Origin of the sequence: Janthinobacterium leeuwenhoeki (assembly GCF_051380795.1) — a bacterium.
In the GTDB taxonomy this organism is placed as follows: domain Bacteria; phylum Pseudomonadota; class Gammaproteobacteria; order Burkholderiales; family Burkholderiaceae_D; genus Janthinobacterium.
This window is the reverse complement of the sequence record NZ_JBNYXT010000015.1, coordinates 1-56060: the sequence shown is the minus strand read 5'-3', so window position 1 is coordinate 56060 and position 56060 is coordinate 1. Positions and strand designations below refer to the sequence as shown.

The following is a 56060-nucleotide window of genomic DNA, read 5'->3' as shown; positions in this document are numbered from 1 at the left end:
GGCGGATATCGTCGGCCAGGCGCTCGTTCATGTCGGCCAGCTGGGCCGTGCGCTTGGCCACCAGGTGTTCCAGGTTGTCGTGCGCCTTGCGCAGCGCCAGTTCCGCAAGGCGCCGCTCGCTCACGTCGCGCAGGGTTTCGATGGCGCCCACCAGGCGTCCCTGGCGGTCGCGCAGGGGCGCCGCCGTGAAATGCAGCCAGTGGCCGTCGGGGCCGATATCGGCAAAGAAATCCTCGGCCTCGTAGGCGCCGGGGATCACGGGAGAACGCTTCAGCTTGCCAAGGTAGAGGTCATTTTCGCCGAGCGCGATATCGTCGGCCACCAGCAGATCGGCCAGACAGGCGCGCGGCTGCGGATAAAACGCCTTCCAGTGCTCGCGCGTGCCGACCATCTCGGCGGCCGTAAAACCCAGCAGCTGTTCGCAGGCGCTGTTCCAGTGCGTCACCACGTGGTTCGTATCGATGGCGAAGGTGGCCACGGGATGGCCGTCGAAAAACGCCGATAGCGCGATGGTATCGCCCTGGCGGCGTTCCGGCGTGGCGGGCAGTGCCTGCCCTGCGTCTGTTTCCATGGCCTCTATCCTGTTCATGCCAGCATGATGCGCGACATTTCATCGAAGGTATGTTCGGTTTGCCGCAGCAGCGCCAGCCAGGCTTGCTCGTCCAGGGCCAGGTCACGCCAGACGGCGCCAGACAGGGGCGGCACCAGCGCGTCGTCGATACCGGCCAGGTCGAGCGCAAGGGCGACGGCATTGGCCATGTGCACGGCCAGCGGCAAGCCGCCCGCCTCCAGCCGGTCGATGGCATGGTGCTCGGCCACCGCCTGCTGTATCGCCTCGGGAAATTTCCAGTAGGCGGCCAGGGCGCTGCCCACCTGCGCGTGATCGATGCCGATGACGGCCAGTTCCGCCTCGGCCATCTGGCAGTCATGCGCCTGGCGGTAGCGGCGCACGAGCGCATGCTCGGCCGGGAAGCGCGTCACCAGCACCAGGGTGCCCAGGTCGTGCAGCAGGCCGGCCGTGAATGCCGTCTCGGGATTGATGCCCAGGTGCGGCGCCAGCAGGCGCGCAGCGATGGCCGTGGCCAGCGAATGGCGCCAGAACGCCTGGAAATCGAAGCCGCCGGCCACCGGCGCGAAGCTGCTCGTCAGGGCGCAGGCCGTGACGACGGTGCGGATGCTGTGAAATCCCAGCACGGAAACAGCTTGCGGGATGCTGGTGACCTTCGATTGCATGCCGTAGAACGAGGAGTTGGCGATGCGCAGGGTCTTCGCCGCCAAGGCCTGGTCCAGCTCGATCTTTTGCGCCAGCACATGCACGTCCGTGTCGTCCTGGTCCATGCTCGACAGTAGTTCCAGCACCACCACCGGCAGCGAAGGCAGTTCCTGTATCTGGCGGATGATGTGTTCAAAACTGAGACGTGTCATGCCGCGCCCCCTTGCCGGTAGCGCTGCAGCAGCGCCAGCAGTTCCGCCCCGGGGGAATCGGGCGGCGTGGCGCGGAACAGCACGGCCAGCCGTTCCAGGCGGCGCACCCGTTCCTGCTCGGCATGCGCCTGCGCGGCGGGGTCAATCGCCTCGTCCATGACGACATGGCAACGTTCCACATTGCGCCTGCGCAAGGCCGTCAGGTTCGCCGCCGTCAGGGTGGCGCCCCGGGCCAGCAGCACGGCGCCGCCCGCGTCGTTCAGCGCCTGGGCCAGCACCATGCCTTCCTGCGCCTGCTCCATGGAAATCTCGCGTCCGCTTTCACTCACGCTTTCATTCATATAGCCGCTCCATGACGGCTCAGGGTGACCAGGCTGCCACGCGAGCGCGAATGCAGGCCCATCGGATGGACCGCCACGGCATACGGCTGGCCATCGATGGCGGCCAGGCAAGGCGCGCCCTGCCCGTCGAACAATTGCGGCAAGACGATGGCCGCCTCGTTGCCCAGCAGGGCCGCCCCCCGTTCGAACAGATTGGCCGCCGCCGCGTTGATGAAGGCGATCATGCCATCCTCATCGAGCCCGATTACGGGCAGCGGCAGAAATTGCAGCAATTCGCGCGCGATGCCGAGGCTGACTTCGTCGCGGCTGATCTGGTGCTGCTGCTGTCGCACCAGCGCCTGCATGGCGGCATTGGCCGCCGCCAGCGCCAAGTTGGCGTCGCGCAACTGCGCATTCAGGCGCACATTGTCGTCATCGATGCCCTTCAGGCGAAAGGCTTCGGCGATATGCTCGCGCAGCTGATGGTCGTCCCAGGGCTTGGTGAGGAACTTGAAAATGGCGCCCTCGTTGACGGCGTCCGTGACGGCCTGCAACTCGGTATAGCCCGACAACATGATGCGGATGGTTTGCGGACACAGCAGCTTTGCCTTGCGCAGGAAGTCAGCGCCCAGCATGCCTGGCATGCGCTGGTCCGACACGATCACGTCGACCGCATGGCTGGCCAGCACGTCCAGCCCTTCCTGGCCGCTGCCGGCCGTCAGGATATGGTAGCCATCGCGCCGCAGCAGGCGCTTGAGGGAAGCGAGGATATTCGGCTCGTCATCGACCAGCAACAAGGTGCGCGGCAACGCCGCAGCCTGCTGCCCGGCATGCGCCGCCAGCGCCGCAGTACCCGGCACACCTTGCTCGTCGTGCACATCCATCGGACCATCCTCTCATCGCCACGGCGATATGGGAGCTTGCCTGGAGGGGGAATCTGGCTTGCCTCAAAATTATACGACTAAATATTCCGCTATGGCACTTATCCGGCACTTATCCGCGCCGCGCGGGACACGGCGTGTCGCGGTAAAACACAAAGCCACCCAGGCCGATGGCCTTGGTATCGGCTTTCACGCCATACACCAGCGTGTTCTTGTCCGCCTCGATGCGCAGCAGGTTCTTGTGCAGCACGATTTGCGCGTGCGACAGTTCCAACGAAGGGGTCGGCGCCAGTTGCAAACGCAGTTCGGACGTGGCGCTGTCGTATGCCCAGCGGCCCGGGTTGAAGAAGGCGAAACCGCCATCGAAACGCAGGCTGCCATCCTTGAACTGGGTCAGGCAAATACCGGGAAATTCGCTGGGCGGGTTGTACCAGGTGGCGGCCACGGCGGCATCAAACGGCGTCTTGCCCGGCATCTGCATGCCAGCCGTGTCATTGTTCCCGCCCATGCCGGCGCAAGCGGCCAGCGCCAGCGCGCAAGCCAGTGCGCCTGCGCGCTTGATGAATGTCATTTGCATACCCGTCCCTTGCTTTATAGAAACACGATCTTAGTCCGGGATGGCTGGCCGTTCAAGCGGCCAGCGCACATAAGGCGGATTTAATTGTCCTCGGCCGGCTTCGCCGCCATGGCAGCCGCTTCGCGCAATTTATCTTTTTTACTCTTGCGCGCGCCCTTCACGCCGCCATTCAGCGTATCCGTGACGGCGCTCACGGGCGCGGGCAGTTCCGTCGGCTCGAAACCGGCCACCACTTCGCGCACGATGCGCAAATCGTTGCGGTTTTCGATCAGGCGGAAATGCGCTTCCGTATCGGCCGTCACGAAACTGATGGCCGTGCCGCTTTCGCCGGCGCGGCCCGTGCGGCCGATGCGGTGCGTGTAGTCGACGGCCGAGCGGGGCAAGTCATAGTTGACGACGGCCGGCAAGCCGGCGATGTCGATGCCGCGCGCGGCCACGTCGGTAGCCACCAGCACCTGCAAACGGCACGCCTTGAAGTCGGCCAGCAGCTGGCTGCGCGTGCCCTGGCTGAATTCGCCGTGGAAGGCGCCCACGTGCAGGCCCGCGCGCTGCAGCTTGTCGGCCACGTGTTCGGCCGCGTACTTGGTGGCGACGAAGACCAGCACGCGCTCCCACTGCTGCTGCAGGATCAGGTAGCGCAGCAGCTGTGTGCGGCGCGGCACGTCGACCGTGATGGCGCGCTGCACGATGTCGGGCTTGTCCTGCGGTTCGGACGCCACCTCGATGCGCACTGGTTCCCTGAGCAGGCTGTCGGCCAGCGCCTGCACGCTGTCGGGGAAGGTGGCGGAGAAAAACAGGTTTTGCCGCTGCTGGGGCAACAGCGCCAGGATGGCGTTGATTTCCTCGGCAAAACCCATGTCCAGCAAACGGTCAGCCTCGTCGAGCACGCACAGCGACACGCCACCCAGCTTCACGGCGTTCTGCCGCACCAGATCGAGCAGGCGGCCCGGCGTGGCGACGACGATATCGGCGCCACCGCGCAAGTCCATCATCTGTGGATTGATCGACACGCCGCCGAACAGCACGGAAATCTTCAGTTTGATCGGCAGCGGCTTGGCCAGCGCGTGTACCGTCTGTCCCACCTGCGCCGCCAGTTCGCGCGTGGGCACGAGGATCAGCGCGCGCACCTGGCGCGGGCCGGAAACGGGCGCCATCAGCGCCTGCAGCAGCGGCAGCGCGTAAGCGGCCGTCTTGCCCGAACCGGTCTGGGCCGCGCCCAGCACGTCGCTGCCGCGCAGGATGGCGGGAATGGCGGCCGCCTGGATGGCCGTCGGCGCGGCATAGCCAGCCTTGTCAACGGCACGGACCAGGGCGGGAATCAGACCCAGTGAGGAAAATGGCATAGTGGGCCTTCTTATCTATTCGTAAAGTGAGACCGGCCGCGAATGGCGGCCGGTCGGAATAGCGACAGTATAAGGCAGACAGCTATTGGCGTGGCATTTGCAGCTTCGGATAGCCCGTTTCGTCATAGCCCGGCATGCCGCGGCGGATGGCGTGCGAAAAATCCGCGTCGTCATTCGCGGCCCGCGCGCGCGCCGTGATGTGGCCGCCATCGCGCAGCTGCTGGAAGGTCAAGCCGGGCACCAGGCCCTTGACGTCGAACAGATAGCGGTCCAGGTAGCCCGAGGCCAGCAAGCGGTAGTCGAACGGCAGGCCCGGCACGATGCGGCGCACCATCTCGAAGACGATGGTGGTGCAGTTGGCCGTCAGGGTATGGTAGAACTGCGGCCTGGCCTTCAGCGCTTGCGCTTCGTCCAGGTAGGCCAGAAACAGCGAGCGCATGGCCGCTTTCGGCATCATGACACGGTACAAATGCATCTCCTCGCCCCGCGCATTCGTGCGCACGCGCAGGATGTCGCGCTCGTCGGCGGCGATCAGGCTCATCTCGAAATGCTTGAAAAAGCCGCCGATGGCGGAAAAGCGCTCGCCCTTTTCCTTGCGGATCTCGATGGAAAACGTCAGGAAGCGCCCGTCGGCAAAGCCGAACGAGATCAGCGTGTGCGCAATGTAGGGGCCCGTCCAGTACGACAGCGCCGTGTCCACCGTGCGCAGTTCGTCGAGGTCGTAGCTGCGCTGCTCCCACTTGACCGTATAGTCGTCATCGCTGCGCCAGTCGAAATTGCGCACATTGTCCAGCGTGACGAGATTACCCGCCACCTTGCCCGTGACATTGCGCGCCACATCGTCGGCCCACACGCGCTGCTGTTTCGGCGTAATCAGGCTCCACCACAGGAGCAGCAACATGAAACCGGCCGCATACGGCAGCAGCACGCGCGCATCGCCGCGCATCCACCATAGCGCGATGCTGGCCACGCCCAGCGCGCCCCACAACAGCGCGCCGATGGCTTGCGACGCCGTGCCGCCGGACAGCTGGTACCACAGCGCCAGCGCGCCCCACAATGCGGTCAACAGGAGAATCAGGGAAACGGCCATTTTGCCGATACTGCCCAGCACGCAGCGGGCACGCAGTGATAAGAAAGTCATGCCCTGATTATAAGGGCAAGCGCTGGAACAGGTGAGTTCAGGCAAGTATCGCGGCACAGGCCGCAGCGGCAAAAACATTGCTTGCCTGATAATTTATTTCATGAGAGCATGCTGTGCAAATAAAATGTATAGACAAGGCGCCCTGTCACGGCAACGCTGCCTTGGCCACTCCAGGAGATACCTTGCAGCCCCCTTCCCTCTACGCCCTCGCCGGCAGCTTCAACTCCCTCTTCATCGTCGTCAGCCTGTTTGGACTGTGGTCGCAGCTGCAAAAAATCTGGCAGCGCAAGCGCAATGCCGGGGTCGGCGCCGGCAAGACGACGGACATCTTGTCGCTCAACCAGTTCAGCGTCAGCTTTCTCGCGTATTGCGCGTTCTTTGTGTACGGCTATTCGATCACGCCGTTCAACCATTACATCGTCTGGCCCCGCCTGATCGCTGCGCTGATCGCACTGGGCATCCTGTATGAAATCGACCGCGACCGCCGCAGCGTGGCATCGCGCAATGCGCTGCCGGCCTGCGTCAGCGCCACGACCAAGCTGATCATCATGTGGCTGTTCCGCTGGGAGAAAACCAGCCCCGCCGCGCAAATCAAACGGCGGGCGCTGGCCTGAGGCTAGAATGGCGGTACAACCACCGTTTGAAAGCGCCGCCATGCATGCTCCCATCCCTATCCTGCGCAGCTTTTCCGAAGCCAAGGCGCGCGAGTTCTACCTCGATTTTCTCGGTTTCACGCTGGACTGGGAACACCGCTTTGTGCCCACGGCGCCACTGTACCTGCAGGTGACGCGGGACCAGCTGGTGCTGCATCTGTCCGAGCACTACGGCGACGCCACGCCCGGTGCTGCGCTGCTGATCCCCGTCGACGACATCGACGCCCTGCACGCGGAGCTGCAGGCCAAGGATTACCCGTATGCGCGGCCCGGCATCCGCGACGAGGACTGGGGCCGCATTCTGGAAGTGGCGGATCCGTTCGGCAACCGGCTGCGCTTCTGGCAGCGTAGCGAATAACGCTTACTGACCGCTCAGGGCGCGCATTTCCCCATACAAGTTCACCTTGCCCTCGAAGCCGATGCCGACCAGGTCCGGCATGGTGATGTGGCCGTTTTCCACGCGCACGCCATCGGGGAAGCCGCCGAACGGTTGAAACAAATCCGGATACGATTCATTGCCGCCCCGGCCCAGGCCCGCCGCGATATGTCGCTGGCACCGGCCGACCTGTACGCCGACTACTCCAGCCGCCACCAGCTGCCACCAGCTGCCCACCAAAGTGCGCGCTTTTATCAATTTTCTCAGCCAGCAGTTGCAGCCGGAAGCGGCCACGGCAGCCGAATCAGGTTAAACTACAATATTGCGATATGGCAATATTATGAAGGAGTAAGTTTTGCTAGTCATACTCGGATTTCTCGTCGTGCTGTTTTCCGTCTTCGGCGGCTTCGCCTTGCAGGGTGGCCACCTGGCGGCCCTGTTCCAGCCGCTGGAACTGCTGATGATCGGCGGCGCCGCGCTGGGCACCTTCTTTGTGGGCAACGACGCCAAGGCCATCCGCGCCACGTTCGCCGCCCTGCCCACCCTGTTCCACAGTTCGCAATACACAAAGGCGCGCTATATGGAACTGATGGGACTGATGTATGAAATCCTCAGCAAGATCCGCAAGGAAGGCTTGATGGCGGTCGAGGACGATATCGACGATCCGTACCGCAGCGCCATCTTCGTAAAATACCCGTACACGCTCGGTGACGAGCACATCCTGGAATTCATCACCGATTACCTGCGCCTGATGGTGTCGGGCAATATGGACGCTTACCAGATCGAAAACCTGATGGATAATGAGATCGAGACGCACCACGAAGATGCGGAAATGCCGATCCAGACGATTTCGCAGCTGGCCGACGCCATGCCCGCCTTCGGCATCGTGGCCGCCGTGATGGGCGTGGTGCATACCATGGCGTCCGTCGGCTTGCCGCCGGCCGAGCTGGGCGTGCTGATCGCCCAGGCGCTGGTGGGCACCTTCATCGGCATTTTGCTGGCCTACGGCTTCATCGCGCCGCTGGCCAGCTTGCTGCGCCGCAAGCACCATGAAACGGCGAAGATGTACCAGTGCGTGAAAGTGACCATATTGGCCAGCCTGAACGGCTATGCGCCGGCGCTGGCCGTGGAATTCGGCCGCAAGGTCATTTCCGCCACGGAACGCCCTTCGTTCAGCGAACTGGAAAACCACGTGCGCCAGGTGCGCACGAAGAATTGATCCGGCCTGTGCCACGTGCTCGGCGCCTCAGGCTTCCGGCGCCGTCCAGACCAGGTTCCACAGGTGGCCATCGATATCCTCGAAGCCCGGGTCATACATGAAGCCATGGTCCTCGGGCGGATGCGGTATGCGGCCACCTGTGGCGGCGGCACCGGAGACGACAGTGCGCTCCTGGCAGGTTGCGGTTCTTGACTGCTTGCGCCTCGAAGCGGCCCTTCAATGGAGCGAATGTATTCGACGGCGCTACCTGCTGTTCGCCTCTTCATCCGCAACGATCTTGGAGAGCGGTGGAACATAGGCCTCAGCACGCTCCTCGTCACTTACTGCGCCCGGTAAAATCGGATATAGCTGCGTCTTACCAGTTTCCTTCACGAACTGAGACTGCGTGCCATACCATTGAGGTAATTTTTTCCATATCATGTATCGATCCAAAGCCGCCGCTGCTAACCATTTTGGAGCTGGATGTAAAGGGTCGAGCCGAGCAGAAATTGTTGCCAAAGAAAAGGCCAACTTGATCTCTTCGGCGCTGCTGCCATGCTGAAAGATCAGGCCTGCATTGTAAAAATCCTCTGCGGTCTTGATCTGCCCTTCCCGAAGCATCTGCGTTACTTTCATTGCTCGTTCTTTATCGCGTAAATCGACTGCTGCCCAATCAATTTTTGCAGAAGAACGCTCCGATTGATCGTTCCTTGCCATGACCTTTAATTCTTCATTCGCGGTAGGCTGAGCATTGGCAGAAAATGATGCAAGGCTGAAAATAACTGCAAAGACCTTCTTCAATTCGGTGTCTCCAAAAATGATCAGGGGGGCCATCGAATCACACTGTATCGATAACGCTCGGACGGCCGCTTCTGGCCGCTAGCGTACTGATAGTTGGTGCCGAACAATGTAGCTCTTCAAAAGGGCGTGCTGTTCATCGGTCAAAACTCGCTGAGGCACCGGCATTGCACCATCAGCCTGCACAAACAGATAACCTGTAGGGTATTGATAAACAGCCACAACTTCACTCCAGGGGACGATTAACTCTCCCTGCTTCGAACTCCGGACAATCCCTGCATCGTCAAAATGGAAGCCACACGAACCGACCTTTAAGACCTTGAACAGAAATATTGGCGGCACAAATAGAAACAGACAACTCCGCAGAATTAGGATGTCTAGCAAGCTTATCTTTTTTCCCTGTCTAATTTTGCGACGTGCTACTTCAGCAAGCACGTGGGAGGAAACTATCTTCAGGTATTCACCCAGCCGGTAGCTAACATGAAAGCTTAGCGAGGCAATTGGAGGTTCGGATGTCTGCACTTGGATATTCCTATCTCTATTTCCGTTCTTGGCAAATTCCGGATACTCCCCGGAACTGGAGTCTAAATATCGTAGCCTAAAATGTCGCCACGCCTGGGCAGCTCGAGTGGGTGCTTCTTCTTTGTCAGCACTATGACATTGGGGTTAATCGCACCGGATTTCTCCTGTTTGACGACCTGTGTGGCTACCTCCCGCGGACGCGGGGGCAATTGGGGCGGACGCGGAAAAAAAGACATAAAACTCCTGGGTGCAATATCACAATTAAGGCAAGTTACGGCGTAAATGCAGATAATTATTGTTTTTTCAAGTGCACTCTGTATATTTTTAGTGACTGCTTTTGGCCGATTGCCGTTGTTGCCAGGTGCCGCTCCACAGCGGTCGGTCCGCGACGACCCGTTAAAACATCGGTAGGTGACAACTTCTTCAAATTAAGTAGTTACAAAGAACGGCACTCAATGGAGTGGCCTTAGTGTGGGATTGGTGCAGTAATGCAGTCTTGAAATGTAGGTGTACGGCCGGGCTTCATCGTGTAGAGGAAATCTGCCGGAAGGTTTGTGATTGTCTTCGTTTCTCCGGCTTGGAGTTGGAAAGAAGGCACCGCTTTTGAGTAGCGGCATGTCCTTTCTTTAATTCCGTCTGCCAGCAAATTTTCCTGACAAAGCGAGCTTAGAATCAGGTAGTGGCAAGCTTGGCTAGATTTGCGGCCACAGGAAAATATCGTCGTCGCTGCACCTGCCCGGGTAACGGTAGTCATAGACTGCGCCTGCGAATCCACAGCCGCTATGCCCATGTTCGCTAATGCAGAAAATGCCGCGAAGCTCGCAGCCAAAATGATTCTTTTCATCGCGTTCCTAAAGATGCTTTACGTGAAACCGAAGTAGGAAGATCACCAAATTGACCGAAATTAAATCGTTGCTAGGTTTTGCTGCATATTTTTGCATTGCATGTGCGAACTGTAGAAGCCAGGCCTTGGCCCCAATCAATCGCCACTCCTTGGCGTCATCGTCGCGGTCATAGAAGAAAACGAGCTCACGCCACTCACGCTGAGTCATTTCATTTATTTCGCTACTCGGCATGTCTTTCCCCATCGTGTTCTAAACGTCAGCTCTTGGCCGATAGCGAAAGGTCGGAATGGCTCAGCGCACGAAACTGTTGCCCTCATGGCTGGCAAGAGGTTTTGTTCGGCGCGCCAAGTCTTCTCTCTGCTATTGGGTCTCCCTGCCATTTAAGGGATCGGCGCCGTCTCATCCGGGCAGCTGACCTCGTCCTCTGGCGTATATAAAGTCATCGGCACGCGCTGGCCGTCGACTTCCAGTTCGCGCACTTTCGGCGGCACCAGCTGGAATTGGCCGGCCTGCAGCTTCTCGCGCAGGGGCTTGCAGCGCAGGGCATCCGTGGGGATTTGCCCGCGCGCCGACCAGCTGCCGTCTTCCTTTTCCGCCAGCAATACCGACGAGGCGCGCGGATCATTGCTGATCAGCAGCACGTCCTGCTTGCCATCGCCATCGAAATCGAGCAGATACGCGTCGCACTGCGGCCCTGCCCGCTTCAAACAGGCGGGCAAGCGCCAGGCCGGGCTCACTTGCGTCCAGTCCTGGCGCAGGAAACTGTCCGGCAACTTCGCCGTGGCCGGACGCAGGGTCAGGTTGATCGACACGTCGCTCAGCGCGCCCGTCTCGTCGAGGCGGTTCTGGCGCTTGAGCATGGCCTCGGCGCGGGCCCGCACGACAGCTGCGTCGGCGCCCGTCGTGCGTGTGCTCAATTCCTGCAAGGCCGCCTGGCCGTAGCGGGCGCCCTGGAAGCGCAGGTATTCGAAATCGAACTTGTCCACGCCAACCTTGCCGCTGTCCAGGCGCGCCATCTGGCTGGCCACGGAAATGCGCGCCGGGTCGGCCAGCGGCGAGAACAGCGCAAACAGCACCAGCAGGGTGACAAAGGCAGTGGCCACGTTGACGTTGGCGATCAGGTGCAGCCAGTCGCCATACTTGCTGGCCGCCCAGGCATAGCCGGCGGCGTAGCAGGTGGCGACCAGCAGGCAGGCGCAAGCGATCAGGCGATCGGCCGTCCAGCCATGCGACATCACGCGCAGGGTCAGCGCATAGATGGCGATGCCCACCACCCACGGCAGCAGCAGGCAGGCCAGGCGCGTACCCAGGCGGATGCCGCGCGCCACGCCATGGCCCACTTCGCCATTCTGGAAAGCGGCATTGATCAGCACCACCAGCACGCCGGCCATGCCCAGTAGCACGGACGCCGCATGGCGCGTGGCCCACAGGCGCTCGAAGCCGATGAAGGGCAAGGTCAGCAGGAAACCGGAGACGAGCACGGCGGCGATCGGCATCAGCCACGACAGCAGCACCAGCAGCAAAGTACGGATGCCGCGCACGATGGACGGACGCACGTCGGTGATGTGGATGGCGAACGAAAAGGCGAAGCAGATGACAGGAATCACGAACCAGGCCTGGCCCAGCAGTTTTTTCAGGAAACTCAGTTTGATCAGCAGGAACAGCTGCCCGCCCAGCCACAGCACCAGCCACAGGCCCAGCACGAACAGCAGGGAAAACAGTAATTGAATACCCAGCTTCCAGGCGATTTCAAAATACGTGGGATAGCGGGCGATGCGCTGGCCATCCTGGGCGCTGGCCAGCACCAGCGCGTGGGCGATATACATGCCCACCACGCAAAAACCGAACAGTTGGGCGGAAATGACGCGCAGCGGTGCGCCCGGCTTGTAATTGCCCCAGATGACGTGCTCGGTGCCGCGCGCCACGTCATGCCACGCCAGCACGGCCATCACGACGGCCGCACCCGCCATCCACAGCACGATGCGCTTGAGCGACATATGGCCCAGGCTGGAGACCAGCAGGATGGGCAACAGCAAACTGGTCAGCATCAACGGGCCCAGCAGATAGGCTTCCGTGGCGGGCCACACCTTGTCTTGCGCCGTGCTGTACAGCCAGTACAGCAGCAAGCCTTGCAGCAGGCCCGTCACCAGGCGCGTCACCGCGATGCGCGGCGCCACCACCGGATCGAGCAACGCCATGTTTTTTCCTGCGCCATCCTGCTGCATAGTCATCCTCTTAATAGTCGTTCATTGCAGTCATTGCTGCACTGCGAGCACGGCCATTATTGCATTTCGTTATCGTCATCTCAACAGCGATTCGCGCGCATGCCCTTCCCGCCCACCCTCGGAGCGGCGCAATGGCAAGCTTTGCGCCAGGCCCCAGGCCAGTTCCGGCACGATGAACAGCCGAAGCGCGGCTGCGGGTCCAGCATGCGCAGCACCGACCAGACCATCACCACGCTGCCCAGCAAGCTGCTGATCAGCAAATGAAACGGCACGAAGAGGGGCAACGGCACGCCGCCCAGGCCCACGTTGAGGTCACAACGGACAACTTGGCAACTCCTGTCGATTGACGCAGTTGCGCGGCGGCTGGCGCCGCAGGCGGCCGCCTGTCCATTGCGCGGGGATGCCGATGCAGCGCGCTAAATAACTGGCGCTGTTGCCGGGCGCGGGCGGCGCGCAAGTTCCCCTGAAAAACAAAAAACCGCCTGTGCGACGCAGCAGGCGGTTTTGACGTAGGGCAGAGCCGGAATTACTTGGCGGCCTTGCGGCGGCGCAGGAAACCCATCAGGCCCAGGCCGGCCAGCAGCATGGCGTAGGTTTCCGGTTCCGGCACGGCGGCCATCACGGAAACATTGTCGATCACGGCGCCCGAGTACTTGTCGAACGGCGTGCCGGCCTTGGCGGCGCTGGCAAATGACAGGGTCGCCAGGCCGTTGGAAGCGGCCGTGAAACTCAGCGTGTTGCTGTACAAGGTGTTCGAGGCGGCAGCCGTCGAGTAGAAATTGCCTGCCACGCCACCGAAGCTGACCGCCACGCCCTGGCCTGCGGGGCCGCCGGAATTGCGTGCCATGTCAAAGCTCAGGTTATACGTCTGGCCGGCAACGACATTGAAACTTTGCGACAGGAAACCCGGACCAGGTGTGCCCAGCATATCGATGCTGTAGCCATTGATGGCGTTATACGCATTGCGGATCAGGTCGACGGAACTGGCGCCCACGGTCCAGCCCGTGATGGCCGACGAACCGCTGTTGACGACTTTAAAGCCGCTGTTGAAAGTGTAGCCGGCAGCGACCGTTTCAAAATTGCCGTTCGTGATCAGGTTGACGGGGCTGGCGCTGGCGCTGCCTGCTGCAAACAGAGCGACAACTGCTGCGATGGTGGCGATTTTCATGATCTGATTTCCTTGCTCTATTGATATTAAAGTTACCTTGAGTGAAATCATATCTCAGCCATGATGAAAATCAAAGAACTTTGCAAAAATATATTTAACGTGGACAATATGCAACGTTTTCCAGCGCACTTCCCCTCCCGGAGGAGAACAGTTCAATCGAGTTCCTGGCGCGCCACCAAGATGCCATCCGCATCGGCGTAGATCCAGTCGCCCGGATGCACGGTCACGCCGCTGATCTGCACGCGCACGTCGCGCTGGCCGGCGCCCGTCTTGTTGCTCTTGCGCGGATGCGTGGCCAGGGCGCGCACGCCGATCTGGCAGACATTGAGTTCCTCGCTGTCGCGGATGCAGCCATCGACGACGATGCCGGCCCAGCCGTTGCTTTCGGCCAGCACGCCCAGCTGGCCGCCCACCAGCGCGCGGCGCAGGCTGCCGCCGCCATCGATCACCAGCACATGGCCCTGGCCCGGCGTTTCCAGGGTGCTGCGCACGAGCGCATTGTCTTCGAACACGTGCAAGGTGGTGGCAGGGCCGCTGAAACGCACGCGCTGGCCAAAGGCGCGGTACACAGGCGGCAGCACGGCCAGGGTGCCATCGTCCAGCATGGCTGCATAGTCGTCGCACAGGTCGGTGGTGGCAAAGGTCATGGGGATTCCTTTCGTGGCAGATGGCAACGATTCTATGCCTTTTGCAGCGCCGCCGCGCGTGTTTTGCCGCCCACGCCCACGGCCGTGGCAATCGCCAGTGCCTGGAACACGCCGATGAAGACGAACAGCAGGGCCGGATGGTCGCCATCCATCAGCGCGCCAAAGAACAGGGGCCCGACGGCCAGGCCGCTGTCGAGGCCGGAATACACGACGCCATACACGCGCCCGGTGGCGTTCTTCGGTGCGGCCGCGCGTATCATCAGGTCGCGCGACGGCCCCGCCACACCCGACGTCAGGCCGATGGCGCCCATCAGCACCACCGCGCCCCAGGCCGGCACGACAGCCATGGCCAGCAGCACGGCCAGCAGCGCGGCGGCGGAAAAGGCGATCGCCACGTTGCGGTCCGGCTGCTTGCTGCGCGCGCCCACCACGCCGCCGGCCAGCATGCCCACGGCCGAGGCCAGCATATAGGCCGTGTAGGCGCTGGTGGCCAGCGCCAGGCTCATGCCGTACAGCTTGACCAGGGCTACGCTGGCAAAACTCTGTATGCCGCCCAGGGCGATGGCGGTAATGAAGAAGAAGGCAAAGCACATCCATACGGCGGGCAGGCGCAAGAAATCGAGCGTGCCTTCACCGCCGGCCGCCTGGCCCGGCGCGGCCTTTTTCAACGGCTCGGGACGGATGGCGTGGCGGTTCAGGAACAGGATCAGCAAGACGCCAAACGGCAGCACGGCCGCGCATTGCAGCGCCACCCGCCAGTCATACTGGGTAGCCACATAGGTCATGAACAGGGGCGCCAGGGCCCAGCCGATATTGCCGCTGATGCCATGCACGGAAAAACCGTAGGCCACGCGGGCCGCCGAAACGCGCTGGTTGAGGATGGTGTAGTCGGCCGGATGGAACACGCTGTTGCCCATGCCTGCCAGCATGGCGCCCAGCATCAGCGCCGCATAGCTGTGCGCGGTGGACAGGGCCAGCGCCGACACGCCCAGCAAGAAAATACCGGAAAACAACACGGCGCGGGCGCCGAAGCGGTCGACGACAAAGCCGGCCAGTGCCTGCCCAACGCCCGAGATGATGAAGAACACCGTCATCAGCAGGCCCAGCTCCGCATACGACAGGTCGAAGGCGGGTTTCAGCCAGACGAACAGGGCCGCGAGGATCAAATGATAAAAGTGCGACACGCCATGCGCCAGCCCCACCAGGGCAATGACGCGCGCATCGCTGCGTAATGTTGGGGGCAGCGGCGGTGGCAAGTGCCTTGCCGAGTTGGTTGTTATCATGTCATACCCTGTCTTATACTGGTAAAGCTCAAGTGTATGCAAAATACCATCGTCTGTTTTCCGACAGTACGACATAATTTATCGAATTAAGGCCAAGCTGATGGGTGTACCTATCCTCCACCATACCCGCATGTGTCCGCCACGGGAAGCGCCCAGCGCGACCATTCCCGTGACCATGATCGCGCGCGACCTGCAACCCGATGAATTCTTGTTACCGCACAGCCATCCCTGGGGCCAGGTCACGATGGCGCTCGAAGGCGTGCTGCGCATCACCGCCAACAACAGCAGCTGGGTGCTGCCGCCCATGCGCGCCATCTGGATCGCGCCCAACGTGGAGCATGCCGTCACGATCCTGGAAAAAACCCGCTTGCGCCCCCTGTGCATCCATGCCGCGCGCGCACCGTTCGCCGGCCAGGACTGCAAGGTGCTGGAAGTATCGAACCTGCTGCGCCAGCTGATCATGGCGCTGGAACAGCTGGACCCGGGACAGGAACCGGCGCGCGAGGCGCTGCTGGCCGAACTGATCCTCGATGAATTGAAACGCTCGGCCACGCGCCCCATCCGCGTGCCCTTGCCCAGCGACAAGCGCCTGAAAACCCTGTGCGACAGCCTGATCGAGAAACCGGGTTCGCACCAGACCCTGGAACACTGGGCGCAGCAGGTCGGCGCCTCGGAGCGTACCCTGGCGCGGCTGTTCGAACGGGAGTTGGGCATGAGTTTTGGCCAGTGGCGCCAGCAGGTGCGCCTGGCGCACGCGGCGCCCCTGATCGCGCGCGGCGTGCCGCTGTCGCAGGTGGCCGAAGAACTGGGCTACGCCAGCCAGTCGGCCTTTTCCGCCATGTTCAAGAAGACCTTCGGCAGTTCACCATCGGCCTTCTTTGCCCAGGGCGAGCGTCCTTAGGCCATGAAGTCGAACAAGGAGTACTTGCCCGTATAACCAGGAAGGGCCGAGTTCGCTCCCATCTGTTCCTGCGCCGAGTACGCTTTCACCAGCGCCTGCGCCTGCGCCGTCAGCGCCTTGGCCAGCACGGCTTTCTTGTTGGTGAGCGTCGTGATGTCCTTGCCGACCGTCTGCACTTCCTTGCGGATGATGCTCGTTTCGCCCGTCAGCTCGCCGATCTTGCTGGCGAACTGGTCCGCCACACCCTTGCCGTTATTCGTGAACAGCTTGCTGACGGCGTCCGGATCGGCCGCGATGGCGGCCTTGAGCTTTTTATCGTCGAGCACCAGCTCGCCGCTCTTGCCCAGGGTCACGCCGGCGCTGCCCAGCACCGACGACGGCACGCCCGTGCTGGCCGTGCGCAGCACTTGCTCCATCTGCGAACGCACCTGGCCCAGTGCCGTGTCGGACTTCAAGTCGCCCTGCTGCAAGCTCTGCAGCTTGCTGTTGAGTTCATTGTAGGCCGTGACGAAGCTGGCCACATTGCTGGCGATCTGGCTGCTGTCCTTGGCGATGACGAGGTCGGTCGTGCCCTTTTTCTTCAATTCGATGGTGGCGCCCTCGATGGCCGTCGTCAGCGTATTCGTGGCGCTCTTGATGTCCTTGCCGTCGACGGTCAGCAGCGCGTCCTGCGCGGCGGCCGTCTGCTGCATGCCCTTGCCGGCGCCGGGCGCATAACTGAGCAGGTTGCTGACGGCCGCGTCACCGGCCACGCTGATGCGCATGCTGCTGTCGGCGCCACTCTTGCCGTTCAAGGCCAGCGAATAGCCATCGGGGCCCTTCACCACGCTGGCGTCGATGCCCTGCTGCTTGAGCGCGGCAGCGATGCCGTCGAGGCTATTATTGCTGCTGTCTATCGTCAGCGAAATGATCTTGCCGCTGCCCGGCGTAAATTGCTTGCCGTCGGCCGTACCCACTTCGATTTTCACCAGCGCCGGCGCACCCGTGCCGATGGCCGCGCTCGACGACTTTTGCGCGCCGCTGAGCAAGGTCTGCCCCTGCGCCAACTGTTTGACGTTCAGTTCATGGCTGCCGCTGGCGGCCTTGTCGGTGGTGGTGGCGCTCAGCACATCCTTGGCGCTCGACGTGGCCGATGTCGCCAGGCCGCTGCCGGCCATGTTCTTGGCCACGGTCTGGAATTTTGCCAGCGCCGATTGCAGCTGGCCCAGGCCCGAGAATTTGGCCTGGTCGCGCGCCAGGCTGGCATTGAGCTTGACGACGCCCGTGTTTTGCGACTGCATCTGGCGCTCCACCTTCGCATACACATCGGCCGATATATTGCCCTGCGTCGTCTGCTGCGTGTTGTTGGTGTAGGCCCTGCTGTTGATGGTCGAATTAAACATGGTAGGCGTTCCCGTCAAGTGTTAGGTCATGGCACACGGTTCAAATCCTGACCGTGCTGCGCTCGAAAAGGACGGCAGGCGCGCGTGGCGCGGCGGCGTCCCTCTTCTGGTTGATAATTATGCAGTATTACCGAAATATCAAAACAGCGAACAGAGCAGGTTTTTCCTGACTGCAAACCCATATGCACCATTTTAGCGCATTTGACCCGCCGCTTATCTTCGGGCTTGCCTCAGCGCATGAATTTCGAGATGGCACTGCTGACGGCCATGTCCAGCTGCAGGAACGTGAGTCCCACCTTGAAACCGGCACTGCTGAAAATGCAGTGCGAGACGGACACGCGCGCCTCGATGATGTGCGCCGAGCCATCGTAAAACAACTCGAACAGCACCTTGCCCTGCTTGCCTGTCGGCACCGGTTCCGCGATGACGGCCGCCATGCCGCCCGGCCCCACATCGAGGGTGCGCGCCGCCACGGGGCCCGCGCCATCGATTACCAACATTGCCTTGGCACGCAAAATCTTGCGTGCGCCCTGCCTTTGCTCAACTGACACTGTATTCCGCTTCTCTATCAATTCATTGTCGATGCGGATTCATGGGGTGAATCCATCGGACAAATATTATAGTTCTAAACGGAAATTCTGTTTGACTTGTCTCAAGCTTGGCATTTAAACCATACCAACTTTTACTCCAGGTCGCGCAGCTTGTTGAACGCTTCGTCAATGCGCTCGACGCCGATGACCTTGAGGCCTTCGATGGCTTGCTTGGGCAGATTGGACTTGGGTACCACAGCCAGGGTAAAGCCCAGCTTGGCCGCTTCGCGCAAGCGCTCCTGGCCGCGTGGCGCGGGACGGATTTCGCCCGCCAGTCCCACTTCGCCAAACACCACGAGTCCCCGCGGCAGGGGCTTGTTGCGCATCGACGAGTTAATCGCCAGCAACACGGCCAGGTCGGCCGCCGGCTCCGTGATCTTGACGCCGCCGACGGCATTGATAAAGACGTCCTGGTCGAAGGCGGCGATGCCCGCGTGGCGGTGCGCCACGGCCAGCAGCATGGCCAGGCGGTTCTGCTCCAGGCCGACGGACAGCCGGCGCGCGTTGGGCAAGTGACTGGTGTCGACCAGGGCCTGGATTTCCACCAGCAGCGGGCGCGTGCCTTCCTGCGTCACCATCACGCAGGAGCCGGGCACCTGGTTGTCGTGCTGCGACAGGAACAGGGCGGACGGGTTCGACACCCCTTTCAGCCCCTTTTCCGTCATGGCAAACACGCCCAGTTCATTGACGGCGCCGAAACGGTTCTTGATGGCGCGCACGAGGCGGAAGCTGGAATGGGCATCGCCCTCGAAATACAGCACCGTGTCGACGATGTGCTCGAGCACGCGGGGGCCGGCCAGCGCGCCCTCTTTCGTCACGTGGCCCACCAGAATGATGGTCACGCCCGTCTGCTTGGCCGCCCGCGTCAACTGCGCCGCGCATTCGCGCACTTGCGCCACGGAACCGGGCGCCGAGCTGAGGGCGTCCGAATACACGGTCTGGATGGAGTCGATCACCACCACTTCCGGCTTCAGGTCGTGCAAGGTGGAGAGGATCTTTTCCAGCTGGATCTCGGCCTGCAATTTGAGTTCCTTGGCGTCGATGACGAGGCGCTTGGCGCGCAGGGCGATTTGCGCGCCCGATTCCTCGCCGCTGACGTACAGCACGCGCTTGTGATGCGACATATTGGCCAGCGCCTGCAGCAGCAGGGTCGACTTGCCGATGCCGGGGTCGCCGCCGATCAGCACCACGCCGCCGGCCACCATGCCGCCGCCCAGCACGCGGTCAAATTCCTCGATGCCCGTGCCGAAGCGGGGCACGTCGATGGCGTCGATATCGTCAAGCGACAGCACGGGCGCCGTCTGCGCCAGCGACATGTGCTGCGGGTTCGAATAGCGGTTGTTGCCGCCCGTCTCGGGCAGGGTTTCCACCATGGTATTCCACTGGTTGCACGAGGTGCATTGCCCCATCCATTTATTACTGATGGCGCCGCAATCGCTGCAGGTGTAGATGGTCTTGACTTTTGCCATGGTGTACTTTGCCCGGGTAAGGAATAATGCTGTTTATATATACAGTGGATTCACAGTATATACAAATCGCCGCCCGCGGTCACGCCTCGTTCACGGGCACGCGCGGCGCCAGTGCGCACATCAGCTCGTAGCCGATGGTGCCGGCGGCCAGGGCCACCTCGTCAATCGGCAGGCCCTGGCCCCACAAGATGACGGCACTGCCGACTTTTGCGCCCGGCACCTGCGTCAGGTCGACCATCAGCATGTCCATCGACACCCTGCCGATGAGGCTAGTGCGCACGCCGTCGACCAGCACGGGCGTGCCTTCGGGCGCATGGCGCGGGTAGCCATCCGCATAGCCGCAAGCCACCACGCCCACCTTGATATTGCCGGCCGCTTCGTAGCGGCTGCCATAGCCCACCACTTCGCCTGCGGCGATCTCCTGGATGCCGATGATGCTGCTGCGCAAGGTCATGCTGGGCAGCAGGCCGAACGCTTGCGCCGACGTGCCGCCGGGAGCGCCGCTGGGCGTGCCGCCATACAGCATGATGCCGGGGCGCACCCAGTCGCTGTCCAGATGGTGCAGCAGCAAGGCAGCCGAATTGCACAAGCTGCGCGGCAAGGCCGTGCCTTCGCCGGCCGCGCCGATGCTGGTCGCGCCCGCTTCAAACCGCAACATCTGCTGAGCCAAAGGCAAGCGCGAGGGCGCCGCCTCGTCCGCATTGGCGAAATGCGTCATCAGCGTGATGGTGCCGATATGCGGCATGGCGCGCAGGCGCGCATATGCACCCGCCACGGCGCCCGGCGTAAAACCCAGGCGGTTCATGCCCGTATTCATTTTCAAGTGCACATCGATGGCGTGCGGCAGGCGCGCCGCTGCCAGCATGGCGATCTGCTCGTCGCAATGCACGCTGCCATTCAAGCCATGGTGCGCCATGACCGGCAAATCGCTGGCATCAAAAAAACCTTCCAGCAGCAAGATGGGCTTGGTCCAGCCCAGTTCGCGCAAGCGCACGGCGTAATCGACCTCGACCAACGCCAGGCCATCGGCCCCGGCAAAGCCCCGCATGGCCCGTTCCAGGCCATGGCCGTAGGCGTTCGCCTTGACGACGGCCCACACCTTGGCGCCACCGGCGCCGGCACGGGCGCGCGCCAGATTGTGTTGCATGGCATCGAGATGGATGGTGGCGATGAGGGGCCTGGGCATATGCGTCGTTCACGGCGGGTGGGAAAGCCGTATTTTAACGGATGCACAGTAAGCGGACACTGCAGACGCCCACGATCGTGCACAGAGGACATTATTTACAAAATGTTCACATGTGATGTATTTTTCTACGGCAGAAAAATTAAGCTTCGCTTAGGCAAGACGATGCAAAGCAGCCCCTTGCAAACTTGGGGTTTGCCGTTTTTTCGTGGTATAAAGCAAGCCAGATATGATTTCAGGCAATCCAGAATGAATCGTGGTTTTTATACCATCATGGCGGCGCAGTTCTTTTCCTCGCTGGCAGATAACGCCCTCTTTTTTGTCGCCGTCGATTTATTGGTGTCCATGAAATCTCCGGCGTGGATCACGCCGCTGCTCAAACTGTCGTTCGTGCTGTTTTACGTGCTGTTGGCCGCTTTTGTCGGCGCCTTCGCGGATGCTCTGCCGAAAGGCAAGGTCATGTTCATCGCCAACATGGTCAAGATCTTTGGCTGCGCCCTCGTTTTCTTCCATGTGCATCCGCTGCTGGCCTACGCCGTCGTCGGTTTTGGCGCGGCCGTGTACTCGCCCGCCAAGTACGGCATCCTGACGGAACTGCTGCCGCCGGAAAAGCTGGTGGCGGCGAATGGCTGGATCGAAGGCTTGACCGTCACCTCCATCATCCTCGGCACCGTCATGGGCGGCGCACTCGTCAGCGGCCACGTGTCCGACATGCTGCTGTCCTTCGACTTCCCCCTGATCGACACGGGCATCAGCAACAAGACAGAAGCGGCCCTGTGCGTGGTGGTCGGCATTTATGTCATGGCGACGCTGGCCAACCTGAAGATTCCCGACACGGGCTGCGTGTATGCGCACCAGGAACGCAATCCTATCAAACTGATCACCGATTTTGCCAATTGCTACTCCATTCTGTGGAAAGACAAGCTGGGCCAGATCACCCTGGCCGTGACGACCCTGTTCTGGGGCGCTGGCGCCACCTTGCAGCTGATCGTGCTGGAATGGGCCAAGCAGTCGTTGAACATGCCATTCGACAAGGCGACCAGCCTGGTAGGCGTGGTCGCCATCGGCGTGGCCGCCGGCGCCGTGCTGTCGGCCCGCTTCATTCCACTGCGTAAATCGCTGACCGTCATTCCGCTGGGCATCGCCATGGGCGTGATCGTCATGATGATGACGCAAGTGCACTCCGTATGGATCGCCTACCCGCTGCTGATACTCATCGGCGCTCTGTCCGGCTTCTTCGTCGTGCCCATGAATGCCCTGCTGCAACACCGCGGCCACGTGCTGATGAGCGCGGGCCATTCCATCGCCGTGCAGAACTTCAATGAAAACCTGTCGATTCTGACCATGCTGGCCGTGTATTCCATCATGATCCGTTTGCACCTGCCGCTCAATATCATCATCACCCTGTTCGGCCTGTTCGTTGCCGGCACCATGTACATGATCATGCGCAAGCACAAGCTGAACCAGCTGGAACACGACAATCTGTCCTTGATTGGCGAGCAGAAGCACTAAACCCAAGCAAGGGCTGGGGTCAGACCCTGAGGGTCTGACCCCGGATGTCGTTTGGGGTTGAGTGGCTTAAATCGGCAGCACACCAGCCAGCCGCCGCGCAGCAGCCTGCTCCGTCCAGTCATGCGGCACGACAAACCCGCGCGTGCGCTCCACTTCCCAGCCTTTGACATTGTCCACCGTGGCCACCATCACTGCTTGCGCCAGATCAAACAAGCGCGCCCGCAAGGCATCGACGTCCAGCACTTCCACCTCGCGGCCCTTGAACGGCGCCAACCACTGCAAGCGCGGCAGCACGACATAGCGCTGCGGCGGCAATTGCGTTGGCGTGCACCAGAAGCCGTGTCCGTGTTCCTGGGAAATGCCGTCCATGGCGGGCGTGGCGCCCGATCCATAAAACAACCAGCCCTTGACCAGCGCCTGCGCCGCGCGCACGGGGTGCGCCAGCAGGCTTTGCGCGGCCGGATGGCGGGACAAGGCCAATTGCTTGTCGAGAATCTTGCGCATCTTCAATCCCAGGGTATCGGCCAGATTCGGGCCGATCAAGTGATTGAAGACGCCGGGATCTGGCGCGCCTTCGAGCAGGTAGAACTTGGTGGCAAATTCCCAGTGCAGCAGGTCGTTCCCGTCACGCAGCAAGAAATCGAACTCGCCCACCGTGTCGTTGCGGTTCACTTGCACCTGCAAGCCATGCGCTTGCAGCAGTCCATGCTGTTCAAAATAAAAGGCCAGCAGCTTTTCAGCATACAGGCCCAGGCGGGAATAGAATTTCGGCCCCAACGCCGCATCGAGCGACGATGGATCCTCTTGTAGCGCCCCCAGCCACGCCGCCACGGCAGGCGCGACGGGCGCGAGGCTGGCGATGCGCCCGCCCCAGTGGGGGCTGGACGGGTCCAGCAAATCGGGCGAGTCGAGCAGCCAGGCCAGCGCACGCACGCGGGGGTGCGTCAAATGCTCCCAGCGGCGCTCGAAGCGGGCCTGGAAGGTGCCGATGGCCGACTCAATCACCGTGCGTGCTTTTCGCCAGGCACAGGTCAGCCCAGGCGCGGGCCTTGGCCTTGCCCGTCTCGTCCTGCAGCAGCATTTCCGGATGGAAGGTGGCGACGACCGAGGCATTGCCCAGTTGCCGCACGGTGCCGCGCACGGGCTTTTCGCCGGGATTGATGCCGGCGGCGGCCATCGAGCCGAGGGTGACGATGGTGCGCGGCTGCAGCAAGGCCAGCTCGCGATCAAAGTACGGGCGGCACGCGGCCGACTCGGTTGCTGTCGGCAAGCGTTCCTGACCCGCCTCGTCGAGCGGACGGCATTTCAGCAAGTGCGTGATATACACGCCGCTGCCCGCATCGACGTCGATGGCTTTCAGCATATTGTCGAGCAGTTTTCCCTGCTCGCCCGGCAAGGCGCGCCCTTCGCGTTCTTCCGCGCGCGACGGGCTGCTGGCCAGCATCAGCCAAGCACCCTGGCGGTCGCCACGCCCCATGACGACGCCCTTGCGCGTCTTGCACAAGTCGCAGCGCGCGCATTTGGCGACGGCGGCCGTCAAGCCATCCCAGTCGAGGGCGGCAATATCGGCATCGCTCAGCTGTCTGGCCAGTGGCGGTGGCGGCGCATCGTCGAACCAGGCCGTATCGGCCGACTCGGCGGCAGGAACTGGCGTCACGGCAACGGCAACAGGCGCTTCGGCCTGCACCTCGGTGACCACCTCCGTCACGGCTTCAACGGCCTCGGCCACAGCTTGCACCACGGCGACGTCCATTTCCACGGGAGCTACAACGACGTCAACCGCCTCCGGCACGCCACCCTGGCGCAAGCGCCACAGGGGGCCGACACCCATTTCATCGAGGAAAACGGCGCTGCGGCTCATAAGGTATAACGCATCACGATGGCGTCCTCACGTTGCGAGTTGCTGGCCGGGTAGTATCCCTTGCGCCGGCCAATCTGTTCAAATCCATAGCGCTGGTAGATATCGAGTGCGCGCACGTTCGACGGGCGCACTTCCAGCAGCATCGATTCCATGCCCAGCTGGCGCGCGCAGGCGCACGACTGGTTCAGCAGAAAACGGCCCAGGCCCTGACCCTGAATGGCGCCCTCGACGGCCACGTTCAGCAAGTGCGCCTCGTCAACGACCAGCATCAGCAAAAAGTAGCCGAGCAAGGTGCCATCCACGTCGCGCAGCACCCAGGCCGGGTAGCCGCTCTTGAGCGAATCGACGAAGTTGCCATGCGTCCAGGGATGCGGATACACGCGCTGTTCCAGCGCCAGCACCTCAAACAGATCCGCTTCAAGCATCGGCTGATAGTCGAGGCGCAGCAAGTCCCAGCCGGCAGCACCATTCTGGCCCGCCTCCATCATTGCGCCGGCTCCGCAGCGGCCTTGGCCTGTTGCATCTCGTGCCGCTCCGCGCTCGTGTAAGCGATCTTGTTGCGCAAATACAAAGGCTGCGCCTCGGCCGCCGTCACGCACTGACCGGCCACAAAGGCGATGCGCGCCAGTTGCGCCACTTGCACGGCGTGCGGCATGATGGCCGCGTCCGCGCTGGCCGCGCACGGCAGCGCGGCCAAGGCGTCGGCATAGGCCGTAAAGCCGTTGCCGCAGCCGACCACGTCGCCTTGCGGCGCCACGCCGGCCGGCGCGCTCAGGGCCGGTGGCAACACGGCCTGCAAGCCATCTTGATAGTCATATTGCGCCCAGTACACTTCGCCCATGCGGGCGTCGAGCACGCTCACGATGCGCTGCGCGCCATGCTGCTGGTGGCATGCCAGCGCCATGGCGTCGAGCGTGACGACGGGCACGACGGGCAGATTGGCGCCATAGGCCAGGCCTTGCGCGATGCCGCAGGCCGTGCGCACGCCCGTAAACGAGCCGGGGCCGGAGCCGTAGGCGATGGCGTCGACGTCGGCCAGGGTCACGCCCGCTTCGGCCAGCAATTCCTGCACCATCGGCAAGATCGACTGGGAATGGGTGCGCACGCCCGACGACGCACGGGACAGGACGACATCGCCGCGCAGCAAGGCGCAGGAGGCGAGTTCGGACGAAGTTTCAATAGCAAGTAAGGTGGGAAGTAAGATAGGCATGGCGTATTTTACCTTGCCGCGCCATGGCGCGGCACTCCCCGCTACGGCATGCCATGGCGAGCGAGGCTTGCTCTCAGGCCGATGCGGCTTGACGCGGCTTGCACAGCGGGCCCGCGAGGACGGCTATAATGAAAGACGCAGCTTATTATTTGACCGGCATCAGGTCTGCCGCACCAAGCAATTATTCAGTAAATACTTAGCAGTAAATACTTAGCATTAAATACTTTGCAGTAAGCACTTAGCAGCAATCGCTTAGCAACATCGCCTTTCCACTCTTGCCCTGGTCCGTTCCGTGAATCCACTTCTTGCTAAACTGCAACCATATCCATTTGAAAAGCTGCGCCAGCTGTTTGCCGGCGTAACGGTCAACCCCGAGTATGCGCCCATCAGCCTGGGCATGGGCGAACCCAAGCACCCGACGCCGGCCTTCATCGAGCAGGCATTGACCGACAATATCCACGGCCTGGCCAGCTATCCGACCACCATCGGTTCGGAAGCCTTGCGTAATGCGATCGCCGGCTGGCTGGAGCGCCGCTACGGCATCCCCAAGCTCAATCCTGCCACACAAATCCTGCCCGTGAACGGTTCGCGCGAAGCGCTGTTTGCGCTGGCGCAAACGGTGATCGATCCGTCGGCCGGTTCGCTGGTGATCAGCCCGAATCCGTTTTACCAGATCTATGAAGGCGCGGCCTACCTGGCCGGCGCCGAACCGTATTTCGTCAATTCCGATCCCACGCGCAATTTCGGCTGCGACTATGACAGCGTGCCGACTGCCGTGTGGGAAAAGGTCAAGCTGCTGTTCCTGTGTTCGCCCGGCAACCCGACGGGCGCCGTGCTGACCCTGACGGACTGGGAACACCTGTTTGCCCTGTCCGAGCGTTACGATTTCGTCATCGCCGCCGACGAGTGCTATTCCGAGATTTACCACGGCGACACGCCCCCGCTGGGCGCGCTGCAGGCGGCGCACATGCTGGGCCTGTCCACCATCGAACGCCCGTATGCGCGCCTGGTGGTGTTTTCCAGCCTGTCGAAGCGTTCGAACGTGCCGGGCATGCGCTCGGGCTTCGTCGCCGGCGATGCGGAAGTACTGAAAAAATTCCTGCTCTACCGAACCTACCACGGCGGCGCCATGAGCCCCGCCGTACAGGCGGCCTCCGTCGCGGCCTGGAACGACGAAACCCATGTCGAGGAAAATCGCGCCAAGTACCGCGCCAAGTTCGACGCCATCACACCGCTGCTGCAAACGGTGATGGACGTGCAATTGCCGGACGCCGGTTTCTACCTGTGGGCCGACGTCAGCCGCACGGGACTGTCCGACACGCAATTCGCGCAACGCCTGTACGCCGAATATAATGTGACGGTATTGCCTGGCAGCTACCTGGCGCGCGACGCGCACGGCATCAATCCGGGCCGCAACCGCATCCGCATGGCCCTGGTGGCCGAAACGGCCGAAGGGCTGGAAGCGGCGATGCGCATAGTAAAATTCTGCCAGCAGCTTTCCGCATCCGCATCAACTCCGCATTAACCCTACATAAACAAGACATCATCATGAGCCAACAACTGCAAATCATCATCGACCAGGCCTGGGAAAACCGCGCCGAGATCAATCCGCGCAACGGCACGGCCGAACTGCGCGACGCCGTCTCCCACGTCATCAATGGCCTGGATAACGGCAGCATCCGCGTGGCGGAAAAAACCTCGGGCGACTGGGTCGTCAACCAGTGGGTCAAGAAAGCCGTGCTGCTGTCGTTCCGTCTGGAAGACAACGTCGTCCTGCCATCGGATGGCACGATGCAGTTCTACGACAAGGTGCCGACCAAGTTCGCCAACTACACGGCCGAAGACTTCGCCAAGGGCGGTTTCCGCGTGGTGCCGCCAGCCGTCGCCCGCCGCGGCAGCTTCATCGCCAAGAACGTCGTGCTGATGCCGTCCTACGTCAACATCGGCGCCTACGTCGATGAAGGCGCCATGGTCGACACCTGGGCCACCGTCGGCTCCTGCGCCCAGATCGGCAAGAACGTCCACCTGTCCGGCGGCGTCGGCATCGGCGGCGTACTGGAACCAATGCAAGCGAACCCGACCATCATCGAAGACAATTGCTTCATCGGCGCCCGTTCGGAAATCGTCGAAGGCGTGATCGTCGAAGAAAACTCGGTCATCTCGATGGGCGTGTACATCGGCCAATCGACCAAGATCTACGACCGCGCCACGGGCGAAGTGACCTACGGCCGCGTGCCCGCCGGCTCCGTCGTGGTCTCGGGCAACCTGCCTTCGGAAGACGGCAAGTACTCGCTGTACTGCGCCGTCATCGTCAAGCGCGTGGATGCAAAAACCCGCGCAAAAACGGGTATCAACGAACTCTTGCGCGGCATTTAAATACTGCGCCGCAAGGCGCGCACAGCACTCTGAATGTCCCGCTTAGTCGGGACATTTTCATTTCTATTCGACAACTTCAATCGTCGCGCTATCCTCTTCCATCCTGTCCTATACTGGATGGCATGCATACTCCTCCCGTCTTGATCGTCGGCGCCGGCCCTACCGGCCTCATGCTTGCCTTGCGCCTGGAGCGCCATGGCGTAGCTTGCCGCATCATCGACAAAAACAGTGGCCCCGGGCAGGCGTCGCGGGCCATGGCCGTGCATGCGCGCACCCTGGAGTTTTACCAGCAGCTGGGCTTTTCCGACGAACTGGTCAGCCTGGGCATCAAGATCAATGCCATGCACATCCATGAAGGCGGCGAGGAGCTGGTGAAACTGGCGCTGGGCGAGATCGGCGAAGGCTTGAGCCCCTACCCTTTTGTGCTGAGCCTGCCGCAGGACGAGCATGAACGCTTTCTTATCAGCAAGCTGGCGGCGGCCGGCGTGCACGTGGAATGGAATGTGGCGCTGGACCTGTGGATGCAGGACGATAGCGAAGTGCAAGCCATCCTGCTGAAAGATGACGAACGACAATATTGCACGTTTGACTATATCTGCGGCTGCGACGGCGCCCGCAGCAAGGTGCGCGAAATCGCCGGTTTCGACTTTTCTGGCGGTACCTACGACCACCTGTATTACGTGGCCGATGCACAAGTGGCCGGCAAGAATACGGATTTGCACGCCCACCTGGGCGCTAACTCGTTTGCGCTGATGTTGCCCGTGCGCACCAGCGGCATGCAGCGCCTGATCGGCATCCTGCCCGACCGTCCCGATGGCGCGCCGGCGCCCGTCTTCGACGACGTGCGGGAACAGGTGGAAAGCTTGCTGAATATCCAGGTCGAGCACGTGAACTGGTTTTCCACGTACAAGGTGCATCACCGGGTGGCGGCGCAATTCCGCGAGCGGCGCTGCTTCATCCTCGGTGACGCGGCCCATCTGCACAGCCCCGTGGGCGGCCAGGGCATGAACACGGGCCTGGGCGACGCCGTCAACCTGGCCTGGAAGCTGGCGCAAAAGCTGCGTGGCCAAAGCAACGACGCCCTGCTCGACACCTATGAAAGCGAGCGCATCGTGTTTGCCCGCAAACTCGTCGCCACCACCGACCGCGCCTTCCAGGCCATCGTCGCGCAAGGCATGGCCGGGCAATTCCTGCGCCGCTGGCTGGTGCCCCACGCGCTACCCTTCCTCTCCGGCTTCGGGCGGGCACGCCGGCTGCTGTTCCAGACGGTGTCGCAAATCCAGATCAGCTATGAAGGCAGCGCCCTGTCCGCGGGCCACGCGCAATACCTGCGCGGCGGCGACCGCCTGCCATGGTTCTCCGACGGCACGCAAGACAATTTTATCGCCTTGCGCAGCATGGATTGGCAATTGCACATCTATGGCGAGCCGGCGCCCGAACTGCTGGACGAAGCGCGCGTGCTGAAACTGCCCGTGCATTGCTACACCTATAACGTGGCCGCCAAACTGGCCGGCCTGGGCCGCGACGCGGCTTACCTCGTGCGCCCCGACGGCCATATCGCGCTGGCCCTGCACCTGCAGGAAAGCGGCGCCCTGCGCGCCCTGGCCCTGCGCCTGGGCCTGCATTTTGGTCCCGCAGAATCGGGCAAGACGGCGCCACGGCCCGTGTAGGGAAAATCACTGGGGCGTGCTGCACTGCCGCATCGACTGCCGTATCGACTGTATAATGGCGGCTAACATCGCATTTTGCTCTGGCGCAAGCGCCGCGATCAAGCGAACCGCATTCATTCCCCTTGGCCCTACCCATGACGACCATTACACTTTACGGTATCCCCAACTGCGATACCGTCAAAAAGGCCCGCACCTGGCTGGCCGCGCAGCAACGCGACTTCACTTTCCACGACTTCAAGAAGCAGGGCCTGGAACGCGCCACCGTGGAAGCATGGCTGCAGCAGCTGCCGTGGGATGTGCTGGTCAACAAGAAAGGCACGACCTGGCGCGCCCTGTCCGACGAACGCAAGGCATCGATCAGCGATGCGGCCAGCGCCGTGGACCTGATGCTGGAAAACCCGTCCATCATCAAGCGCCCCGTGCTGGACAAGGATGGAAAGTTCAGCGTGGCGTTTTCGGATGCGCAATACAAGACCATTTTCTCGCTGTAACCCTCTAGTTGACCACCGGAACGATGTTGCCGGCACGACCTTACTCATGACCACCTCCAAAACCCTCGCCCTGACCGAAAAACTGATCGCCCTGTCCTCGGTCACGCCTGATGACAAGGGCTGCCAGCAGCACTTGATCGACATCCTCACGCCGCTGGGCTTTGTCTGCGAGACGATACAGTCGAACGACGTCACCAATCTGTGGGCACGCCGCGGCACCACCTCGCCCGTGTTCGTCTTTGCCGGCCATACGGACGTGGTGCCCACGGGCCCCGTCGAGCAATGGCGTTCGCTGCCCTTCATCCCCACGCACCGCGACGGCAAGCTGTACGGCCGTGGCGCGGCCGACATGAAGACCTCGATCGCCGCCATGGTGGTGGCCTGCGAGGAATTCATCGCCGCCACGCCCGGGCATACGGGCTCGATCGCCTTTTTGATCACCAGCGACGAAGAAGGCCCGGCCACGGATGGCACCGTCATCGTCTGCGACAAACTGAAGGAACGGGGCGAGCAGATCGACTATTGCCTGGTGGGCGAGCCGACGTCGAGCGCGCAGCTGGGCGACATGATCAAGAATGGCCGCCGCGGTTCGCTGTCGGGCCGTTTGACGATCAAGGGCGTGCAAGGCCATATCGCCTACCCGCACCTGGCGAAAAACCCGATTCATGAAGCGGCGCAGGCGCTGGCCGACCTGGTCGAGGAAAAATGGGATTCGGGCAACGAATACTATCTGCCAACCTCGTGGCAAATGTCCAACATCAACGCGGGCACGGGCGCAAACAACGTGATTCCGGGCGACATGGTGATCGACTTTAATTTCCGCTTTTCCACGGCCAGCACGGCGGAAAACCTGCAGGAACGGGTGCACGCCATCCTCGACCAGCATGACTTGCAATACGATTTGCAGTGGACCCTGAGCGGCCTGCCCTTCCTCACGCCGCGCGGCACCCTCTCCGATGCGCTGTCCACCGCCATCCTGGAAGAAACGGGCATCACGACGGAGCTGTCGACCACGGGCGGCACCTCGGATGGCCGGTTTATCGCGCAAATCTGCCCCCAAGTGATAGAATTCGGGCCGCCCAATGCCAGTATTCACAAGATCGACGAGCACATCGAACTGCGCCACATCGATCCCCTGAAGAATATTTACCGGCGCACGCTGGAGCATTTGCTGCCCGCCTGAAGCAGAATACCGAGGCCCGTCACGGCGGGCCAGAACACCGTCTTTTCGAGAATGCCATGACCCCGAACCCGTTTTCCACGCCACGCGACCTGCTGCGCTACGCCGTTACCCGTTTTAATACCGCCAAGCTGTTTTTCGGCCACGGCAGCGCCGAAGCGTTCGACGAAGCGGCCTATCTGATCCTGCACACGTTGAAGTTGCCGCTCGACAAGCTCGAACCTTTCCTCGACGCCAAGCTGCTGCCGTCGGAAGTGGCCAGCGTGATGACGGTTATCGACCGCCGCAGCATCGACCGCGTGCCAGCTGCCTACATCACCAAGGAAGGCTGGCTGGGCACCTACAATTTCTATGTGGACGAGCGCGTGATCGTGCCCCGCTCCTTCATCGCCGAGCTGATCCCCGAATACTTCTCGCCATGGGTGGCGGAACCGGAAGCGGTGGAAAACATCCTGGAACTGTGCACCGGTTCGGGCTGCCTATCCATCATGATGGCCGACGCCTTCCCGAACGCCGCAGTTGACGCCGTGGACATTTCCGCCGACGCGCTGGCCGTAGCCAAGCGCAACGTCGACACATACAAATTGCAGGACCGTGTCACCTTGATCGAATCGGACCTGTACGCCAACGTGCCGGCCAAGAAATATGATTTAATCATCAGCAACCCGCCGTACGTGAATTCCGCCTCGATGGGCGCCCTGCCCCAGGAATACCTGGCCGAACCGCAAATCGCCCTAGACGGCGGCAGCGACGGCATGGACCTGGTGCGCAAGATCATCGCCGGCGCGGCCGAACGCCTGACCGACGACGGCATCCTGATGATTGAAATCGGCAACGAACGCGCCTACGCGGAAGCGGCCTTCGGCGAGCTGGGCCTGACCTGGCTGACGACGAGCGCCGGCGACGACATGGTATTCCTGCTGACGGCCGAGCAGCTGAAGCTGGGTTAATTGACAAACGCACGACCTCACTCAACCCAATAGCAAATGCCGGAGTCGCACCCTCAGGGTACGACCCCAGGTTTGCGCCTTTGGGTTAAAACACAAAGAAAAAAATGATACGTTTCCTACAAGTAAGCCTGATGCGCGGCATCAAACCGTTGCTCGAACAAGTCGATGTCACCCTCAATCCGGGCGACAAGATCGGCCTGATCGGCGCCAATGGCGCGGGCAAATCGAGCCTGTTCGCCATGATGCGTGGCGAATTGCACCCTGACCAGGGCGAGATCGATTTCCCGGCCAAATGGCGCGTGGCTTACGTGGCGCAGGAAACGCCGCCGCTGGACCGTGCCGCGCTCGACTACGCTATCGACGGCGACGCCACCTTGCGCAAACTGGAAGCGGAGCTGGCGCAACTCGAGTCGCAACCGGAAAGCACGGAAAACGGCATCGCCATCGGCAACATGTACAGCGCGCTGGCCGATGCCGACGCCTACACGGTGCAGTCGCGCGGCGAGCAATTGCTGCTGGGTCTGGGCTTCACCCTGGACCAGATGCAGCAGCCTGTCGCCAGCTTCTCCGGCGGCTGGCGCATGCGCTTGAACCTGGCGCAAGCGCTGATGTGCCCGTCCGACCTGCTGCTGCTCGATGAACCGACCAACCATTTGGATCTGGACGCCATCATCTGGCTGGAAGACTGGCTCAAACGCTACGCCGGTACCTTGCTGATCATTTCCCATGACCGCGACTTCCTCGATGAAGTGGTCAACGTCGTCGTGCATATCGACGAGCGCAAACTGAAGCGCTACTCGGGCAACTACTCGAGCTTCGAGCGCCAACGCGCGGCGCAGATGATCCTGGCCGCCGGCGCGCTGGAAAAGCAGCAGCGCAAGCGCGCCCACCTGGAATCGTTCGTGAACCGCTTCAAGGCGCAAGCTTCGAAGGCCCGCCAGGCGCAAAGCCGCATGAAGGCGCTGGCGAAGATGGAAGAGCTGGCGCCCTTGCGCGCCGCCGCAGAATTCTCGTTCGAATTCCGCGAGCCCTTGAGCGCGCCGAACCCGCTGATGGTGATGGAAGACGTCGATGCGGGTTACAAGATCGAAAACGAAGCCACGGGCGAAATCACGCACAAGACCATCGTCAACGGCATCAAGTTTTCGCTGCAGATCGGCCAGCGCATTGGCCTCCTGGGCCAGAACGGCGCCGGCAAGTCGACCCTGATCAAGACCATCGCCGGTGAACTGATGCCTTTGAACGGTGATGCCACCATGGGCAAGGGCCTCAACATCGGCTACTTCGCCCAGCACCAGGTGGAAATGCTGCGCCACGACGAATCGCCGCTGTGGCATCTGGCGAAGATCGCCCCGACCGTGCGCGAGCAGGAATTGCGCAACTTCCTGGGCGGTTTCAATTTCCCCGGCAACATGGTCACGGCGTCGATCGCACCGTTTTCGGGCGGCGAAAAAGCCCGTTTGGCGCTGGCCCTGATCGTCTGGCAGCGTCCGAACTTGCTGCTGCTCGATGAACCGACCAACCATCTGGATCTGGAAACGCGCGAAGCGCTGACGGAAGCGCTGGCCCAGTTCGAAGGCACCCTGGTCGTCGTGTCCCATGATCGCCATTTGCTGCGCGCCACCACGGATGAATTCATCATCGTTGCCGACGGCAAGCTGCAACCGTTCGACGGCGACCTGGACGACTACAAGGATTGGCTGTTCAAGACCAAGCTGGGCAAAGGCACGGACGTGCTGCCAGCCGCTGGCAAGGCCAACAAGACCGACTTCCCGGTGACTTCTTCCGTACCTTCGCCGGTAGCGGCCCCCGCCCCTGCCGCGCCCGTGCGCGACAAGCGCCAGGAAGCGGAAGACCGCCAGAAGGCAGCCGCCTTGCGCAAGCCGATCGAAAACAAGATCAAGCGCCAGGAAGAGCAGATCGCCAAGCGCAACGCGCAAAAGGCGGAAACGGAAGCCAAGCTGGGCGAACCGACCATCTATGACGCGGCCAACAAGGCCAAGCTGAAGCAATTGCTGGCCGACCAGACCTTCTTCACCAAGGACCTGGCGCAGCTGGAAGCGGAGTGGCTGGACTTGCAGGATCAGTTAGAGAAACTGGGCTAATGCAAAACACAAAGACGACTCCCGGGTCGTCTTTTTTTTATGCCGCCTGCATCGGGCTGGGGCTGCGGATGGCCATCAGGCGGTCGATGTCGACGAGGATCAGCCGGCGCCCCGCCACCGTGCCCAGGCCCAGCAGATAATCGGCTTCCGCCTCGCCCAGGCCAGGCACGGCAGCGATGTCGCTGGCGGCCAGGCTGACGATATCGGTGACGCCATCGACCACCATGCCCATCACGCCATTGCTCAGCTGCAGAATGATCACGTCGGTAGCCGGGTCGGGCGCGCCGTGGGCGCTGCCGAACGCGGCGCGCATGTCGACGATGGGGATGATCACGCCGCGCGAGACGGCCACGCTGTGCAGCACTTCCCCTTCCGAGGAAAAACGGTCGAGCTCCTTCAGCGGGCGCAATTCCCGCACGCAGCGGTAATCGAGACCGTATTCCAGGCCGCCCAGCCGGAAGCTCAAGTACTGCGTCAGATATTGGGCCGTTGCGGCGCCAGGCGTCGTCGTGGGCTGCATGGTGTTCCTTTCATCCGGTAAGCGCTGCCAGGATGCGCAGTGGCGCAACGTTGGCCCCATGCTAACCAGCATCACCTCAGGCGGCGTTGAGAAACATCAACTTTCCCGGAAGGCATGCCTAGCCTCACTGCCCAGCCTTGCGCCGGCGCAGCCATCTTCCCTTACAATACCCACATCGTTTCCCCACAGGCCGGCCATGCAACACCTCGTCAATCCCGCTGAAGTTGAATTTTCCGCCATCCGCGCCCAGGGCCCGGGCGGGCAGAACGTCAACAAGGTGTCCAGCGCCATCCACTTGCGCTTTCCCATCGCCGCCTCGTCGCTGCCGGAAGCGTACAAGGAACGGCTGCTGGCCCTGCGCGACAGCCGCATCAGCAAGGATGGCGTGCTGGTGCTCAAGGCGCAGCAGTCGCGCAGCCAGGAGCAGAACAAGGAAGAAGCCTTGCGGCGCTTGCAGGAAATCATCGACAGTGTCACGTTCCTGCCCGCCGTGCGGCGCGCCACCAAGCCCACGCGCAGCTCGCAGCGGCGCCGCCTCGACAGCAAGAGCACGCACAGCGTGCTGAAACAGTCGCGCGGCAAAGTGACGGATTAAACGCTACGGCGGCGGCGCATACGTCCAGTCCAGGCTGCCCGTGCTGTCGGCAAACACGCTCTGCGTGGGCGGCGTGGCGCTGCGCAGCAAGGCCTTGATTTCTTTTGGCGGCCGGTCGTAGACCTTGGCCGGCCCGGGCGGCACGACCATGGCGCGGACGGCCGTTTCGCCATCGACCAGGCCCAGGGTACAGCGCGACTGGCCGGCCGTTGCCTGGCGCTCCTGGCGCAGCTGCACCACCAGCGCCAGCATTTGCGCCTGCAGGATTTCCGACTGTTTTACCTCCACGCGCAGCCGCGCCACCTCCTTCAGCACGGGGGCGATGCGCGCAGCCAGCTTGTCGTACTGTAGCTGTTGTGCAAGCTGCAGCTGCAATTCGCCGCGCCGCAGCTGGCCCGCCAGGGTCAGGTAATTGCGCACTTCCGGTAATTGCGCGATGGCGTCGATTTCCTGCTGGCGCTTGTGCTGCAACTGCTGGTAATGCGCGGCCTTGGCCTGGTTGTCCGCGATCTTTTGTTCCAGGGCACTCAGATCGGGCACCAGCGGGAACAGCAGCATCTCCACCTGCCTGCGGGGACCGGCGCTGCCGATGCGGATGGTGCGCGCCGCCACGGCGCAGCCTTCGGCCAGTTCGATGACGACCTCATCGGCGATGATTTCGCAATTGCTGGCGCTGTCGATGACCACCCGCGTGCCGGCGATGACGCAGCTTTCCGCGCGCTTCACATGCACTTCACCGCTCAGCGCCTGCAGCACGGAACCGGAAGCGACGCCCTCGACGCGCACGTCGCCATGCTCGTTGAAGGCCGTGCCGCCCACCAGGTTGCGCTGCAACCATATCAAGCCGCCATGCGAGTGCAAATGGCCATACACGTCGCCATGGATGGTGATGTCGCTGCCGTCGAGCTGGCGCTGCTCCTGCACTTCGCCATACTCTTCGTACGCGGCGCGCAGCTTCAGATTGCCCGTCGTGCGGCTGCTGACGCCTTCACGGCTGACGATCTTGTTGTCGATCGACATCTTGCCGTGCTCATCGACACTCACATACCCATCCTGGGTAGCGACGAGGAAATCGCCATCGCTGAAATGCTCGACCGCCGTGCCTGGCCCCGCCACCGTGGCCAGATCCAGTGCCAGCGGCGCGGGCGGCGGCAGCGCCTTGCCGGCAAGGTCGTAACCAGGCAAGCCGGGCGTACCAGGCAGCAGGCGTAGCAGGCGCGCGTGTTTTTTCACTTGCGGAAAGCGGTTCTTGAAGCTGAGCAAATCCAGGCGGCCATCGGAGCGTTCGCGCGGCGCATCGTCGCGGTGCATGCCTTGCGACACTTCGACCAGCTGGGCGTCGCGCCCCGGCTGTGGCGGCAGCGCGCGCGCCACCGTAATGCGCTCAGCCTTGCCGCTGACGAGCATGGCGCGCACGGCCGCGCTATCGATGCCGTAGTGCACGCCCTTGCACCACAGGTCGGCCACCAGTTCGTCAAACTCGCGGCGCGCCGGCACCTGGCCGTCCGCGTCTGCGGGCAAGGCTTCAAAGTAAAACTCGGCGCTATCGCCGCGGATCTTGACCTGCTTATACAGCGCGCGGCGCGGCGGCGGGAATGGTGCCACGCGCACGCCGATGCGCAGCAAGGCGTCGCCCTTGGGCGCGGCGCCGGGAGTGGGGGCATGGAACAGGGTCAGCAGGAACAAAGCGTAATCGAGGCCGGCCAGCAACTGGCCCGACTGGAACAACTGGTCGACGGCGGCGCGCAGCTGCGCCGGCGCCAGCGACAGGTCAAGGAACACGCCCTCGTCGCGTTGGAGCAGGCCGTGCGGCAAGCCGCCTGCGGGGACCGCTTCAGGAACGGGTGTGTCGTCGTCGCTCACCACTTGCCTCCCCAAAAACTGAGAATTGCCTCATTGCGTTAGAACAATATCACGCGGCGGCGCCGTGTGCCTGACTGAGCAACAATGTTGGCGGCCAAATGCAAACAGGGCCATGTCTTGCGAGATGGCCCTGTCGGATGGGTGCGCTGTGTCTAGCGGCGCGGCGGGTTGGAATAGATATCCTGGCCCACTTCATTGATCTGGCGGCGCAGGTCGCGGCGCTCGTCGGGCGTCATGCGGCCCGTGCGGCGCGAAGCCTCGGCGCCTTCGTTGGCGCGGCGCTGCTCTTCGGCGCGCGTCTCGAAACTGCGTGCGTCACGCTGTTCGCGCAGTCGCGTATCATTGCTGTTAGTGCGCTGTACCTGTTCATACCGCTGGGCCTGCATTTGCTGCTGGTCGTCACGGCGTGGCGGCGGCTGGTTTTGCGCTGACGCCAGGCTGGCGGCAAACACGGAGCAAACGGCAAATGCGGACAGCACAGTCGTACGTGCGGCAATAGCTGCGCTGGGAGCGGCGTGAATTTTTTTAGTCAAGATATTCATTGGGTTCCTCTTCCGCGATGCCGTATAAACTTAAAGCTGATTTCCACTGTGGCCCCAGTGTATGATGCTTTACACGGTGCAGTAAGAGTAAATGGGTAAAGTTTGTAACACTTTGTAATGGGTCGCCACAGCCCCTTGCCGACGCCGCGCGAGGCGTTACTATAGCAACTAATATAAGATAACACGACACCCTAAATGACCACAACCTCCACTTCCGGCAGCAATACAACAACGCAATCGATCCACGGCCACCAGGCAAAAATCATGGTGGTCGATGACGATGTGCGCCTGCGCGACCTGCTGCGGCGCTACCTGACCGAACAGGGCTTCAATGTCTTCACGGCAGAGAGCGCGACGGCCATGAACAAGCTATGGCTGCGCGAACGCTACGACCTGCTGGTGCTCGACCTGATGCTGCCGGGCGAAGATGGCCTGTCGATCTGCCGCCGCCTGCGCGGCGCGGGCGACCAGACGCCGATCATCATGCTGACGGCCAAGGGCGAGGACGTGGACCGCATCGTGGGCCTGGAAATGGGTGCCGACGATTACCTGCCGAAACCGTTCAATCCGCGCGAACTGGTGGCCCGCATCGGCGCCGTGCTGCGCCGCAAGGGTCCCGATGAAATCCCGGGCGCGCCGTCGGAAACGCCGCAAACCTTCGAATTCGGCGACTTCGTGCTGGACCTGGGCACGCGTACCCTGAAAAAGAATGGCGAAACGGTGCCGCTGACGACCGGTGAATTTTCCGTACTGAAAGTGTTTGCCCGCCATGCGCGCCAGCCGCTGTCGCGCGAGAAACTGATGGAACTGGCGCGTGGCCGCGAATACGAAGTATTCGACCGCAGCCTGGACGTGCAAATCTCGCGCCTGCGCAAATTGATCGAACCCGATCCGTCGAGCCCGCTATTCATCCAGACCGTGTGGGGCCTCGGCTACGTCTTCATTCCGGACGGACAGCCGCGCTGATCGCAGGCAAGGCATGATGAAGCTTGTTCCCGATATCAGCCTGGCACGGCTGAAAAGCGGCCTGTTCTGGCGCACCTTTTTGCTGCTCGGCACCTTGACCACGGTCAGCATGATCACCTGGATCGGCATGATTTCCGTCATCCAGCGCGAGCCGCAGGCGCAGCAGATTTCCGCCCAGATCATTTCCGTCGTCACCATCACGCATGCAGCCCTGACGCACTCGGCTCCCGAGCTGCGCCGCGAGCTGCTGTTCGACCTTGTCAGCAATGAAGGCATTCGCATCTTCTCGCTGGAAGAGGACGACCGCATCGAGCCGCCGCCCGACAATTACCTGATGCCCGAGATCGAGGCGCTGGTGAAGGCCAAGCTGGGCAAGGACACGCGCTTTTCCGCGCGCGTCAACGGCGTGGCCGGCTTCTGGGTCAGCTTCAAGATCGACGACGACGAGTACTGGCTGATGCTGGATCGCGAGCGCCTGCGCGGCCTGACGGGCTTTCAGTGGCTGGGCTGGGCCAGCCTGGTGTCCCTGCTGTCCCTGCTGGGTGCGGCCATCATTTCCAGCCTGATCAATCTGCCGCTGTCGCGTTTGACGGCGGCCGCGCGCGACATCGCCAAGGGCAAGCAACCGGCGCCGCTGCCGGAAAAGGGCCCGATCGAAATCATCGAGGCGAACCGCAGCTTCAACCAGATGGTCGATGACTTGAAACAGGTGGAATCGGATCGCGCCGTGATTTTGGCGGGCATTTCGCACGATTTGCGCACGCCGCTGGCGCGCATGCAGCTGGAAGTGGAAATGGCGAACCTGTCGGACGAGGCGCGCGAGGGCATCCAGTCCGATATCGGGCAGATGGACGCCATCATCGGCCAGTTTCTCGACTATGCCAGGCCGACGGAAGCGTCGAGCTTTACGGACGTGGACCTGAGCGGCTTGCTGGGCGACATGACGCGCGAAGCGATGCGCTTGCCGGACCTGAAAATCAACGCCAGCATCGCCGAAGGCGCGCATGCGATGGGCAATCCCACCGACTTGCGCCGCGTGCTGAACAACCTGATCGAGAATGCGCGCCGCTATGGCAAGACGCCGGGCAGCGACGTGACGGAAATCGACATCGCCTGCCAGGTACGCACCAGCCACGGCGTGAAAAAAGTGATTATCGAAGTACAAGACCACGGCACGGGCGTGCCGGCGGAAAAGATCGAGCAACTGATGAAGCCGTTCACCCGCCTCGACACGGCGCGCGGCCAAGCCAATGGTGCCGGGTTGGGCCTGGCCATCGTCGACCGCGTGCTGCTGCGCCACGGCGCCGAATTGCAAGTGCGCAACCGTGAAGGCGGCGGCCTGGCGTTTCAGATCAGCTTGCCAGCGGCGTAGGTCGGATTAGCGAGGCCTTGCCTCGCGTAATCCGACAACATTGTTGGCTATTCCTGTCGGATTACGCGCCAGGCGCTAATCCGACCTACGCTGCCGACGCCGCTTCCTGCGCCAGCAATTTATTCATCAACAATTCCGTCGCCCCATAGCCGTACAGGGAATCACTTTCCATGCCCGGCGTATCGAAGGGGATCGATTCCTCGCGGTTCAGCTTGGCAGGATCGGCGTCCGCATAACTGGCGCGCCAGGCGCGCTGCAGCGATTCATTGCGGCGGATAAAGGCCGGCATGGGCCAGGCATCACGCTCCCAGTGGAGACTGTCGCCCAGCAGGGGCCAGCGCTCGTTGAGCAGGGCCATGTCGCCCGTGCGCAGGCGGCGCACGGCCTGTTCCGGCCGCAAGCCTTCCAGCTCTTCCAGCGCAGGCAGGCTGTCGCGCTTCGGCCCGAACATATACGCCAGCATGATGCGCCCGGCAGGCGCCCGGCGCGCCACCACGCCGACGGCATAGCCGCCGCCCGGCAGGGGCACGGCAAACCAGCTGCCTTCTCGGTATGGTAATGATCTCATATAAAAACCCCAGGAGTACGCCGGACAGCCGCTGCTATCCGACCTTAAATTTAATTAGGGGCACAGTCTACGCGAAGCAAGGGCTATGTGGCGCATGGTACGCCACAGCAACGAACCAATAGTTACAATATTTTCTCGTCATAGTGATACTGGGCAACAATCGGCCCCGCCTTGAACAGCGCCTCCTTCATGGCCACGTCCAGGCGCGCATCGCGGCGGCGCATCCATTCGAGCAGCATGGCCGCTTCCTTGCGGCTGGTGTCGCCCGCATGCGCCAGCACGCGGCGCAGTTCCGGGTCCGTGCACGCCTCGAAACGCTGGCTGTTCAAGTCCAGCGCCTGCAGTGCGGCGATGGTGGCGCCGATGGCGCGGTGCATGTCGAGCGCGGTGGCCGGCAAGCCGGATTCTTCCAGTGGGACGGTGGTCATGCGCATTCCTTTTCGCGTGGTGGTGACATCGGCTGCATTCTCCACCGCGCGGACGAAAAGCTCAAGCGTCCATGACACGTTTCCACCTGTTCGGCCATAATCATGGCTCAGCAACAGCCTAAACCTCAGCGGCAGGAGCCCCATGTTCAATTTCGACTTTTACAATCCGACGCAAATCCTCTTCGGCCAGGGCCAGATCGCCGCCATCACGGCGCTGATTCCGCCCCAGGCCAGAGTGCTCATGACGTATGGCGGCGGCAGCATCAAGCAGAACGGCGTCTATGATGAAGTCAAGGCGGCGCTGGCCGGCCATACCTTGCTGGAATTTTCTGGCATCGAACCCAATCCCAGCTATGAAACCCTGATGCAGGCCGTGGCCATGGTGAAAAGCGAGCGCATCGACTTCCTGCTGGCCGTCGGCGGCGGTTCCGTGGTCGATGGCACCAAGTTCATCGCCGCCGCCGCCCTGCATGAAGGCGTGGCCTGGGACATCCTGGCGAAAGGCGGCAAGATCGTCGAGGCCGCCCTGCCCTTCGGCACGGTCTTGACCTTGCCGGCCACGGGTTCCGAAATGAATGGCTCGGCCGTGATCACGCGCAAGGCCACGCAGGAAAAGCGCTCGTTCATGAGCCGCAAGGTGTATCCGAAATTCTCCGTGCTGGACCCGTCGAAAACGTTCACATTGCCGCTGCGCCAGGTGGGCAATGGCGTCGTCGATGCGTTTGCGCATGTCATGGAACAGTATTTGACCTATCCCGTGAATGCGTCGGTGCAAGACCGCTTCGCCGAAGGCATCCTGCTGACCCTGATCGAGGAAGGCCCGAAAGCCCTGTCGCAGCCGGACGACTACGATGTGCGCGCCAATGTGATGTGGAGCGCCACCCTGGCCTTGAACGGCCTGATCGGCGTGGGCGTGCCGCAGGACTGGTCCACGCACGCCATCGGCCACGAATTGACGGCCCTTTACGAGCTTGACCACGCGCAAACCCTGGCCATCATCCTGCCCAGCATGCTGCGCGTGCGCAAGCAGGCCAAGCGCGCCAAGCTGCTGCAATACGCGGCCCGCGTGTGGGGACTCGACGGCGGCGACGAGGATGGGCGCATCGAGGCCGCCATCGCGCGCACGGAATTGTTCTTCCGCCACATGGGCGTCAAGACGCGTCTGGCCGACTATGGCCTGAACCATGCCAGCGTGGACGCCGTCGTGTCCGCCCTGGAGGCGCACGGCATGACGGCGCTGGGCGAACAGCGCGAAGTGACGCCCGCCGTCAGCCGCAAGGTGCTCGAGCTCAGTTTGTAGATTCGCACCACACTGTTGTAAAACGGTCAGCCAGGTGGGACAGCTGGCCGTGCTTCATGCTAAGCTGTCAGTTCGCTAGGGGTCCTGGAGCAGTCATCCGGGTGAGAGATACCCTTCGTACCTGATCTGGATAATGCCAGCGAAGGAAAGCGCAAAGTACCTCCCTCCTTTGATAGCTCCTGCGTTGGCGCCAGCCGAACAAGCAGCCTGCCGTGCTCTTTCCCTAGAGACGACATGAACCACGAGCAATCTATGTCCACACCGAATTTATCTGTTTCTGTACTGACCCTGGCCATCCTGCACGCGTTTGCCACGCCAGCCTTGGCCGCGCATGGCACCGACGATGCCGCCGCCGATCCGCAGGCCAAGGCCGAGGCGCAAAACATGGCCGAAGTGGTCGTCACGGCCAGCAAGGCGCCGGCCGCCAGGCGCGCCTCCGTGGGCGGTTTTGCCGACGCGCCCCTGCTGCAGACGCCCGCGTCCGTCACCGTCATTGCGCAAAAAGACATGCAGGACTTGCAAATCCGTAATCTGAGCGACGCCGTCAAGCTCGACGCCAGCATCAACGAGTCGTACAACGCCGTCGGCTATGCGGAACAGTTCACCATCCGCGGCTTCAAGCTCGATACGAACTCCAGCTACCGCAAGGATGGCGTGGCCATTCCCGGCGACACGCAAATTCCGCTGGAAAACAAGGAACGCATCGAAGTGCTGAAAGGCCTGGCCGGCTTGCAGGCCGGCGTGGCCGCGCCCGGTGGCGTGATCGACTTCATCGTCAAGCGCCCGACGAACGCGCCATTGCGCACCGTCACCGTGGAAGCGCGCGAACGGGGCACCCTGTACGGCGCCGTCGACCTGGGCGGCCGCCTGGAAGACAAGCGCTTCGGCTACAGAGTCAACGTGGCGGCCGAGCGCCTGCGCTCCTACATCCAGGGCGCGGACGGCAACCGTCGGTTCATTTCCGGCGCCTTCGACTGGCAGATTTCCCCGCAAGCCTTGCTGCAGCTCGATGCCGACTACCAGGACAAGGCGCAAGTGACGGCGCCCGGCTTCCAGTTGCTGAGCAATGGCAAGCTGCCCGCCAACGTCAGCGCCGATGCCATGCTCAACAAGCAGCCGTGGACACATCCCGTGGAAACGGTCACCAGCAACATCGGCCTGCGCTTCCAGTACGCCTTCAATGACGACTGGCACGCCACCTTGTCGGCCAACCAGCACTCGTTCAAGCGCGACGACTACACGGCTTATCCGTATGGCTGCAGCCCGGCAGGCTGGGCGCCCGTCTTCTGCAGCAATGGCGATTTCTCCGTGTGGGACTTCCGCAGCCTGGGCGAGACGAAAAAACCGCTGAGCGCGCAAGCCATGATCCAGGGCAAGTTCGCCACGGGCAGCCTGCGCCATGAATTCACGGCGGGCGTCGCCTACTTCAACCGCAAGGACCGGGCCGGCAAGTACGTCTACGACGAAGTGGGCATCAGCAATATCTACCGTCCCGTCATCGTCGCCCCATCCGACGGTGTCACGGGCCCCGTGCGCCTGGTACGCAACGACAAGGAAAAATCGGCCTTCGTGCAGGATATCGTCAGCCTGGCCCAAAACTGGAAGTTGCATGGCGGCTTGCGCCATATCAATGTCGACGGCTACCAGTATGTGCTGAAGGCCGACACGGAAATCCGCGCCAAGCATGACTTCCTGCTGCCCAACGTGGCGCTGGTCTACACCCCGCAAGACAATATCGCCGTGTACGCGTCGTACTCGCAAGGCATGGAACACGGCGGCACGGCCGACCGCTACGCGGAAAACGCCAATGTGGAACTGACGCCGAGCCGCTCGAAGCAGATCGAAGTGGGCGTGAAGGCGGACCTGACGCCGGACTTCATGGTCGCCGCCACCCTGTTCCAGATCCGCAAAGGGCTGGAATTCAACCAGCCGCTGGTATCGGAACCGGAAAAGTACAACTTCGTGCGCGCGGGCCAGGCCCAGCACCGTGGCCTGGAATTATCGGCCCAGGGCAAGGCATCGTCCAACCTGAGCCTGGGCGCCTCCGTGACGGCCCTGAACAGCCAGCAGTCAGGCACGGGCAATACCGACCTCGACGGCAAGCGCGTACCCAACGTGCCCGCCTTCAAGGCGACCGTGCATGCGGACTACGCCGTGCAACAGGTGGCCGGCTTGAGCGTCAATGGCAGCTGGGAATATGCGGGCAAGAAGGCCTTTGAGTACAGCAACACCACCTTCGTGCCGTCCTACAACGTGTTCAAGCTGGGCGCCGCCTATGCCACGCGCCTGGCCGGCACAGCGGCCGTGCTGCGCGCCAGCGTCAACAACGTAACGGACAAGTTCTACTGGCGCGACGTGACGCCGGAAGCCGGCGGCTACCTGTTCCCGGGCGCCAGCCGTACCTTGAAGGTGTCGGCGCAGTTTGACTTTTAATTAAGTAGAAGAAACGGCAGGCGCCGCAGCAAGCGCCTGTTGCAGCAAGGGCGCCGCCTGGGCCAGGCGCGCGTCCAGGCTGTCGTGCAACACGTGATAGACGATGCCGCGCGCGTCGAGCTCGTCGAGCAGGTAGCGGTAGATCAGCTGGCGCACGGCTTCCGACTCGCGCTGCAAGCCGTCGGCCACCCACGGGCTGTCGGGCGCCGTCACCAGGGTCAGATCGTACTGCGTGGCGTCCGCCAGCGCCGCCAGCGGCGCATCGGCACCATCGAAATAATGGCGGCTGTAGACCACCGTCATCAAGGGTGTCGTGTCGCAAAACAGGAAGTTGCGCGTTTGCGCGGTGGCGGCCGCTTCGCGTTCAACTTGCGTGCGCGCAATACCGTACTGGTCTTTCGCGACGGGCACCCTGCCCTGCATTGCCACGAATTCGCGCAAGTATTCCGGTACCCAGACGCTGCCATAGCGCTCGGCCAAAGCGGCCGCCAGGGTCGACTTGCCCGACGATTCGGCGCCCAGTATCGCCACGCGCACGCAGTTGTCCATCACTTGAGGACCATGGCGTCGGGCGCGGCCGGCGCCGATTTTTTCCACGCCAGCAAGCCGATGATGGCCATCACAACGAAAATTCCATACAGCACGGCCGTCAGGGTCAGGCCTTTGTGCAGGTACAGCCACACATACAACACATCGACAATGATCCAGGCGATCCAGTTTTCCAGCTTTTTGCGCGACAGCAGGAATTGCCCCACCAGGCTGCCTGCGGTGAGGAAACCATCCGCATGGGGTACGTCCGTGTCGGTCGTCGTCAGCAGCCAGGCGATGAGCAGGAAGCCCACCAGCCAGCCAGCGGCGCAGGCCAGCCAGCCGCGTCCATCGAGGCGCGTGACGGGTAAGATCTTGCCGCCGCTGGCCGGATGCAGCCACTGGTACCAGCCCCAGAACGAGACGCTGATGAACAGCAGTTGCAAAGCCATGTCGCCATACAGGCGCGACTCGAAAAAGACGAAACCGTAGGCGGCCGAGGAAATGATGGCGAACAGCCACGCCCAGTGATTCTGGCGGATATTCAGCGCAACGGTTGTCAGTGCCAGGACAAAGGAAATCAGTTCAAGCGGCGTGGTGGCAAAACCCAGCAGGAGAAGCGTATCGTTCATGGGAATCGTGATGAGGCTGGTGGTGCAGTATGCAATACCAGCCATGAATAAGCAAGATTGCCCGCGCCGTCACGCCCTTCCCTGCTCAGGCAAAGCCACCCTTGACGGCGCGTGCCAGCGTACGCCGCACGATCAGCTTGTGAAATGGCCGGATCAGCAGGATGTAAGTACGCCCTATCCAGTTATGGCAATGCACGACGGTGGAAAAGGTGATGCTGCCGAACTGTTCCTGCCCCGCATCGCGGTTGCGCAGCACGGACAAACGGAAGTCCAGGTGGCTGTCGTCCTCGCCCACGATGATTTCATCATCGCTGATGGCAAAGATGCGGAAGATGCCGATGCGTCCATCAGGCATGGCCGCCAGCTGTTTCGCCGTCTTGATACCGAAGGGCGTGACCATCGTGTCGCGCACCGCCAGCAGCCACTGCGCCCAGCGCGGCTGGCTGCACAGCACCACGCGCGCCAGGGCCTGCATATCCATCTGCCGCACACCAGCGCTGGGCAGGCCGACGGCATACGCGTCGGCCAGATTGCTGCCCGCGTACAAGGGGGCGATGCTGGCGCCTGGCGGCAAGGCCACGGCGCGTACCACGTTGCTTATCTCTTGCATGTGCTCTCCATGTGTTCAGTGATAACATGGCCATCATACACGACAATGTGAACAGCGATAACATAGAATGACAACAACGAGTACCTATCACCACGGCAACTTGCGCGACACCCTGATCGCCGCCACCATCGCGCAACTGGCGCAGCAGCACGACGCCACCCTGTCGCTGCGCGAACTGGCGCGCACGGTGGGCGTATCGATCGCCGCCGTGTACCGCCACTTTCCCAGCAAGGAGGCCCTGCTGGCCGAGGTGGCGGCGGCCGGTTTCGCCAGCCTGATCGCCACATGGGAGGCGGAACTGCCGCCAACGGGCAGCCTGCCCGCCGAACAGCGTTTTCAGTTGCTGGGCCAGCAGTACATCGAATTCGCCCTGGCCGCGCCGGCCCACTACCGGCTGATGTTCGAGCACCAGGACGTGCGCCAGTTCCCCGCCTTGCAAGAGGCGGCGCAAGCGTGCTTCCAGTATGTGCTGCAGACGGCCGGCGCAGCCGTGCGCGAAGCGGGCCTCGATGCGCGCTGGGACAAGGCCGCCGCCAGCGCCGGCTGGTCGCTGGGCCACGGCTACGTGATGCTGCTGCTGAGCGGGCGACTGGCCATGGCGGACAGCGGCGACGAGCTGTCGCCAGCGATGGTGCCGCGGTTTTTTCAGTTGCCGGTGGAGGCGCTGCGGCAGGCGCACCAGCCTGCGGGAGAAAAACAATAAAATGAATCAGTGACCGGCAGCACAGGTGCAGATAGCATCTCCTCCCCTCATCCAGAGCAGACGCTACCATCCACAACTGACGATTTATGCACAATATATCGATAGCTGCGCTCTGCATGGCAGGATACGGCGCTGCGCAGCGGCTGGGTGCCGATGCCGACGAATGAGGAAGTCAGGCGCTGGCAGGCCCTGACATAGCATGCGGCCGGGAACGGCGGTGGAAGCTCACGCCAGGAGGCCCTGGCGCACCTGGTCGAGCAGGCGCTCCTCTTCATCGGTATCGGCATCGACTTGCGTGACCACGGTCCAGAATCGCGCGCACGTCTTGATCTGCTCGAAAGCATGGCTCGCTTCAAGGCGCACCATCGTTTTCCTCAGGCTGTGCAGATAGCCCTCTTCGATGGCGCAGAGCAATTCGTCATCGGCAGCGTCGATCAGCGCACTCAACGCAGATTCGATCCTTGCATGGCCGTCCTCCCACAGTTGGCCAATTTCCGGCACATCGACTTCCATGCACTCGTTCGACCAGTCCGGTGGATAATCATTGCGCTGCCTGTTATCGGGATCGGTGTCAAAACTCAAGGAAATGGATGGAAACGATACGGCATTAAAAGCAAAGGCTGAAAATGGTTGATCCTTGAAAGCGGACGCGCCAAGCAGCGCCAGCGAGGCGCTGGCCAGCCTGAACCAGGTTGCTTCAACGTCATAGGCCGTTTCAAACGCGTGCCAATCCGGCGGCAAATCGGGAGTCTGGGGCATGGGGGCCTGTCAAAAAAAATAGCGGTCGATAGTGAAAGAATTATACGTGGCACAGCCAATGCGGCAGACGGTGGCGCGTGAACAGTGCGGGCGATGCCGGGACCGCAAACCAGCGGGTTGCCAGTATGCGGAAAATGGCGCGGCCGGCGCGTCGCTGTGCAAGCCGGTGGGACGCAGCGCATAGTCGGAGGCCAGGAAATATGGTTCTTGTAAGAGTGAGGCGGCGCTTGGCTGCGGGGTGGCTGGCGGCGGACGGACACCCATGGCGGCGTCGAGCAAGCTTTTTCGTTGACCATCCCACGGCGGCAGATCGGCCGGCGGCAATGGCAGGATTTTATCGAGGTTGGGAAAGCGGCGATTGGGGTTGAAGCCGAGGGCACGATTAAGTACGCCGTAACGTTCACCGCGAGCTTTGTCCACATTTGGTGCCAGCATATCGGTAAGATCAAAAGGCGAACCAAATTCAATTGCCAATGCGCTCGCACATTCTGCGCAGCCAAACTTGACTCCCTCATGCAATACATTTAGAGCACGCTGTTTGGTTGTAGGAGTTCGATCGCCAATCTCATCGCCATTCGCAGCTCTTGGTATTGCATACAAATAGTGCAGGTTAAACGCAACAGGCCCGTATCCCTGAGAAAACGCACATGCCATCATTTTTATCGATACAGGAATATTGGCCCAATATCCAGGAATAGCACCGTCTGTTCCTGCTCTTAATTTCTCTCCTAAAAATGCCATCGCTTGAGGATTTCCCATGACAGCAGCCTTTTGCCAGAATGCATAAGCCCGGGTTGTATCGCCTGTCACGCCCGTGCCATTCGCATAATAGGTTCCCATCCGGTCATACGCCGCCGGTATGCCCAGCCGCATCGCCTTTTCCACCAATTGAACCGCCTCTTCCTCACCATATAGAGCATCGCGCCCTTCCACATACAGGCTGGCCAGGTTGAGCATCGCCTTCCAGTGCAACCGCTCTGCCGCTTGACGCGTCAGAGCGACGATTTTTTTGTAGTCGCGGTCTTCCACGAAAATTTCAGGATCTTCCAAGGCGCGTGCTTCGAGAAACCAGTCCTCGGCTTGCGCATCGATGGGCGGCACCTTGCTCGCCTCGATTTCGCAAATAAAATCCGCGACATGCGGATTGAAAAGTGGCAGGCTTTGGTTGCGCGGCCAAACTTTGTCGTCTGGTACTTTGCAGGCAAGCAGGCAGCACAAGAAGACAAGCGACGCGAGGCGTTCTCTCGTGCCAGCCATGCTGGATTGATTGCTATCCATTGCATCCTCCATCGCTGCCGCGCCGTCCTATCCAAGATCAGGAAGGGACATATCCATCAAATGCCACGTCATGTCGCCATCTGGCAAATCGAGCAGCCAGTCGCGGCGCGGTTGCGGGAACGGCGCGCCCTGGGTCAGCCAGGCCTGGCGCCAGTACTGGTTGACGATGGCCTGCAGCGGATGGTCGGCTGCTACCCACGGTTGCCAGACGCCGCTGACCGGACAGGCTTGCCCGCAAGCACAGCTCAACAAAGGCTCGGGCCGCTCCACCTCGCGCAGCAAGCCGTGCGCCGCGCGCGGTTCCACTGCCCCATGGTTATGCCGTATCGTCAGGCACTGTTCCCATGTCACGGGGCCATAACGGGTCTTACCAGCGGCATCGAGCACGCTGAAATGGCGGAACTCTTCGCCTTTGCGCAGCAGCCGGGCCGGTTCCGTCAAGCCCTGCCCAGCGGCCGGTTGCCAGTATGCGGAAAATGGCGCAGTCGGCGCATCGCTGTGCAAGCCGGAGGGACGCAGCGCATAGTCGGCTGCCAGGAAATACGGTTTTTGTAAAAGCGAGGCGGCGCTTGGCTGCGGGGTGGCTGGCGGCGGGCGGACACCCATGGCGGCGTCGAGCAAGCTCTTTCGTTGACCATCCCACGGCGGCAGATCGGCCGGTGGCAATGGCAGGATTTTATCGAGGTTGGGAAAGCGGCGATTAGGGTTGAAGCCTAGGGCACGATTAAGTACCGCATAACGTTCGCCGCGAGCCTTGTCAATGAACGGCACTAACATATCCGACATATTGAAAGGTTGGCTGAACTCTATTGAGAGATCGCGTGCGCACTGCGCGCAACCCAGGCGGACACCTTCATGTAAAACTTTTAGTGCGCGGTCTTTTGTTTCTGACGTCCGATGATCGCCAATTATTGTGCCATCTGCAGTTCTTGGCGCAGCATATAAATAATATAAATCATATGCCGCTGGACCATAACCTTGGGCAACAGCACATTCCAGCATTTTGGTCGCTACAGGAATGTTGCCCCACATATCAATACCTGGGTGATCCTCTCCAGCAGTCAATTTTTCGCCGAGAAACCCCATTGCCTGTGGATTTCCCATCTGCGCCGCCTTTTGCCAGAAGGCATAAGCACGCGTGATGTCGCCATTAACGCCTGTGCTGTTCGCATAATACGTCCCCATCCGGTCATATGCCGCCGGTATGCCCAGCCGCATCGCCTTTTCCACCAGTTGCACCGCTTCTTCCTCACCATATAAAGGATCGCGCCCTTCCACATACAGGCTGGCCAGATTGAGTATCGCCTTCCAGTGCAACCGCTCTGCCGCCTGACGCGTCAGAGCGACGATTTTTTTGTAATCGCGGTCTTCCACGGCAATTTCAGGATCTTCCAAGGCGCGCGCTTCGAGGAACCAATCCTCGGCTTGCACATCAATGGGCGGCACCTTGTTCGCCTCAGTTTCGCAAATGAAATCAGGAGCATGCGGATTGAAGAGCGGCAGGCTTTGGTTGCGTGGCAGGACTTTGTCGTTAGGCATTTTGCAAGCAATCAAAGGAACAAAGAGAAGAACTGCCAACGCAAAAAATGGCAGGCGAAAAGATACGGTATTTTTCTTACGCATGATCAACCCAGACGTATGGTGGAGCTGCGTTTGTCTTCCAATGGCAGCAAAAAACCAGTCATTTTCTTGAAAATTGCAGTTTCGGATTTGTTGAATTTTTTCTTGCGGTTTTCCTTCATAAGTTTTGTCCAATTTTCAAACGCCGACCCAATCTCCCCCTTCGTCCCGCCCCCGCCATCGACCAATCCCCCGCTATGCATGCGCCACACCCGCTTGCGCAAATCGCTGGCCACGCGACGGTCGATAGTGGCGATATTGATTTCGCTGTCGACGGCCATGCTGCGCTGGTTCAGGTTGGCGCTGCCGAGCGTCATGAACACGTCGTCGACCAGCATCAATTTGGAATGGATGTAGATTTCACGGTAGCGCCAGCGGTCCTTGTCAAACGCGCTGACATTGAGCATGGCCACCGATACTTTCAGCCCGAATTCGCTTTCGAGCGTCATCACGCCGGGTTTGTTGATGCTGTTGGAATGCTGCACCACGTCGGGCAACTTGACTTCCGCCTCGGTGGAAATGCCGAATCCTGCCCTGACACGCCGGGTTTTGGGTCGCTTGTTATAGTCGTCGATCATGGTATTTTGCCCCGTCATGCCAGCGTGCTGCCCCAGTGTCGCCAGCGTATCGTGGGTGCGCGGCACCATCTGCGCGCGCTCCGGTACCGGGATGACGATGAATACGTGCATGACCGGCATATCTTCAAGACTCTTGCCTGCCTTGACACTGCCGGCCTTCCAGGCGGCGACCACCTTCTTGCGCTCGGCCAGCAAGTGCCGGGCCCATTCTTCATACTGGAAATACTGGTTTTCCACATACAGGTAGCCGGCCGCCAGGCTGGCCTGGGTCACCGCGCGAAAATAGGTTTCCTTGATGGTCTTGTCTTGCTCCTCGGGCTGCGTCAGGACGATCTGCACGGTGGAGTCGTCCGGCCCGGCCTCGCGCAACAGCTGGGCCGGCGGGTTTTTACATGACGAATACCAACTCACGCATTCCCCGGCGGCCTGATGCGTGCGGTCGTCGACCGCACGATCCCATGCCTTTACGAAGTTGTTATAGAGCGCGATGAGCGCCTTGCCGCCGTCGATGCGGCAGGCATAATCCTGATAGGGCTTGAGCGTGGCAAAGCCGCCGTCCGCCGCCATTCCCTGCAAACACTCGCGCCGCTCGTTGACACCGCCCTGTTCGCGGCGCGTATCGTCGAGCAGATGGGCGGTCGTGTCCCAATAATCGGTCACCGAGTTCAGGCCCATTACATAGCCGACGGCCTTGGATCCCTTTTCGTGGGAGAAATCGATCAAGACCGGCTTCTGGTGGTGCGTGCCCAGGTATTGCATGCCGGGCTTTTCGATCTCCACTTTCGTCAAGCCGTGCGGCTGGTTGATTTCGGTCGCGATGCTCTTGCTGATCGCGGCGCTGTCGCCGTGCCGCAAGCGAACCTCCAGGCCCTCCAACAAGCCATGGAACGCGGCCGCATACCAGCTGTGGCAATATTCTTCACGCGCCAGCATAGGGATATCCTCGGGCCGGACGATATCGCCCCTGAAAGCACTGCTTAAAACAAGTTTTTTCCTGACTGCCTCCTGCAACATCGCCAGGCTGGCTTTTGCACTGATGTCGTCGGCGCGCTGTCCACCGGTTTTCCATGGCGAGGTGCCGTGCGAATAGCCCGGCATGGTGCGCGCTATCGGCGAGCCGATCCGGTCATACCAGATCAGCAGGCGCACCCTGACGTAACGCCGCGTGGCGGCGATCAGCAAGTCGCCAAACGTTTCGCCCCGCGGCCAGGTGGCGCTGTTGCCGCGCACCAGTTCCATGCCCGGGTCGAAACCCCAGCAGCACAGGTCAATGGACTTTTTAGCCTTGGCGATCTCGCCGGCGATGTCGGCGAATCCCTCCTGTCCGCAAATGAATAGCGTCAGCTTGTTGTTGTGCGTGATCGGGTGGCTGGCCTTGCCTTTCAGGTTACGATTTTCCAGCAGCCACTGGAGCGAACTCGTCGCAGTGCGTCCGACTTCGTCGATATGGGTGGTTTCGATGCGGCCGCTCGATTCGGGCATGGCGCTCTCCTGTCAGTGTCGTGAATCATTGAACAGCGCGGCCGTCGGCGGTGTCGTCGAACGCGCGCAAACCGCGGTTCGACAGCTTGTGTTCGCCGTCCGGCGCCGCGTTCGGGTCGAAGCGTGCGCTCGCCTGCAATGAAAACTCTTCGCCATTGCCAAGGACGACACGGTAGCGCGGCGTGCCGTCCTGATGCGCGATCAGGATGCGGCCGAATTCGTCGGTCAGACCTTGCTCGACTTCGGCTTCCCCGTTGTACAGCGTGTAAGGCACATTGGCGTACTGGCCACCATCCGCATGGGCCTGTATCGTATGCTGCAACTGCCCCGCTAGCGGCGCGATGGGCGGTTCCAGCTCCGGTTGCGGCCGGTTCTTGGGCGCCAGTGTTTCCAGGTTTCCATGGAACAGCGTCGGCGACGCGGTAAAAAACTGTACCTTGTCGCTAATTTCAAGCATGCAATCGGCGCCATGCAGGCGCACGCCTTTGCGGCCGCGAATATTCACCCAGTCGGCCTGGCTGATCAATTCCAGCACCTTGTTGGCAACGATTTCGACCGCATCGGTTTGCGCCGCGATCTGCACCGGGCCAGCTGCGGCGATCAGTTTCATGCCAGCCTTGTGGACAAACAGGCGCAGCGCTGCGCCGATGCTGGCGAACAGGCCGCCGCCGGCCGCCAGCGACAGGTCGCACCCGGTCGTCAGCGCGGTGTGCTCGGCGCTGGCGATGTGCGTCGATTGCGCGCTCGTCGTTTCGATTCCGGCCGGACTGGCCAGCACCAGATGCGGCTTTGATAATTCGGGAAAGGCGTTTTCGCCATTGCCGGCACCACCCTTGATCCCGGCATGCTGGGCTTTCAGCACATCGGCGGCGGCGCCCTGCTGGGCGGCACTTTCTTGCGCGCCGTAATGCTGCGACAGGGAGGCAAGCGCCTTGTGCCGCTCAGCAGCCTCGGCCAACCGGCGCAAGGTTTCATCCATGCTCTTGATATGCGAGGCGGCGCCAGGGCGCGCTTCGGTGGTCAGCAACATGCCGCGGGCGGCGCGCGCCACGCCCCAGGCGTCTGACGCCAGTTCCCAGCCCTCGCCACGCGCATCCTTGCGCCCGCTGGCGTCTTCGATGCGGCTGATACAGCCGAGCGACAATTGGCTGTGTTGATGATCGCTTTTCAGCTGCGCCTGGATGTGCTGGTGCGTATCGTCGAGCACCAACTGGTTGCCGCGCACGCCGTAGCCGCCGCCAGGCATCAGCTCGGCGCTGCGCCAGCCGCCCAGCATGCGTTGGCCCGGCAAATTCCACGGCGGCGCATGGTTGCCGTTGTACACCGCGCCAACAATGACGGGACGGTCGATATTGCCGTCGAGAAACTGGATCAGCACTTCCTGGCCAATGCGCGGCAACGCGATCTGGCCGAAGGCCTGGCCCGCCCATGGCGTCATGACCCTGATCCATGGCGAACTGCCCGCGTCGAATTTGCCCAGCCGGTCCCAGTGGAATTGCACCTTCACCCGGCCCAGCGCGTCGGTATGGATGGTTTCGCCTGCCGGCCCGGTGACAATCGCGGTCTGCACGCCGGGCAAGGCACAAGGCGTGCTGTTGAAGTGCCGCCCCGGATACCAGCGGATGCTCTTGCGTATGCAACTAAAACGGTTTTCATAATGCGACTTTGCGCCCGTCCCTGCCTGGTAATTGTTGCTGGCGACATGATCGACCGACAGGATCAGGTATTCACGCGCGCGGATGTCCGGGCGCGCCGCTTCACCTCTGGCCGGCATGGATTGCTCGCCGCTGAAGTGGCCGCCCAGCGTGAAACTACGCCCGGCCTGGGCGCAGCGGTGATTACCGCCCGCTTCGAAAGTTTGCGCCTGGCAGTTATGCTCCTCCAGGCGGCGTTGCGCCAGCGCTTCGCCGTCACCCATGCCGGCATAGCCATAGCCGGTGTTTTGATACAGTTCATGGGCAAACACGTCGCCCTGCTGGTGCAGCGCATAGCCACTGGCGCGACTGGCAAACGGATACTTGTAGTTGAAGCTGGCCAGCGTGAGCGAGCCTGAAGCGATCTTCCGTATTGCCTGCCAATCGCGTATGCCGTCGCACTCCAGCGAGCCCGCGTCGCTGCGAAACACCATCTCGTCGGCGTCGCTGGCATCGCGGTTGCCTGGGTCGATGCTGTCGCTCAGCCAGGTATTGTCGCCCAAACAGAGGGTATGACCGTCGGCGCGATGCTCATACCAGTAATGGAGTCCCTGGTCTTCCCAGCGCCGGTGCAGATGGTTGTAATCGGTTTCATTATGCTGGTTGGCGCAGCTTAATATCGCCTGTTCCTCATGCAGCCGGTTTTGCCAGTCGCGCTGCACATAATGATCGAAGGTCGTTTCGCTGATGTCGATAACCGTGCGCTCGTGGAACGAGACGTTGTCCATGCGCAGCCTGGAAAACGCCAGCCAGGGTTGCAGCACCATCTGGTAGAACGCGAAACCGCCATCGCTGCCCAACAAGCGAAATTGGCCGACATAACCATTAAAATGGCGCAAGCTGCCGTCATCGCGCACCATCGAAATCGTGACCATGCGTCCCATCATCGCTGTCAGGGGAACGTGGAGATTGTCGGACAGCAGTTCGACGTCGAAGCGAAAGTCGCGTGACATTTCCTCGTGTGCCCGCAAACTGTTGACCAGCAGCGCGGTATCGGGCGGACCGTCCTCGCGCGGAAAATCCATGCGCAGCAAGCGGCTGTCCTGGACGCGCCAGTTCGCTCCGAAAAGCCGCGCCAGATCGGCTGCCAGCTTGCCATCATCCATATTGCCTCCTGCGGATAGTTCCCCTGGCCCATGCTAACCATGATGAACGCTGGCATATTGATGGAACGCAAACCAGTTGGCCATAATCGAGTAGGGGGCTGAGTTACCTCAGCCGCCCTCTCACACCACCGTACGTGCGGTTCCGCATACGGCGGTTCATTTCACAAGCTGGAAGCGCTGCTGGGTGTCCAGCAGCGAAAC

The 56060-nt window shown here is 61.8% G+C and carries 54 protein-coding genes, 1 pseudogene and 1 riboswitch (1 of these 56 running past the window's edge); of the genes and pseudogenes, 19 read left to right on the top strand and 36 right to left on the bottom strand.

Going from position 1 to position 56060, the window contains the following annotated elements; translation table 11 throughout:
- The 7 genes from ACQ4WS_RS13875 to ACQ4WS_RS13845 all read right to left on the bottom strand — a co-directional run.
- Positions 1-571: the beginning of an ATP-binding protein gene (locus tag ACQ4WS_RS13875; RefSeq protein ID WP_436477112.1), read on the bottom strand. It extends 893 nt beyond the left edge of the window; only the first 571 of its 1464 coding nucleotides appear in the window; its start codon is at positions 569-571; its stop codon lies off the left edge, out of view.
- Positions 572-585: 14 nt separating this feature from the next.
- Positions 586-1425 carry an HDOD domain-containing protein gene (locus ACQ4WS_RS13870; RefSeq protein WP_436477110.1) on the bottom strand — a complete coding sequence of 280 codons (840 nt, stop codon included), beginning with the start codon at positions 1423-1425 and terminating at the stop codon, positions 586-588.
- Positions 1422-1766 (bottom strand): hypothetical protein, encoded by a 345-nt coding sequence (locus ACQ4WS_RS13865; RefSeq protein ID WP_436477108.1) that lies wholly within the window; start codon positions 1764-1766, stop codon positions 1422-1424. Before ACQ4WS_RS13865 ends, ACQ4WS_RS13870 begins: the two co-directional genes overlap by 4 nt.
- Positions 1763-2629: a response regulator gene (locus tag ACQ4WS_RS13860; RefSeq protein ID WP_436477106.1), complete on the bottom strand. Its 867-nt coding sequence runs from the start codon at positions 2627-2629 to the stop codon at positions 1763-1765. Before ACQ4WS_RS13860 ends, ACQ4WS_RS13865 begins: the two co-directional genes overlap by 4 nt.
- A gap of 109 nt (positions 2630-2738) precedes the next feature.
- Entirely contained in the window at positions 2739-3203 is a 465-nt protein-coding gene (locus ACQ4WS_RS13855; protein WP_436477104.1) for a hypothetical protein, read from the bottom strand.
- Between the two features lie 80 nt (positions 3204-3283).
- Positions 3284-4546, bottom strand: coding sequence for a DEAD/DEAH box helicase (locus tag ACQ4WS_RS13850; protein ID WP_436477102.1), 1263 nt, complete (start codon positions 4544-4546; stop codon positions 3284-3286).
- An 82-nt stretch (positions 4547-4628) separates the two neighbouring features.
- Positions 4629-5687, bottom strand: a complete 1059-nt coding sequence (locus ACQ4WS_RS13845; protein ID WP_436477100.1) for an Lnb N-terminal periplasmic domain-containing protein — start codon at positions 5685-5687, stop codon at positions 4629-4631.
- A gap of 182 nt (positions 5688-5869) precedes the next feature.
- Here ACQ4WS_RS13845 and ACQ4WS_RS13840 point away from each other — a divergent pair, with 182 nt between their 5' ends.
- Both ACQ4WS_RS13840 and ACQ4WS_RS13835 read left to right on the top strand, forming a co-directional pair.
- Complete coding sequence (locus ACQ4WS_RS13840; RefSeq protein WP_436477098.1) at positions 5870-6301, top strand: hypothetical protein; 432 nt, start codon at positions 5870-5872, stop codon at positions 6299-6301.
- Positions 6302-6308: 7 nt separating this feature from the next.
- Complete coding sequence (locus ACQ4WS_RS13835; RefSeq protein ID WP_436477097.1) at positions 6309-6698, top strand: glyoxalase superfamily protein; 390 nt, start codon at positions 6309-6311, stop codon at positions 6696-6698.
- Positions 6699-6701: 3 nt separating this feature from the next.
- Here the strand turns inward: ACQ4WS_RS13835 and ACQ4WS_RS13830 are convergent.
- A pseudogene (locus tag ACQ4WS_RS13830) lies at positions 6702-6887 on the bottom strand (mandelate racemase); the annotation flags it as partial.
- A gap of 184 nt (positions 6888-7071) precedes the next feature.
- Here ACQ4WS_RS13830 and motA point away from each other — a divergent pair.
- Positions 7072-7935, top strand: a complete 864-nt coding sequence (gene motA / locus ACQ4WS_RS13825) for a flagellar motor stator protein MotA (RefSeq protein ID WP_436477095.1) — start codon at positions 7072-7074, stop codon at positions 7933-7935.
- A gap of 243 nt (positions 7936-8178) precedes the next feature.
- Here motA and ACQ4WS_RS13820 read toward each other — a convergent pair whose 3' ends face one another.
- From ACQ4WS_RS13820 to ACQ4WS_RS13805, 4 genes are all read right to left on the bottom strand, one after another.
- Entirely contained in the window at positions 8179-8748 is a 570-nt protein-coding gene (locus ACQ4WS_RS13820; RefSeq protein ID WP_436477093.1) for a hypothetical protein, read from the bottom strand.
- Positions 8749-8793: 45 nt separating this feature from the next.
- Complete coding sequence (locus ACQ4WS_RS13815; RefSeq protein ID WP_436477091.1) at positions 8794-9234, bottom strand: YcxB family protein; 441 nt, start codon at positions 9232-9234, stop codon at positions 8794-8796.
- Positions 9235-9700: 466 nt separating this feature from the next.
- Positions 9701-10078: a hypothetical protein gene (locus ACQ4WS_RS13810; protein ID WP_436477089.1), complete on the bottom strand. Its 378-nt coding sequence runs from the start codon at positions 10076-10078 to the stop codon at positions 9701-9703.
- A 381-nt stretch (positions 10079-10459) separates the two neighbouring features.
- Positions 10460-12277, bottom strand: a complete 1818-nt coding sequence (locus ACQ4WS_RS13805) for a DUF4153 domain-containing protein (protein WP_436477212.1) — start codon at positions 12275-12277, stop codon at positions 10460-10462.
- A 126-nt stretch (positions 12278-12403) separates the two neighbouring features.
- On the opposite strand from ACQ4WS_RS13805, the gene ACQ4WS_RS13800 reads away from it, so the two are divergent.
- Positions 12404-12568 carry a hypothetical protein gene (locus ACQ4WS_RS13800; RefSeq protein ID WP_436477087.1) on the top strand — a complete coding sequence of 55 codons (165 nt, stop codon included), beginning with the start codon at positions 12404-12406 and terminating at the stop codon, positions 12566-12568.
- Positions 12569-12830: 262 nt separating this feature from the next.
- On the opposite strand, the gene ACQ4WS_RS13795 is transcribed toward ACQ4WS_RS13800, so the two are convergent.
- The 3 genes from ACQ4WS_RS13795 to ACQ4WS_RS13785 form a co-directional block, all read right to left on the bottom strand.
- Positions 12831-13472 carry a choice-of-anchor C family protein gene (locus ACQ4WS_RS13795; protein WP_436477085.1) on the bottom strand — a complete coding sequence of 214 codons (642 nt, stop codon included), beginning with the start codon at positions 13470-13472 and terminating at the stop codon, positions 12831-12833.
- 152 nt (positions 13473-13624) lie between these two features.
- On the bottom strand, positions 13625-14119 hold the full coding sequence (rraA, locus tag ACQ4WS_RS13790; RefSeq protein WP_436477083.1) for a ribonuclease E activity regulator RraA: 495 nt from the start codon (positions 14117-14119) through the stop codon (positions 13625-13627).
- Positions 14120-14151: 32 nt separating this feature from the next.
- The gene (locus ACQ4WS_RS13785) at positions 14152-15402 is read right to left on the bottom strand and encodes an MFS transporter (RefSeq protein ID WP_436477081.1); all 1251 of its coding nucleotides are present in this window, start codon (positions 15400-15402) and stop codon (positions 14152-14154) included.
- A 100-nt stretch (positions 15403-15502) separates the two neighbouring features.
- Here ACQ4WS_RS13785 and ACQ4WS_RS13780 point away from each other — a divergent pair, with 100 nt between their 5' ends.
- The gene (locus tag ACQ4WS_RS13780) at positions 15503-16303 is read left to right on the top strand and encodes an AraC family transcriptional regulator (protein WP_436477079.1); all 801 of its coding nucleotides are present in this window, start codon (positions 15503-15505) and stop codon (positions 16301-16303) included.
- On the opposite strand, the gene fliD is transcribed toward ACQ4WS_RS13780, so the two are convergent.
- The 4 genes from fliD to alr form a co-directional block, all read right to left on the bottom strand.
- Positions 16300-17685: a flagellar filament capping protein FliD gene (fliD, locus tag ACQ4WS_RS13775; protein WP_436477077.1), complete on the bottom strand. Its 1386-nt coding sequence runs from the start codon at positions 17683-17685 to the stop codon at positions 16300-16302. The two genes, ACQ4WS_RS13780 and fliD, sit on opposite strands and share 4 nt — an antisense overlap.
- A 230-nt stretch (positions 17686-17915) precedes the next feature.
- Positions 17916-18236, bottom strand: coding sequence for a PilZ domain-containing protein (locus tag ACQ4WS_RS13770; protein WP_436477075.1), 321 nt, complete (start codon positions 18234-18236; stop codon positions 17916-17918).
- 131 nt (positions 18237-18367) lie between these two features.
- Complete coding sequence (gene radA / locus ACQ4WS_RS13765) at positions 18368-19744, bottom strand: DNA repair protein RadA (RefSeq protein WP_131687285.1); 1377 nt, start codon at positions 19742-19744, stop codon at positions 18368-18370.
- A gap of 79 nt (positions 19745-19823) precedes the next feature.
- The gene (alr, locus tag ACQ4WS_RS13760) at positions 19824-20930 is read right to left on the bottom strand and encodes an alanine racemase (RefSeq protein ID WP_436477073.1); all 1107 of its coding nucleotides are present in this window, start codon (positions 20928-20930) and stop codon (positions 19824-19826) included.
- Positions 20931-21176: 246 nt separating this feature from the next.
- On the opposite strand from alr, the gene lplT reads away from it, so the two are divergent.
- Positions 21177-22439 (top strand): lysophospholipid transporter LplT, encoded by a 1263-nt coding sequence (lplT, locus tag ACQ4WS_RS13755; protein WP_436477072.1) that lies wholly within the window; start codon positions 21177-21179, stop codon positions 22437-22439.
- A 66-nt stretch (positions 22440-22505) separates the two neighbouring features.
- On the opposite strand, the gene ACQ4WS_RS13750 is transcribed toward lplT, so the two are convergent.
- From ACQ4WS_RS13750 to tsaB, 4 genes are read right to left on the bottom strand one after another with little or no spacing between them, the layout of a single operon-like run.
- Complete coding sequence (locus tag ACQ4WS_RS13750) at positions 22506-23441, bottom strand: DUF1853 family protein (protein ID WP_436477207.1); 936 nt, start codon at positions 23439-23441, stop codon at positions 22506-22508.
- Entirely contained in the window at positions 23437-24300 is an 864-nt protein-coding gene (locus tag ACQ4WS_RS13745; protein ID WP_436477070.1) for a uracil-DNA glycosylase, read from the bottom strand. The genes ACQ4WS_RS13750 and ACQ4WS_RS13745 overlap by 5 nt, the downstream gene beginning before the upstream one ends.
- Positions 24297-24785, bottom strand: coding sequence for a ribosomal protein S18-alanine N-acetyltransferase (gene rimI / locus ACQ4WS_RS13740; RefSeq protein ID WP_436477205.1), 489 nt, complete (start codon positions 24783-24785; stop codon positions 24297-24299). Before rimI ends, ACQ4WS_RS13745 begins: the two co-directional genes overlap by 4 nt.
- Complete coding sequence (gene tsaB, locus ACQ4WS_RS13735; RefSeq protein WP_436477068.1) at positions 24785-25510, bottom strand: tRNA (adenosine(37)-N6)-threonylcarbamoyltransferase complex dimerization subunit type 1 TsaB; 726 nt, start codon at positions 25508-25510, stop codon at positions 24785-24787. The genes rimI and tsaB overlap by 1 nt, the downstream gene beginning before the upstream one ends.
- A 292-nt stretch (positions 25511-25802) precedes the next feature.
- Between tsaB and dapC the strand changes: the two genes are divergently transcribed.
- The 7 genes from dapC (at position 25803) to ACQ4WS_RS13700 (ending at position 34282) form a co-directional block, all read left to right on the top strand.
- Positions 25803-27035, top strand: a complete 1233-nt coding sequence (gene dapC, locus ACQ4WS_RS13730; protein WP_436477066.1) for a succinyldiaminopimelate transaminase — start codon at positions 25803-25805, stop codon at positions 27033-27035.
- A 23-nt stretch (positions 27036-27058) separates the two neighbouring features.
- Positions 27059-27886 carry a 2,3,4,5-tetrahydropyridine-2,6-dicarboxylate N-succinyltransferase gene (dapD, locus tag ACQ4WS_RS13725; RefSeq protein ID WP_436477064.1) on the top strand — a complete coding sequence of 276 codons (828 nt, stop codon included), beginning with the start codon at positions 27059-27061 and terminating at the stop codon, positions 27884-27886.
- A 122-nt stretch (positions 27887-28008) separates the two neighbouring features.
- The gene (locus ACQ4WS_RS13720) at positions 28009-29556 is read left to right on the top strand and encodes an FAD-dependent monooxygenase (protein WP_436477063.1); all 1548 of its coding nucleotides are present in this window, start codon (positions 28009-28011) and stop codon (positions 29554-29556) included.
- Positions 29557-29690: 134 nt separating this feature from the next.
- Positions 29691-30047, top strand: a complete 357-nt coding sequence (locus ACQ4WS_RS13715; protein ID WP_436477061.1) for an ArsC family reductase — start codon at positions 29691-29693, stop codon at positions 30045-30047.
- Between the two features lie 46 nt (positions 30048-30093).
- Entirely contained in the window at positions 30094-31230 is a 1137-nt protein-coding gene (gene dapE / locus ACQ4WS_RS13710; RefSeq protein ID WP_436477059.1) for a succinyl-diaminopimelate desuccinylase, read from the top strand.
- A 56-nt stretch (positions 31231-31286) separates the two neighbouring features.
- Positions 31287-32177, top strand: a complete 891-nt coding sequence (gene prmB, locus ACQ4WS_RS13705) for a 50S ribosomal protein L3 N(5)-glutamine methyltransferase (protein ID WP_436477057.1) — start codon at positions 31287-31289, stop codon at positions 32175-32177.
- A gap of 104 nt (positions 32178-32281) precedes the next feature.
- Entirely contained in the window at positions 32282-34282 is a 2001-nt protein-coding gene (locus tag ACQ4WS_RS13700; protein ID WP_436477056.1) for an ATP-binding cassette domain-containing protein, read from the top strand.
- Positions 34283-34319: 37 nt separating this feature from the next.
- Here the strand turns inward: ACQ4WS_RS13700 and ACQ4WS_RS13695 are convergent, their stop codons facing one another.
- Positions 34320-34802: a chemotaxis protein CheW gene (locus ACQ4WS_RS13695; RefSeq protein WP_436477054.1), complete on the bottom strand. Its 483-nt coding sequence runs from the start codon at positions 34800-34802 to the stop codon at positions 34320-34322.
- Between the two features lie 196 nt (positions 34803-34998).
- On the opposite strand from ACQ4WS_RS13695, the gene arfB reads away from it, so the two are divergent.
- Complete coding sequence (gene arfB, locus ACQ4WS_RS13690; protein ID WP_034749850.1) at positions 34999-35397, top strand: alternative ribosome rescue aminoacyl-tRNA hydrolase ArfB; 399 nt, start codon at positions 34999-35001, stop codon at positions 35395-35397.
- Between the two features lie 3 nt (positions 35398-35400).
- On the opposite strand, the gene ACQ4WS_RS13685 is transcribed toward arfB, so the two are convergent.
- Together ACQ4WS_RS13685 and ACQ4WS_RS13680 are read right to left on the bottom strand one after the other, a co-directional pair.
- Positions 35401-37260, bottom strand: a complete 1860-nt coding sequence (locus ACQ4WS_RS13685) for a flagellar assembly protein A (protein ID WP_436477052.1) — start codon at positions 37258-37260, stop codon at positions 35401-35403.
- Positions 37261-37412: 152 nt separating this feature from the next.
- Positions 37413-37802, bottom strand: coding sequence for a hypothetical protein (locus tag ACQ4WS_RS13680; protein ID WP_436477050.1), 390 nt, complete (start codon positions 37800-37802; stop codon positions 37413-37415).
- A 264-nt stretch (positions 37803-38066) separates the two neighbouring features.
- Here ACQ4WS_RS13680 and ompR point away from each other — a divergent pair, with 264 nt between their 5' ends.
- A complete protein-coding gene (gene ompR, locus ACQ4WS_RS13675) occupies positions 38067-38768 on the top strand; it encodes an osmolarity response regulator transcription factor OmpR (protein WP_223278807.1) in 702 nt (233 codons plus the stop codon).
- Positions 38769-38781: 13 nt separating this feature from the next.
- On the top strand, positions 38782-40140 hold the full coding sequence (locus tag ACQ4WS_RS13670) for a sensor histidine kinase family protein (protein ID WP_436477048.1): 1359 nt from the start codon (positions 38782-38784) through the stop codon (positions 40138-40140).
- 85 nt (positions 40141-40225) lie between these two features.
- Here ACQ4WS_RS13670 and ACQ4WS_RS13665 read toward each other — a convergent pair whose 3' ends face one another.
- Positions 40226-40708: an Imm26 family immunity protein gene (locus tag ACQ4WS_RS13665; RefSeq protein WP_436477046.1), complete on the bottom strand. Its 483-nt coding sequence runs from the start codon at positions 40706-40708 to the stop codon at positions 40226-40228.
- A gap of 122 nt (positions 40709-40830) precedes the next feature.
- Complete coding sequence (locus ACQ4WS_RS13660; protein ID WP_436477044.1) at positions 40831-41136, bottom strand: ferritin family protein; 306 nt, start codon at positions 41134-41136, stop codon at positions 40831-40833.
- Between the two features lie 142 nt (positions 41137-41278).
- Here ACQ4WS_RS13660 and ACQ4WS_RS13655 point away from each other — a divergent pair, with 142 nt between their 5' ends.
- Positions 41279-42436: an iron-containing alcohol dehydrogenase gene (locus ACQ4WS_RS13655; protein WP_436477042.1), complete on the top strand. Its 1158-nt coding sequence runs from the start codon at positions 41279-41281 to the stop codon at positions 42434-42436.
- A gap of 67 nt (positions 42437-42503) precedes the next feature.
- Positions 42504-42601, top strand: a riboswitch (TPP riboswitch).
- 87 nt (positions 42602-42688) lie between these two features.
- On the top strand, positions 42689-44869 hold the full coding sequence (locus ACQ4WS_RS13650) for a TonB-dependent siderophore receptor (RefSeq protein ID WP_436477041.1): 2181 nt from the start codon (positions 42689-42691) through the stop codon (positions 44867-44869).
- On the opposite strand, the gene ACQ4WS_RS13645 is transcribed toward ACQ4WS_RS13650, so the two are convergent.
- The 3 genes from ACQ4WS_RS13645 to ACQ4WS_RS13635 all read right to left on the bottom strand — a co-directional run bounded on the left by ACQ4WS_RS13645 (position 44870) and on the right by ACQ4WS_RS13635 (position 46639).
- A complete protein-coding gene (locus ACQ4WS_RS13645; RefSeq protein ID WP_436477203.1) occupies positions 44870-45418 on the bottom strand; it encodes an AAA family ATPase in 549 nt (182 codons plus the stop codon). It lies immediately after the preceding gene.
- Positions 45418-46029, bottom strand: coding sequence for a nicotinamide riboside transporter PnuC (gene pnuC, locus ACQ4WS_RS13640; RefSeq protein WP_436477039.1), 612 nt, complete (start codon positions 46027-46029; stop codon positions 45418-45420). Before pnuC ends, ACQ4WS_RS13645 begins: the two co-directional genes overlap by 1 nt.
- Positions 46030-46114: 85 nt before the next feature.
- Positions 46115-46639, bottom strand: a complete 525-nt coding sequence (locus ACQ4WS_RS13635; protein WP_436477037.1) for a DUF2867 domain-containing protein — start codon at positions 46637-46639, stop codon at positions 46115-46117.
- A 67-nt stretch (positions 46640-46706) separates the two neighbouring features.
- Between ACQ4WS_RS13635 and ACQ4WS_RS13630 the strand changes: the two genes are divergently transcribed.
- On the top strand, positions 46707-47342 hold the full coding sequence (locus ACQ4WS_RS13630) for a TetR/AcrR family transcriptional regulator (RefSeq protein WP_436477035.1): 636 nt from the start codon (positions 46707-46709) through the stop codon (positions 47340-47342).
- Between the two features lie 225 nt (positions 47343-47567).
- Here the strand turns inward: ACQ4WS_RS13630 and ACQ4WS_RS13625 are convergent, their stop codons facing one another.
- The 5 genes from ACQ4WS_RS13625 to ACQ4WS_RS13605 are packed head-to-tail and all read right to left on the bottom strand — an operon-like array spanning position 47568 to position 55859.
- On the bottom strand, positions 47568-48101 hold the full coding sequence (locus ACQ4WS_RS13625; protein WP_436477033.1) for a hypothetical protein: 534 nt from the start codon (positions 48099-48101) through the stop codon (positions 47568-47570).
- Positions 48102-48110: 9 nt separating this feature from the next.
- Positions 48111-49379: a tetratricopeptide repeat protein gene (locus ACQ4WS_RS13620; protein WP_436477032.1), complete on the bottom strand. Its 1269-nt coding sequence runs from the start codon at positions 49377-49379 to the stop codon at positions 48111-48113.
- Between the two features lie 27 nt (positions 49380-49406).
- Positions 49407-51089 carry a tetratricopeptide repeat protein gene (locus tag ACQ4WS_RS13615; RefSeq protein WP_436477202.1) on the bottom strand — a complete coding sequence of 561 codons (1683 nt, stop codon included), beginning with the start codon at positions 51087-51089 and terminating at the stop codon, positions 49407-49409.
- Positions 51005-53059 carry a phospholipase D-like domain-containing protein gene (locus tag ACQ4WS_RS13610; protein ID WP_436477030.1) on the bottom strand — a complete coding sequence of 685 codons (2055 nt, stop codon included), beginning with the start codon at positions 53057-53059 and terminating at the stop codon, positions 51005-51007. Before ACQ4WS_RS13610 ends, ACQ4WS_RS13615 begins: the two co-directional genes overlap by 85 nt.
- A 25-nt stretch (positions 53060-53084) precedes the next feature.
- Positions 53085-55859 carry a type VI secretion system Vgr family protein gene (locus ACQ4WS_RS13605; RefSeq protein WP_436477028.1) on the bottom strand — a complete coding sequence of 925 codons (2775 nt, stop codon included), beginning with the start codon at positions 55857-55859 and terminating at the stop codon, positions 53085-53087.
- Positions 55860-56060: the final 201 nt, after the last annotated feature.

Bases quoted from the DNA above. Each gene is read 5' to 3' on its own strand.
- ACQ4WS_RS13870 (WP_436477110.1), bottom strand. From the start codon at position 1,425: ATGACACGTCTCAGTTTTGAACACATCATCCGCCAGATACAGGAACTG.
- ACQ4WS_RS13865 (WP_436477108.1), bottom strand. From the start codon at position 1,766: ATGAATGAAAGCGTGAGTGAAAGCGGACGCGAGATTTCCATGGAGCAG.
- ACQ4WS_RS13860 (WP_436477106.1), bottom strand. From the start codon at position 2,629: ATGGATGTGCACGACGAGCAAGGTGTGCCGGGTACTGCGGCGCTGGCG.
- ACQ4WS_RS13855 (WP_436477104.1), bottom strand. From the start codon at position 3,203: ATGCAAATGACATTCATCAAGCGCGCAGGCGCACTGGCTTGCGCGCTG.
- ACQ4WS_RS13850 (WP_436477102.1), bottom strand. From the start codon at position 4,546: ATGCCATTTTCCTCACTGGGTCTGATTCCCGCCCTGGTCCGTGCCGTT.
- ACQ4WS_RS13845 (WP_436477100.1), bottom strand. From the start codon at position 5,687: ATGACTTTCTTATCACTGCGTGCCCGCTGCGTGCTGGGCAGTATCGGC.
- ACQ4WS_RS13835 (WP_436477097.1), top strand. From the start codon at position 6,309: ATGGCGGTACAACCACCGTTTGAAAGCGCCGCCATGCATGCTCCCATC.
- ACQ4WS_RS13820 (WP_436477093.1), bottom strand. From the start codon at position 8,748: ATGGCCCCCCTGATCATTTTTGGAGACACCGAATTGAAGAAGGTCTTT.
- ACQ4WS_RS13810 (WP_436477089.1), bottom strand. From the start codon at position 10,078: ATGAAAAGAATCATTTTGGCTGCGAGCTTCGCGGCATTTTCTGCATTA.
- ACQ4WS_RS13805 (WP_436477212.1), bottom strand. From the start codon at position 12,277: ATGGCGTTGCTCGATCCGGTGGTGGCGCCGCGCATCGCGGTGACGCGC.
- ACQ4WS_RS13800 (WP_436477087.1), top strand. From the start codon at position 12,404: ATGCCCTTCCCGCCCACCCTCGGAGCGGCGCAATGGCAAGCTTTGCGC.
- ACQ4WS_RS13795 (WP_436477085.1), bottom strand. From the start codon at position 13,472: ATGAAAATCGCCACCATCGCAGCAGTTGTCGCTCTGTTTGCAGCAGGC.
- rraA (WP_436477083.1), bottom strand. From the start codon at position 14,119: ATGACCTTTGCCACCACCGACCTGTGCGACGACTATGCAGCCATGCTG.
- ACQ4WS_RS13785 (WP_436477081.1), bottom strand. From the start codon at position 15,402: ATGATAACAACCAACTCGGCAAGGCACTTGCCACCGCCGCTGCCCCCA.
- ACQ4WS_RS13780 (WP_436477079.1), top strand. From the start codon at position 15,503: ATGGGTGTACCTATCCTCCACCATACCCGCATGTGTCCGCCACGGGAA.
- fliD (WP_436477077.1), bottom strand. From the start codon at position 17,685: ATGTTTAATTCGACCATCAACAGCAGGGCCTACACCAACAACACGCAG.
- radA (WP_131687285.1), bottom strand. From the start codon at position 19,744: ATGGCAAAAGTCAAGACCATCTACACCTGCAGCGATTGCGGCGCCATC.
- alr (WP_436477073.1), bottom strand. From the start codon at position 20,930: ATGCCCAGGCCCCTCATCGCCACCATCCATCTCGATGCCATGCAACAC.
- lplT (WP_436477072.1), top strand. From the start codon at position 21,177: ATGAATCGTGGTTTTTATACCATCATGGCGGCGCAGTTCTTTTCCTCG.
- ACQ4WS_RS13745 (WP_436477070.1), bottom strand. From the start codon at position 24,300: ATGAGCCGCAGCGCCGTTTTCCTCGATGAAATGGGTGTCGGCCCCCTG.
- rimI (WP_436477205.1), bottom strand. From the start codon at position 24,785: ATGGAGGCGGGCCAGAATGGTGCTGCCGGCTGGGACTTGCTGCGCCTC.
- tsaB (WP_436477068.1), bottom strand. From the start codon at position 25,510: ATGCCTATCTTACTTCCCACCTTACTTGCTATTGAAACTTCGTCCGAA.
- dapD (WP_436477064.1), top strand. From the start codon at position 27,059: ATGAGCCAACAACTGCAAATCATCATCGACCAGGCCTGGGAAAACCGC.
- ACQ4WS_RS13720 (WP_436477063.1), top strand. From the start codon at position 28,009: ATGCATACTCCTCCCGTCTTGATCGTCGGCGCCGGCCCTACCGGCCTC.
- ACQ4WS_RS13715 (WP_436477061.1), top strand. From the start codon at position 29,691: ATGACGACCATTACACTTTACGGTATCCCCAACTGCGATACCGTCAAA.
- dapE (WP_436477059.1), top strand. From the start codon at position 30,094: ATGACCACCTCCAAAACCCTCGCCCTGACCGAAAAACTGATCGCCCTG.
- prmB (WP_436477057.1), top strand. From the start codon at position 31,287: ATGACCCCGAACCCGTTTTCCACGCCACGCGACCTGCTGCGCTACGCC.
- ACQ4WS_RS13700 (WP_436477056.1), top strand. From the start codon at position 32,282: ATGATACGTTTCCTACAAGTAAGCCTGATGCGCGGCATCAAACCGTTG.
- ACQ4WS_RS13695 (WP_436477054.1), bottom strand. From the start codon at position 34,802: ATGCAGCCCACGACGACGCCTGGCGCCGCAACGGCCCAATATCTGACG.
- arfB (WP_034749850.1), top strand. From the start codon at position 34,999: ATGCAACACCTCGTCAATCCCGCTGAAGTTGAATTTTCCGCCATCCGC.
- ACQ4WS_RS13680 (WP_436477050.1), bottom strand. From the start codon at position 37,802: ATGAATATCTTGACTAAAAAAATTCACGCCGCTCCCAGCGCAGCTATT.
- ompR (WP_223278807.1), top strand. From the start codon at position 38,067: ATGGTGGTCGATGACGATGTGCGCCTGCGCGACCTGCTGCGGCGCTAC.
- ACQ4WS_RS13670 (WP_436477048.1), top strand. From the start codon at position 38,782: ATGATGAAGCTTGTTCCCGATATCAGCCTGGCACGGCTGAAAAGCGGC.
- ACQ4WS_RS13665 (WP_436477046.1), bottom strand. From the start codon at position 40,708: ATGAGATCATTACCATACCGAGAAGGCAGCTGGTTTGCCGTGCCCCTG.
- ACQ4WS_RS13660 (WP_436477044.1), bottom strand. From the start codon at position 41,136: ATGACCACCGTCCCACTGGAAGAATCCGGCTTGCCGGCCACCGCGCTC.
- ACQ4WS_RS13655 (WP_436477042.1), top strand. From the start codon at position 41,279: ATGTTCAATTTCGACTTTTACAATCCGACGCAAATCCTCTTCGGCCAG.
- ACQ4WS_RS13650 (WP_436477041.1), top strand. From the start codon at position 42,689: ATGTCCACACCGAATTTATCTGTTTCTGTACTGACCCTGGCCATCCTG.
- ACQ4WS_RS13645 (WP_436477203.1), bottom strand. From the start codon at position 45,418: ATGGACAACTGCGTGCGCGTGGCGATACTGGGCGCCGAATCGTCGGGC.
- pnuC (WP_436477039.1), bottom strand. From the start codon at position 46,029: ATGAACGATACGCTTCTCCTGCTGGGTTTTGCCACCACGCCGCTTGAA.
- ACQ4WS_RS13635 (WP_436477037.1), bottom strand. From the start codon at position 46,639: ATGCAAGAGATAAGCAACGTGGTACGCGCCGTGGCCTTGCCGCCAGGC.
- ACQ4WS_RS13630 (WP_436477035.1), top strand. From the start codon at position 46,707: ATGACAACAACGAGTACCTATCACCACGGCAACTTGCGCGACACCCTG.
- ACQ4WS_RS13625 (WP_436477033.1), bottom strand. From the start codon at position 48,101: ATGCCCCAGACTCCCGATTTGCCGCCGGATTGGCACGCGTTTGAAACG.
- ACQ4WS_RS13620 (WP_436477032.1), bottom strand. From the start codon at position 49,379: ATGGATAGCAATCAATCCAGCATGGCTGGCACGAGAGAACGCCTCGCG.
- ACQ4WS_RS13610 (WP_436477030.1), bottom strand. From the start codon at position 53,059: ATGCCCGAATCGAGCGGCCGCATCGAAACCACCCATATCGACGAAGTC.
- ACQ4WS_RS13605 (WP_436477028.1), bottom strand. From the start codon at position 55,859: ATGGATGATGGCAAGCTGGCAGCCGATCTGGCGCGGCTTTTCGGAGCG.